This is a genomic window from Sphingobacterium allocomposti (genome assembly GCF_008124885.1).
GTDB lineage: Bacteria > Bacteroidota > Bacteroidia > Sphingobacteriales > Sphingobacteriaceae > Sphingobacterium > Sphingobacterium allocomposti.
Map to the genome: position 1 here is coordinate 1 of NZ_VNHX01000008.1, position 57,671 is coordinate 57,671.

Annotated in this window: 51 protein-coding genes (1 of these 51 running past the window's edge); 41 read left to right on the forward strand and 10 right to left on the reverse strand. The window is 46.8% G+C overall.

What is annotated here, in order from left to right; all coding sequences use genetic code 11:
* Positions 1-100 precede the first annotated feature (100 nt).
* Entirely contained in the window at positions 101-820 is a 720-nt protein-coding gene (locus BC792_RS07465) for a pyridoxine 5'-phosphate synthase (RefSeq protein ID WP_148908371.1), read from the reverse strand.
* Between the two features lie 309 nt (positions 821-1,129).
* Here BC792_RS07465 and cdaA point away from each other — a divergent pair, with 309 nt between their 5' ends.
* The 3 genes from cdaA to BC792_RS07480 all read left to right on the forward strand — a co-directional run bounded on the left by cdaA (position 1,130) and on the right by BC792_RS07480 (position 5,882).
* Positions 1,130-1,924, forward strand: a complete 795-nt coding sequence (gene cdaA / locus BC792_RS07470; RefSeq protein ID WP_148908372.1) for a diadenylate cyclase CdaA — start codon at positions 1,130-1,132, stop codon at positions 1,922-1,924.
* Between the two features lie 108 nt (positions 1,925-2,032).
* Positions 2,033-2,944, forward strand: coding sequence for a DUF1338 domain-containing protein (locus BC792_RS07475; protein ID WP_148908373.1), 912 nt, complete (start codon positions 2,033-2,035; stop codon positions 2,942-2,944).
* A gap of 16 nt (positions 2,945-2,960) precedes the next feature.
* The gene (locus BC792_RS07480) at positions 2,961-5,882 is read left to right on the forward strand and encodes an FAD-binding and (Fe-S)-binding domain-containing protein (RefSeq protein ID WP_148908374.1); all 2,922 of its coding nucleotides are present in this window, start codon (positions 2,961-2,963) and stop codon (positions 5,880-5,882) included.
* 101 nt (positions 5,883-5,983) lie between these two features.
* Here BC792_RS07480 and BC792_RS07485 read toward each other — a convergent pair whose 3' ends face one another.
* The 5 genes from BC792_RS07485 to BC792_RS07505 all read right to left on the reverse strand — a co-directional run bounded on the left by BC792_RS07485 (position 5,984) and on the right by BC792_RS07505 (position 10,842).
* Positions 5,984-6,829, reverse strand: a complete 846-nt coding sequence (locus tag BC792_RS07485; RefSeq protein ID WP_148908375.1) for a DUF2911 domain-containing protein — start codon at positions 6,827-6,829, stop codon at positions 5,984-5,986.
* A 108-nt stretch (positions 6,830-6,937) separates the two neighbouring features.
* Positions 6,938-8,215: a sugar MFS transporter gene (locus BC792_RS07490; protein WP_246154903.1), complete on the reverse strand. Its 1,278-nt coding sequence runs from the start codon at positions 8,213-8,215 to the stop codon at positions 6,938-6,940.
* Positions 8,216-8,659: 444 nt separating this feature from the next.
* The gene (locus BC792_RS07495) at positions 8,660-9,094 is read right to left on the reverse strand and encodes a hotdog fold thioesterase (RefSeq protein WP_148908376.1); all 435 of its coding nucleotides are present in this window, start codon (positions 9,092-9,094) and stop codon (positions 8,660-8,662) included.
* The gene (locus BC792_RS07500; protein WP_148908377.1) at positions 9,075-9,617 is read right to left on the reverse strand and encodes a DinB family protein; all 543 of its coding nucleotides are present in this window, start codon (positions 9,615-9,617) and stop codon (positions 9,075-9,077) included. The genes BC792_RS07495 and BC792_RS07500 overlap by 20 nt, the downstream gene beginning before the upstream one ends.
* A complete protein-coding gene (locus BC792_RS07505; protein ID WP_148908378.1) occupies positions 9,598-10,842 on the reverse strand; it encodes a sensor histidine kinase in 1,245 nt (414 codons plus the stop codon). The genes BC792_RS07500 and BC792_RS07505 overlap by 20 nt, the downstream gene beginning before the upstream one ends.
* A gap of 278 nt (positions 10,843-11,120) precedes the next feature.
* Between BC792_RS07505 and BC792_RS07510 the strand changes: the two genes are divergently transcribed.
* The 4 genes from BC792_RS07510 to BC792_RS07525 all read left to right on the forward strand — a co-directional run bounded on the left by BC792_RS07510 (position 11,121) and on the right by BC792_RS07525 (position 18,705).
* Positions 11,121-14,195 (forward strand): SusC/RagA family TonB-linked outer membrane protein, encoded by a 3,075-nt coding sequence (locus BC792_RS07510; protein ID WP_148908379.1) that lies wholly within the window; start codon positions 11,121-11,123, stop codon positions 14,193-14,195.
* Between the two features lie 13 nt (positions 14,196-14,208).
* Positions 14,209-15,909 (forward strand): RagB/SusD family nutrient uptake outer membrane protein, encoded by a 1,701-nt coding sequence (locus BC792_RS07515; RefSeq protein WP_148908380.1) that lies wholly within the window; start codon positions 14,209-14,211, stop codon positions 15,907-15,909.
* A 303-nt stretch (positions 15,910-16,212) separates the two neighbouring features.
* Positions 16,213-17,736 (forward strand): glutamate--tRNA ligase, encoded by a 1,524-nt coding sequence (gltX, locus tag BC792_RS07520; protein ID WP_148908381.1) that lies wholly within the window; start codon positions 16,213-16,215, stop codon positions 17,734-17,736.
* Positions 17,737-17,853: 117 nt separating this feature from the next.
* Complete coding sequence (locus tag BC792_RS07525) at positions 17,854-18,705, forward strand: sugar phosphate isomerase/epimerase family protein (protein WP_148908382.1); 852 nt, start codon at positions 17,854-17,856, stop codon at positions 18,703-18,705.
* Positions 18,706-18,762: 57 nt separating this feature from the next.
* Here the strand turns inward: BC792_RS07525 and BC792_RS07530 are convergent, their stop codons facing one another.
* Complete coding sequence (locus tag BC792_RS07530; RefSeq protein ID WP_148908383.1) at positions 18,763-20,019, reverse strand: NAD(P)/FAD-dependent oxidoreductase; 1,257 nt, start codon at positions 20,017-20,019, stop codon at positions 18,763-18,765.
* Positions 20,020-20,141: 122 nt separating this feature from the next.
* Between BC792_RS07530 and flxA the strand changes: the two genes are divergently transcribed.
* The 29 genes from flxA (at position 20,142) to flxY (ending at position 48,299) form a co-directional block, all read left to right on the forward strand.
* On the forward strand, positions 20,142-21,659 hold the full coding sequence (gene flxA, locus BC792_RS07540; RefSeq protein ID WP_148908384.1) for a flexirubin biosynthesis tyrosine ammonia-lyase FlxA: 1,518 nt from the start codon (positions 20,142-20,144) through the stop codon (positions 21,657-21,659).
* Between the two features lie 2 nt (positions 21,660-21,661).
* Positions 21,662-22,393: a flexirubin biosynthesis SDR family reductase FlxB gene (gene flxB / locus BC792_RS07545; protein WP_148908385.1), complete on the forward strand. Its 732-nt coding sequence runs from the start codon at positions 21,662-21,664 to the stop codon at positions 22,391-22,393.
* An 8-nt stretch (positions 22,394-22,401) separates the two neighbouring features.
* The gene (locus BC792_RS07550; RefSeq protein ID WP_148908386.1) at positions 22,402-23,625 is read left to right on the forward strand and encodes a beta-ketoacyl-[acyl-carrier-protein] synthase family protein; all 1,224 of its coding nucleotides are present in this window, start codon (positions 22,402-22,404) and stop codon (positions 23,623-23,625) included.
* The gene (locus tag BC792_RS07555; RefSeq protein ID WP_148908387.1) at positions 23,622-23,873 is read left to right on the forward strand and encodes a phosphopantetheine-binding protein; all 252 of its coding nucleotides are present in this window, start codon (positions 23,622-23,624) and stop codon (positions 23,871-23,873) included. Before BC792_RS07550 ends, BC792_RS07555 begins: the two co-directional genes overlap by 4 nt.
* 15 nt (positions 23,874-23,888) lie before the next feature.
* The gene (locus BC792_RS07560) at positions 23,889-24,776 is read left to right on the forward strand and encodes an LpxL/LpxP family acyltransferase (protein WP_148908388.1); all 888 of its coding nucleotides are present in this window, start codon (positions 23,889-23,891) and stop codon (positions 24,774-24,776) included.
* Positions 24,777-24,921: 145 nt separating this feature from the next.
* The gene (locus BC792_RS07565) at positions 24,922-25,827 is read left to right on the forward strand and encodes an NADPH-dependent FMN reductase family protein (protein WP_148908389.1); all 906 of its coding nucleotides are present in this window, start codon (positions 24,922-24,924) and stop codon (positions 25,825-25,827) included.
* Position 25,828: 1 nt separating this feature from the next.
* Complete coding sequence (gene darB, locus BC792_RS07570) at positions 25,829-26,962, forward strand: dialkylresorcinol biosynthesis protein DarB (protein ID WP_148908390.1); 1,134 nt, start codon at positions 25,829-25,831, stop codon at positions 26,960-26,962.
* Positions 26,962-27,384, forward strand: coding sequence for a hotdog family protein (locus BC792_RS07575; RefSeq protein WP_148908391.1), 423 nt, complete (start codon positions 26,962-26,964; stop codon positions 27,382-27,384). The genes darB and BC792_RS07575 overlap by 1 nt, the downstream gene beginning before the upstream one ends.
* 4 nt (positions 27,385-27,388) lie before the next feature.
* Positions 27,389-27,850, forward strand: a complete 462-nt coding sequence (locus tag BC792_RS07580; RefSeq protein WP_148908392.1) for a hotdog family protein — start codon at positions 27,389-27,391, stop codon at positions 27,848-27,850.
* Positions 27,851-28,076: 226 nt separating this feature from the next.
* Positions 28,077-28,481, forward strand: coding sequence for a flexirubin biosynthesis protein DarG (DarG, locus tag BC792_RS07585; RefSeq protein WP_148908393.1), 405 nt, complete (start codon positions 28,077-28,079; stop codon positions 28,479-28,481).
* Positions 28,478-29,476: a BtrH-related acyltransferase DarH gene (gene darH / locus BC792_RS07590; protein ID WP_246154906.1), complete on the forward strand. Its 999-nt coding sequence runs from the start codon at positions 28,478-28,480 to the stop codon at positions 29,474-29,476. Before DarG ends, darH begins: the two co-directional genes overlap by 4 nt.
* Positions 29,473-30,225 carry an ABC transporter ATP-binding protein gene (locus BC792_RS07595; RefSeq protein ID WP_148908394.1) on the forward strand — a complete coding sequence of 251 codons (753 nt, stop codon included), beginning with the start codon at positions 29,473-29,475 and terminating at the stop codon, positions 30,223-30,225. The genes darH and BC792_RS07595 overlap by 4 nt, the downstream gene beginning before the upstream one ends.
* Complete coding sequence (locus tag BC792_RS07600; RefSeq protein ID WP_148908395.1) at positions 30,218-31,498, forward strand: ABC transporter permease; 1,281 nt, start codon at positions 30,218-30,220, stop codon at positions 31,496-31,498. Before BC792_RS07595 ends, BC792_RS07600 begins: the two co-directional genes overlap by 8 nt.
* Complete coding sequence (locus BC792_RS07605) at positions 31,473-31,919, forward strand: acyl-CoA thioesterase (RefSeq protein ID WP_148908396.1); 447 nt, start codon at positions 31,473-31,475, stop codon at positions 31,917-31,919. Before BC792_RS07600 ends, BC792_RS07605 begins: the two co-directional genes overlap by 26 nt.
* Complete coding sequence (locus BC792_RS07610) at positions 31,919-33,019, forward strand: beta-ketoacyl synthase N-terminal-like domain-containing protein (RefSeq protein WP_211357492.1); 1,101 nt, start codon at positions 31,919-31,921, stop codon at positions 33,017-33,019. Before BC792_RS07605 ends, BC792_RS07610 begins: the two co-directional genes overlap by 1 nt.
* Positions 33,020-33,027: 8 nt before the next feature.
* Positions 33,028-33,618, forward strand: a complete 591-nt coding sequence (locus tag BC792_RS07615; RefSeq protein ID WP_211357493.1) for a hypothetical protein — start codon at positions 33,028-33,030, stop codon at positions 33,616-33,618.
* Position 33,619: 1 nt separating this feature from the next.
* Positions 33,620-33,877 (forward strand): phosphopantetheine-binding protein, encoded by a 258-nt coding sequence (locus tag BC792_RS07620; RefSeq protein ID WP_148908399.1) that lies wholly within the window; start codon positions 33,620-33,622, stop codon positions 33,875-33,877.
* Position 33,878: 1 nt separating this feature from the next.
* Positions 33,879-35,075, forward strand: a complete 1,197-nt coding sequence (locus BC792_RS07625) for a beta-ketoacyl-[acyl-carrier-protein] synthase family protein (protein WP_148908400.1) — start codon at positions 33,879-33,881, stop codon at positions 35,073-35,075.
* A complete protein-coding gene (locus BC792_RS07630) occupies positions 35,072-36,130 on the forward strand; it encodes a beta-ketoacyl synthase N-terminal-like domain-containing protein (protein WP_148908401.1) in 1,059 nt (352 codons plus the stop codon). The genes BC792_RS07625 and BC792_RS07630 overlap by 4 nt, the downstream gene beginning before the upstream one ends.
* Positions 36,124-36,897, forward strand: a complete 774-nt coding sequence (locus BC792_RS07635; protein WP_148908402.1) for a polysaccharide deacetylase family protein — start codon at positions 36,124-36,126, stop codon at positions 36,895-36,897. Before BC792_RS07630 ends, BC792_RS07635 begins: the two co-directional genes overlap by 7 nt.
* Positions 36,887-37,510, forward strand: a complete 624-nt coding sequence (gene lolA2, locus BC792_RS07640) for a flexirubin biosynthesis/transport protein LolA2 (RefSeq protein WP_148908403.1) — start codon at positions 36,887-36,889, stop codon at positions 37,508-37,510. Before BC792_RS07635 ends, lolA2 begins: the two co-directional genes overlap by 11 nt.
* Complete coding sequence (lolB2, locus tag BC792_RS07645; protein WP_148908404.1) at positions 37,488-38,111, forward strand: flexirubin biosynthesis protein LolB2; 624 nt, start codon at positions 37,488-37,490, stop codon at positions 38,109-38,111. Before lolA2 ends, lolB2 begins: the two co-directional genes overlap by 23 nt.
* 7 nt (positions 38,112-38,118) lie before the next feature.
* The gene (locus BC792_RS07650; RefSeq protein WP_148908405.1) at positions 38,119-38,502 is read left to right on the forward strand and encodes an ApeI family dehydratase; all 384 of its coding nucleotides are present in this window, start codon (positions 38,119-38,121) and stop codon (positions 38,500-38,502) included.
* Positions 38,499-38,984 carry a hypothetical protein gene (locus BC792_RS07655; protein WP_148908406.1) on the forward strand — a complete coding sequence of 162 codons (486 nt, stop codon included), beginning with the start codon at positions 38,499-38,501 and terminating at the stop codon, positions 38,982-38,984. Before BC792_RS07650 ends, BC792_RS07655 begins: the two co-directional genes overlap by 4 nt.
* A 7-nt stretch (positions 38,985-38,991) precedes the next feature.
* The gene (locus BC792_RS07660) at positions 38,992-40,173 is read left to right on the forward strand and encodes a DUF2062 domain-containing protein (RefSeq protein WP_148908407.1); all 1,182 of its coding nucleotides are present in this window, start codon (positions 38,992-38,994) and stop codon (positions 40,171-40,173) included.
* Between the two features lie 32 nt (positions 40,174-40,205).
* Entirely contained in the window at positions 40,206-43,823 is a 3,618-nt protein-coding gene (locus BC792_RS07665; protein WP_211357494.1) for a 1-acyl-sn-glycerol-3-phosphate acyltransferase, read from the forward strand.
* Positions 43,820-45,340 carry a phytoene desaturase family protein gene (locus BC792_RS07670; RefSeq protein ID WP_148908409.1) on the forward strand — a complete coding sequence of 507 codons (1,521 nt, stop codon included), beginning with the start codon at positions 43,820-43,822 and terminating at the stop codon, positions 45,338-45,340. The genes BC792_RS07665 and BC792_RS07670 overlap by 4 nt, the downstream gene beginning before the upstream one ends.
* On the forward strand, positions 45,337-47,010 hold the full coding sequence (locus tag BC792_RS07675; protein ID WP_148908410.1) for a C45 family autoproteolytic acyltransferase/hydrolase: 1,674 nt from the start codon (positions 45,337-45,339) through the stop codon (positions 47,008-47,010). Before BC792_RS07670 ends, BC792_RS07675 begins: the two co-directional genes overlap by 4 nt.
* On the forward strand, positions 46,992-48,299 hold the full coding sequence (gene flxY, locus BC792_RS07680) for a flexirubin biosynthesis putative acyl-CoA ligase FlxY (RefSeq protein ID WP_148908411.1): 1,308 nt from the start codon (positions 46,992-46,994) through the stop codon (positions 48,297-48,299). The genes BC792_RS07675 and flxY overlap by 19 nt, the downstream gene beginning before the upstream one ends.
* 8 nt (positions 48,300-48,307) lie before the next feature.
* On the opposite strand, the gene BC792_RS07685 is transcribed toward flxY, so the two are convergent.
* Both BC792_RS07685 and dapF read right to left on the reverse strand, forming a co-directional pair.
* A complete protein-coding gene (locus BC792_RS07685) occupies positions 48,308-51,181 on the reverse strand; it encodes a DEAD/DEAH box helicase (protein ID WP_148908412.1) in 2,874 nt (957 codons plus the stop codon).
* A 143-nt stretch (positions 51,182-51,324) separates the two neighbouring features.
* Positions 51,325-52,104 (reverse strand): diaminopimelate epimerase, encoded by a 780-nt coding sequence (gene dapF, locus BC792_RS07690; protein ID WP_148908413.1) that lies wholly within the window; start codon positions 52,102-52,104, stop codon positions 51,325-51,327.
* Between the two features lie 209 nt (positions 52,105-52,313).
* On the opposite strand from dapF, the gene BC792_RS07695 reads away from it, so the two are divergent.
* From BC792_RS07695 to BC792_RS07715, 5 genes are all read left to right on the forward strand, one after another.
* Complete coding sequence (locus tag BC792_RS07695) at positions 52,314-53,849, forward strand: Do family serine endopeptidase (RefSeq protein ID WP_148908414.1); 1,536 nt, start codon at positions 52,314-52,316, stop codon at positions 53,847-53,849.
* A 138-nt stretch (positions 53,850-53,987) separates the two neighbouring features.
* On the forward strand, positions 53,988-54,425 hold the full coding sequence (locus BC792_RS07700) for a low molecular weight protein-tyrosine-phosphatase (protein WP_148908415.1): 438 nt from the start codon (positions 53,988-53,990) through the stop codon (positions 54,423-54,425).
* A gap of 149 nt (positions 54,426-54,574) precedes the next feature.
* Positions 54,575-54,925 (forward strand): hypothetical protein, encoded by a 351-nt coding sequence (locus BC792_RS07705; protein ID WP_148908416.1) that lies wholly within the window; start codon positions 54,575-54,577, stop codon positions 54,923-54,925.
* Between the two features lie 147 nt (positions 54,926-55,072).
* A complete protein-coding gene (locus BC792_RS07710) occupies positions 55,073-55,822 on the forward strand; it encodes a peptidylprolyl isomerase (protein WP_148908417.1) in 750 nt (249 codons plus the stop codon).
* Between the two features lie 57 nt (positions 55,823-55,879).
* A complete protein-coding gene (locus tag BC792_RS07715) occupies positions 55,880-56,644 on the forward strand; it encodes an exodeoxyribonuclease III (protein WP_148908418.1) in 765 nt (254 codons plus the stop codon).
* Positions 56,645-56,660: 16 nt separating this feature from the next.
* Here BC792_RS07715 and BC792_RS07720 read toward each other — a convergent pair whose 3' ends face one another.
* A protein-coding gene (locus BC792_RS07720) for an ATP-binding response regulator (RefSeq protein ID WP_246154908.1) crosses the window boundary here: on the reverse strand, positions 56,661-57,671 show its 3' portion. It continues 669 nt past the right edge of the window; the window shows 1,011 of its 1,680 coding nt (coding positions 670-1,680); the start codon falls outside the window, past its right edge; the stop codon is at positions 56,661-56,663.

The following is a 57,671-nucleotide window of genomic DNA, read 5'->3' on the forward strand; positions in this document are numbered from 1 at the left end:
CCTATTTTTGACATACAGACACCTTTTTGTGCCTATAGATATAAAAATGTGAAATAATTAAGGGCTACCATTGTTTTTCAACATAGAAGACACCCTCTTTTTATGCTTTCAAAGCGGCTAAATATCGTTTGATCGTTTCTTCCAATCCGAGGTACAGCGCATCCGCGATAAGCGCGTGGCCGATGCTTACTTCCAGCAGTCCCGGAATATGCTCGTTGAAATATCGGAGGTTATTAAGATCTAAATCGTGGCCGGCGTTAAGACCAAGTCCGACTTCCCCGGCTTTTTTCGCAGCTTTAAAATAAGGAGCAATAGCCTGCTCATTATCAAAGCCGAATCCGGCTGCGTATGCTTCGGTATAGAGCTCGACCCGATCTGTTCCGGTTTCTGCCGCAGCTTCGACCATATCTTCGTCCGGGTCTACAAAGATCGATACACGGATACCTTGATCCTGGAAACGCTTTACCATGTCGCGTAAGTAATCCCTATGCTTGACGGTGTCCCATCCATGATTTGAGGTAATCTGGTTCAGAGCGTCAGGAACCAAAGTGACCTGTGTAGGGCGATTTGCGAGGACTAAATCAATAAACTTTTGTTCCTGACAATTTCCTTCAATGTTAAACTCCGTGCTTATCTCCGCTTTCAGATCATAAACGTCCTGATAACGGATGTGTCGTTCGTCTGGTCGTGGGTGTACTGTAATTCCCTGTGCGCCGAACCGCTCGCACGCTAGCGCTGCAGCTAGAACATTGGGAACATTGCCGCCTCTGGAATTCCTCAAGGTTGCAATCTTATTAATATTAACTGAAAGCTTCGTCATAATGCCCGTCTTTGAGAATATTATACTTATGCCATAAAGGCCACGCTAGAACGCCCTGTGACATGTCTATAACCGTGTGCACGTAGGCGTCGCACATACAAACCTAAATAAAATGCTTTGTATTTAGTTAAATTAAGTTAGGCAAAATTAGTCAGGTGAGAAAGGGGCGACTCGTATAAGTTTATATACTTACATGAGTGAGCGAGTTGATAAAGTTAATAAGGTTTCTAACTTTTCTAATCTCTAACCACGAAAAATGGATCACGGGAATCGAGGTGCTAAAAAAAATTTATAAATTGCAGAGAATACATGGACAACTTTGATCTCAATATTTTAAGCGGCTTTCGGCTATTAGACATCATTGATATTTTCTTGGTGGCTATTATCATTTATTACATCTATAGTCTGATCAAGGGGACAATAGCAGTGAACATACTAATCGGTGTGGGGCTGTTTTACGGAATCTATCTTGTTGTTAAGCAGATGGAGATGCGCCTTCTCACGGAGATTTTTGGCGGTTTTATTTCGGTCGGCTCCATAGCACTGATTGTCGTGTTCCAACAGGAAATCCGACGGTTTTTAATCCATATCGGAAAAAACATATCGCTTCGTCGAAAGAAATTTCTCTGGTCGTTCTTAGGTACCAAGAAAACCTCGCAGGTGGATCATGGGGAACAGTTGAAACCGATCATAGACGCATGTCGCAGCATGTCGAAGTCGCGTACAGGAGCATTGCTTGTATTTGCCCGTTATTTCGACGAAGAGTATTACCAGTCGAGCGGCGAATATATCGATGCACCGGTATCGAAACGATTGTTAGAGAGCATTTTTTTTAAGAACAGTCCCTTACACGATGGTGCTGTAGTTATCGTCGATTTCCGGATCATGACAGCCAGCAGCGTACTTCCTATTTCCGACAGCGAAGATCTTCCCCCCCAATTCGGTTTAAGGCACCGCGCAGCGATCGGCGTTACCGAGGTCTCTGAAGCTATTGCTGTAATTATCTCGGAGGAAACGGGCGAGATTTCTCTAGCCAAAGATGGCAATATCAACATGAATCTTAGTGCCGAGGAGCTTGATAAAATTCTAAGGGAGGAGCTATAGATTGACTTATATTCTTTTTTAGGCCGTTGATCCAGAATTTTATTTACAAAACTTTTGTTTGTCTAGATGATTGTGTAGTTTTATATGGATAAACCTTAAATTTTGGCTATGCACTTCGACGAACAAAAACCGCTTGATATTGTGTTGAATGACCTATTCAACCATTACCGGTCGCACGTGGCAGACGTGTCGACTATCACCAACGCACTTTTGAAGAACGGCGTCATCAATGCACAGGAAGACATTGTCAACGACCATATAGCATTCCGTACGCTTGGCGTTCCGCACCTCGGTATCCGATCCTTCGAGAAAATCTTTCTAGCTTACGGTTACACGCGTCGCGACTACTATCATTTCGAAGAGAAGAAGCTGCATGCCTATTGGTATGCTCCGCCGACACCGAACTATCCACGTATTTTCGTTTCCGAGCTTATTGTGTCGGCGCTAAGTTTGGAAGCCCAGCAGATTATACGAAAATATACTGCCCCTATTGTAGAAGATCCGGTTGACAAGCTCGATTTAGCAAACGGAGAGGAAGTCGCCTCGTTTCTGCAGACGCCGTTATGGGAGCTGCCAACTTCAGAAGAATATAAGCGGTTGCTTGCAGAGAGCGAATATGCGGCTTGGGTTATCTATAACCGATATTACCTCAACCACTATACGATTAGTATCCATGAACTTCCCGATGGTTATAACACGCTGGAAGAGTTCAATGCATTTGTGGAAAGTCTGGGAATAACGCTCAATACCGCTGGCGGAAAGATAAAGACCAGCGAAGATGGATTACTCCGTCAAAGCAGTACGGTTTCAACGCTATATAGTGCCTCATTTTCGGACGGAGAAACACTGGAGATTGCGGGAAGCTACGTCGAATTTGCAGAGCGAGGGCCGCTGCCCGAATTCAGCAAGGTTCCCAAGGGACAACTGAAGCGGGAGCATCGACGGGATGGATTTGAAACAAACAATGCGGATAAGATCTTCGAAAGCACCTACACCACACAAATTAAGAAAGATCGCTAGCTGGCGGGAAAAGGCTATGGAAGCTAAATTAAAAGCATTGAAGGCGTCTTTGAAGGGAGACCTGCTGTATGATAAGACGACAAGGATATTGTATGCTACGGATGCTTCTGTCTATCGTGAAATGCCGATCGCTGTAGCCGTGCCTAGAGAGGTAGACGACTTAAAAAAGCTTATTACCTTCGCGAAGGAGAATCGTCTCTCTCTGATACCGCGTGCGGCAGGCACTTCGTTGGCAGGGCAGGTTGTCGGAGCAGGAATTGTCGTTGACATCTCGAAGTACTTTACCGAGATCATAGCATTGAATACAGAAGAAAAATGGGTTAAGGTGCAGCCGGGCGTTATCAGGGACGAGCTAAACAGGTTCCTGCGTCCACATAACTTATACTTTGGTCCGGAAACGTCGACCGCAAACAGGGCCACGATAGGTGGGATGGTCGGCAATAACTCCTGCGGAGCAAACTCGTTGCTTTACAGAAGCACACGTGAGCACACCTTAGAAATTGAAGCGTTGCTCAGCGACGGTTCCCAGGTCACATTCTCGGCCCTATCGCCGGCTGAGTTTGACAACAAATGTGAGCTTCGGACGTTAGAAGGAGCGCTGTACCGGCATATTAGAGGCCTTTTGGACGATCCTACAAATCAGAGGGAGATTCGTCGGGAGTTTCCTAAGCGGAGTATTGACAGGAGAAATACGGGTTACGCCATCGATCTGCTGTTGGATAGCGATCCTTTCACCCCAGGTGGAGACAAGTTCAATTTTTGTAAACTCTTGTGTGGATCCGAGGGTACATTAGCTTTTGTCACTTCAATTAAATTGCAGTTGGTAGAGGTGCCGACAAAGCCCTCAGGCCTTCTATGTATACATTTTCACAGCATCGAGGAGGCGCTTTTAGCCAATTTAGTCGCCTTGAAACATAGACCGTTGGTCTCTGAGTTGATGGACCGTTATATCTTGGAATGCACGAAAAATAATCTGGAACAGGCGCAAAACCGGTTCTTTATAGAGGGAGACCCCGCAGCTGTTCTGGTGGTGGAGTACGACGGAGCCGACCACACGGAAATCATTGGCAAAGTCCGACGTGTTGAACAGGAAATGAGGGAACAAAGACTGGGATATCACTTTCCGCTTGTGGTTGGCGACGATAAGAAGAAGGTGTGGAGTCTTCGTAAAGCCGGATTAGGATTACTCACGAATACGCCGGGGGATGCAAAGCCGGTAGCCGTCATCGAGGATACTGCGGTCGCCGTAGAAGATCTTCCCGAGTACATCAAAGAGTTTAACAGCATTTTGGCCCGCTACGGGTTGTATAGCGTTCATTACGCACACGCGGCCACGGGCGAGCTTCATCTGCGGCCGGTTTTAAATTTGAAGGATAAAAAGGGGAAAGACCAATTCCGGATTGTAGCAACAGAGATTGCGAAGCTTGTCAAAAAATATCAGGGATCGTTGAGCGGCGAGCATGGAGATGGACGGTTACGGGGCGAATTTATCCGCTTTATGGTGGGGCCGCACAACTACGCGTTGCTGGAAGACATCAAAAAGACGTGGGATCCCCATGGCGTCTTTAATCCCGGAAAAATTGTTGGAACGCCCTCCATGGACACGTTCCTGCGCTACGACGGAGTGCAGCGAAACGAGTCGATACCGACGGTTTTTCGTTACAATGGGCAACATATATTGCAGCATGTGGAGCAGTGTAACGGATCGGGGGACTGCCGGAAAACAGCCGCTGCCGGAGGGACCATGTGCCCCTCGTATATGGCAACAAGGAATGAACAGGACGCGACCCGCGCGCGGGCAAACGTGTTACGCGAAATCCTGTCCACTTCTACCAAGGCGAACCCTTTCGATCATGACGAGATTAAGGAGGTGATGGATCTCTGTTTGAGCTGTAAGGGATGCAAGTCGGAATGTCCTTCCAGCGTTGATATGGCCAAACTAAAGGCTGAGTTTCTGCAGGGTTATTACGACGCAAGAGGTGTTCCTTTTAGAAGCTGGATGATCGGACATGTGGACCGCCTGACCGAACTGGTTTCCAATTTTTCGCCATTGTACAATTGGAGCATCTCGAATCCGTTAGTAGGAAAAGGAATAAAACGGATGCTAGGCTTTGCGGAGCGGAGGCAATTGCCAAAAATAGCAAATCAGACGTTATTCTCGTGGTTTAGACAACGATCAAAGCCGTCACGAGGCGGAGGGTTAAGCAGACCGGTGTATTTCTTTTTTGATGAATTTACCAATTTCAACGATGTTGAAATCGGGAAAAAGGCGATTCTGTTACTGGAAGGCTTGGGATACGAAGTACGGGCGGTAAAGCATCGTAGTAGTGGCAGGGCACTCATTTCAAAAGGGTTTCTTCGAAAAGCAAAAAGAATAGCGAATGAGCAGGTGGAAACATTCGCTCCGATCGTTGAAAGCGGCTCATCGCTTGTGGGCGTAGAGCCTTCTGCCATTTTAACCTTCAGGGACGAATACGTGGACCTGGTTGATGACCATCTGGTAGAACAAGCGAAGCGCGTAGGGAAGCGCGCGTTAACCATTGAGGAGTTCATTTTTGAGGAGATAATGAGCGGGGCGATTGATACCGATCGATTTTCGGACGCTAAGGCGGAAATACTGCTGCATACGCATTGCCAGCAAAAGGCATGGGGAATACAGGATAAAGTCGCTTTCGTATTACAGTTTCTACGAAATCGGGAAGTACATGTTATACCTTCCGGATGCTGCGGTATGGCCGGCTCTTTTGGTTACGAGCGAGAGCATTATGCTTTGTCGCAGGACATCGGCGAACTTGTTCTATTCCCTTATGTCCGGACGAAAAAGGAGCAGGTTATGGTCGTCGCTCCAGGAACATCTTGCCGTCACCAGATTTTGGAAGGGACGATGGAACGGGCGTTTCATCCGATAGAGATACTATATGAGGCACTATTAAAATAAGCGTTCAGTCGGAGCTTGGCGGCGGGTAATTTTTAAATGAACCTCAACGGCTTGGTGGATATATATCTACCAAGCCGTTGAGGTTCAGGCTGGTTATCACGTTAATTTTTTGCTTGCTCGATTACCTGTGTATTTAGCTTTATATATTCTTCATTGTTGGCAGCCTTTGCCATTGCTACCCCTTCTGTAGCCGTTTTAATGGCGCCGGGTTTGTCGCCCGCCTTCAGTTGGATCCTAGCTCTCCAATATTTAATATGAGGAGCTTTGGTGTTTCCTTTGTCGGCTTCGGCAGCCCACGCTAGTGCCTTGTTAATGTCGAGATTGTTGTTATAGTAGTATTGTGCAGCTTGAAAATAAGGCTTTTTTTCACCCTTCATCGCTTCGTCGATAGAGGCCATTATTTCTTTAGATTGATCCACCGCTATATGAAATAATACTTTAGTGTTTTCCCAGGCCAATGACAAGTCTGCTCCGTTCGGGGTCACATTTTCGAAAGCCATAGTGAACGTTTCTGTTTTCTCGGCGGTTTTCCGGGCCTTTGCAGGAAAACGCAGAAAGTCTTCTTCCTGTTTGTATTGGTACGCTCCCCACTGATTAGGGTTTTTGCTAAGGATTATTGTCCAGTCGCCATCGGTGGGTATACTCAATATTCCATACGTTCCCGCAGGAACTTTGTGGCCCTCAATGGTAACTTCCTCCTCAAACGTAATATTCGGAATGGTATTAGCGCCGGTCCGCCAAACCTTGCCAAGAGGCTCCAGCCCTCCAAAGATAACGCGGCCGTTCACATTGGGACGTTGATACACTAAGGTTACTTTTTTTATACCGATAGCCTGTTCAATTTTGGTTGTACTGCTGGCCTGCGGAAGTTTCACCTGAGCACGCGAGGTTGTCAACCCGCCAAGCAGAACACCGGTAATAAGAAGGGTTAAAATTCTTTTTTTCATAATGATCTTTTTTTGATTAAAGATAAGAAGATTGTTAAAAAATAGTAGCGGAACCTGAAAAGACAGGTCTGCACACACTTCAAAAGCGATATCTGCAGACCAGTCTGTTTATTTTCCTATCGTGTGCCCCTTGGTAGCAAAGAACAGAATATAAAGATACGCCGGAACCATCGCATACAAAAAGGCATGTTGGAAATCGATGTGTAACGTGTCTTTTAAAAATCCATATACCAAGGGCCATATGGCTCCCCCTGCAATGCCCATAATCATAATGGCCGAGCCGGTCTTCGTGAATCTTCCCAATCCTTTAATCCCGAGAGGGAAAATCGCAGGCCACATTAATGAATTCGCGATTCCCAGTAAAGCAACAAAAATAAAGGACGTCGTTCCCGTAGTGAATACAGATACGGCCGTAAAAAGAATTCCGACGATCGTACATATGCGTAAAGCAAATTGCTGGGAGACGTATTTGGGTATAGTGATAATTCCGATTATATAGCCGATCAACATGCAAGACAAGGTAAAGGCCGTCGCGTAGGTCACAAAAAAGTTGTGTACATTCAACTCCCTGCCGTACACCCCGATAATATCACCTGCCATGACTTCTACTGCTACACAAAAGAATATTGCCAGTGAGCCTAAGAAAAGATGCGGAAACTGAAACACGCTGTTCTTCTTTGTCCCTTGTATCGAACCGTCCGTTTCTTCCTCTGCATCGACATCGACTTCCGGGAGTTTAGTAAATTTCAGAAAGACGGCGAATGCCACGAAGATGACCGCTAGCGCGATATACGGAGTATGTACCCGTGATATTAAACTGTCCAAAATAGCATTTTTCTCTGCCATGTCGGCTGTTGATTCCAACTTCTTTGTAATATTGTCGGCATCTTTTAAAAACAAGGTGCCAAACAAAATGGGTACAATTATTCCGGCGGTTTTGTTGAAAAAGCCGGCAATGGATATACGTTGAGCGGCGCTATCAATGGGGCCGATAATGCTTAGGTATGGATTTACCGCGGTTTGTAAAAGAGCCATTCCAGATCCTTGTATGAAAATTCCTGTCAGGAACAGTCCGTAGCTGCGGCTGTCTGCCGCCGGAATGAAGATCAGCGATCCGAGGCCCAAGATAATCAAGCTAACAACCAGCCCGTTTTGAAATCCTATTTTTTTTAGAATCCAAGAGCTTGGAATAGCGAGGAAAAAGTAGGCGATATAGGACGCAAACGTAACAAAAAAGGCCTGTAAATCGGTCTCAAGATTACAAGCGATCTTTAGAAAAGGAATTAGCGTGCCATTGGCCCATGTGATAAAGCCAAGGATGAAGAAGAGGGCACAACAGATAGCCATAGGGCGAAATTCTGTTTTCCCGGATGGTGTTGAATTCATGGCGTGTTTTCTATTATTAGTTTATGTTTTGTACGATACAGTTGGACGTGCTGTCTCTGTTTTTGTATCTGCAAGACTAATAAAATATATTGACATTTTGCGCTGATGAGGCGCCTGTAACAAAAAAATCAACATAAGTGGGTTAAAACCATCTTTAATTTTCGGGGGGATGGGGAAAGGAGCGGAGCAGTAAGACATTCCTCGATAACAGAGCGCCTATCGCCGACGTGGCAGAAAAGGAATTCATTTGATATGTTTATTATACGGACACCAACACCCCGAAAATGTTAGAGAGACTCCGTGGGGCGGAGCCTCTCTAAAACCTAAACCGTATCATAAAACCAATTAATGGTGTATATATAATACAGCGAAGTATGCATATTGTTTTAATTTTTTTTGAGATAGTTCTTTCTCAAAGAGTCACCTTCCGTTTTGATCAACGAATTAAAAGCTACCCCTGTCTATTATAGCTACGGTTAATCTTGATACGCAGATTAATGTCTCTGCCTCGTTTCGGATCTTTATGTCCCAGACGTGGCTTTTCTTTCCTATATGTAGTGCCGAGCAGGAAGCATAAACTTTGCCCTGTGATACGGATTTCAGATGGTTGGCATTGATTTCCATGCCCACCCCTGCAAAGTGCTCCGAATCAACTACTAAGTTGGACGCTACGCTGCCAACAGACTCCGCCAGGACGACGGAGGCGCCGCCATGTAAGATGCCAAAGGGCTGCCGTACCATATCCGTTATCGGCATTTCAGCAATTAGCGTGTTATCTGTAATTTCGGTGGCGCGGATTTGTAGGAAGCCGGTCATATATTTTTTAAATATATGGTTGACTTCTTCCAGGGAATACGCCTTAAACCAGATTGCCGACATGTTCTACGTTTTCGTTATTGAGATATCGTTCTTTTAAGATGATACGATGGTGCGTAAGGTGTCCTGCGATGACATACAAAAAGGCTTTGACCGTGACAAGTCTGCCTGAGGCCATCCCTTTCCGCGCCAGCTCCGTTTCGTTAAAGGTTTGAAATAGAATGAGGTTGGCCTTACGTAAATAAGAGAACTCTTCAACGATGCTTTCGAACGATCGCTCGTTGTGCCGCGCGTTTTGCACAAATTCGTCTTGTTCGAAGGGAGCGAGTTCTGTCATGTCATTCCGCGCAAAACGTAGTGCACGGTAGGCCATAACACGCTCGGTATCCAATATATGGCATAAAACCTCCTTAATTGTCCACTTATCTTCTGCGTACGCGTAGTCACCCATATCTTCTGGAATAGAGCGAATAAACTCGGGGAAGGTAAGCAGTTGCTCTTCAAGCTCCTCCATAACAGGGCCAACTACATTCTCAATATAGTCGCTGTAGATCGCTGGATATTCATCAGACTTGAGTGGGTTCATATCGTAAATTGCTTTTAAGTATTATTCTAAATGTTGTTCCTTTACCTAGTTCCGACTCCTTTACAAATATTTGACCCTGGTGATAGTCCACCATACGTTTCGTTAAGCTGAGTCCTAGTCCCCAACCCCGTTTCCTTGTGGTAAACCCCGGTTGAAAAATACTGTCAAAATTCGACTTAGGAATTCCTTTTCCTGTATCGCTAATGTCTATAAAAATTTCCTCTTTTGCAATGTTGTCAACGATATTGATGGTTATTTTTCCTTCAGACTCTATCGCATTGACGGCGTTTTTCAGGAGGTTTTCGATGATCCAGTCAAACAATTGGACGTTAAGTTTTGCCTCCACCGTTTTGTCGCCTAGGATTTCAAACGTAATCTTTTCGCTGGTCCGTATACGGAAGTACTGAACAAAATCCTGGACGACCTGATACACGACATGGTTGGTGAGCGTAGGCACCGAACCGATCTTCGAAAACCGGTCGGCTACAATTTCCAGCCGCTTAACATCTCTTTCCATTTCGTTAAGTATACTGTCATCTTCGGCATCAAACTTGGCCCGAACAAGTTCCAGCCAGCCCATTAGCGAGGAAATCGGCGTGCCAAGCTGGTGGGCAGCTTCTTTAGCCATCCCTACCCATACCAAATTCTGCTCCGATTTTTTGATAGCGTTGAAGACGGTATAGGCGATCACTAAAAAGATGGCGATTAACGAGAGCTGGAGATAGGGAAATATACGCAGTTGCCGAAGCGCATCAGAGTCCATGTAGTAGACGGACCATTTTTCGCCCGTCTCGAGGTGCAGGGCGATGGGTGGATGATTTCGCTTCATCGCGGCGAGCTGCTTTTCAAAGTACACAGGGTCATATTCGAGCTTTTGACTTTCTGCGGAATCCTTGTGTTCCTTAATGTTCGTTTTAGTGGGATCCAAGCCGCGCCAAAAAATAATGTTTTCCTTATCGTCGGTGATGATGGCCGGAATAGAAAGGCTATCGCGGACGGCATAAACAAAGCTGATAAATTGGTCGTCGACATCGGGCATTGTAACAATGCTCCGCGTGCTCATGGCCCAAACCTCTGCTTTTGTACGTTCTGACCGGGAAAGACTTTTGACCAGATAGTTTGTATAAAATAGTGATGCTGCTGCAATAAGTGCGGCAAAGAGAAAGAGGAATACCTTCCAACGCTGCTGGTTGTTGTACTGATACAGTTGATCCTTATTTGCCATAGCAACCGCAAAATAGGTAAATTTTGTCAATCCTAAAAAGTGGAAGAAGGGACAATCCGCTCCTATTAAGCCTTCTCGAACTTATGCAAACGCCGTCCCCTGTTTTTAAAGATCTGCTTTTTTAGCTAACCGGAAGTGTGTAATACACAAACGATTGCGTAAAAAAGCGCAATCGTTTGTGTTTAATCTAAAATTTATATTCCGGTGACATAAAGCTAACTTTCGAAGAAAAACGCAGCTATAGCGTCAAATAATCAACCTTTAAGTGATAAACATTTATGATAAGCAGATTTACAAATTCGTGGTTTATTCAAGGTAAACGACGGTTCGCCTTACTGTTGGCATCGGGCGCTTTTATTTCCCTGCCGGCGGATACGCTTGCGCTAGAAAACGACACGTATACAAGTCCTGCGTTCTATCAGCAATTCGTGCGTGGGACAGTAAGCGACGAAAGGGGAACAATTTCAGGGGTGACGGTTGTTGTGCAAGGAAAGCCGGAGGTGACCACTAGTACCGATGAACAGGGCAACTTCAGTATACAGGCGGTTCCGGGTGATATCCTCTTGTTTACTGCTGTTGGCTACGAACCCAAGCAGGTGACTGTTTCGGGAAATTCTGTTTCCGTGTCGCTTGCGAGTAGCGCAGACCAACTGGACGAGGTTGTTGTCGTGGGTTATGGTGTGCAGAAAAAAGAAAGCCTGACGGGCGCTCTGCAGGTCGTTAGTGGCGAAGAGCTACGGGACATCACCAACCCCTCAGTAGAGAATATGCTGAATAGTAAGGTTGCGGGAGCTTTTGTTGCGCCGGGATCGGGACGTCCTGGTTCAGGCGGTGCGGTGGTTATTCGCGGACAGGCTACATTGAACGGAACAACAAGCCCCCTTTGGGTGATAGATGGGGTGATTGTAGGTTCCTCAGCCGGAGATTTGAACCCCGATGATATTGAGTCCATGACCGTCTTGAAGGATGCTGCTTCTACGGCCATCTATGGTTCACAAGGCGCGAATGGTGTGGTTTTAGTAACGACTAAACGCCCTAAAGCCGGAGCTACCTCGATCACCTTTTCCACGCGTATGGGTTTTAATCAGCTGACTAATGGCAACATGGAGGTCATGAACGGTGCAGAGCTCTATGATTACTACGCCTCTTTTGAGAATGCCGAGACGATCGCTTTTCCCCGTTGGAATGAAGACCTGCGCAATAGTAATTTCGATTGGTGGGATTTGGCAACGCAGAATGGCTTTACACAAAACCATAATTTGTCCATTTCCAGTGGGACGGAAAAATTGCGTTCATTCCTGTCCGTCGGCTTATATGACGAGCAAGGTGCAGTGAAGGAGTATGATTACCGCCGTTATAATGTGCGCTTAAATCAGGAATACATATTAACGGATTGGCTGACTATTAAGCCGTCGCTTGTCGGTGCCCGTCGTGGTGTGGAAAGTCGGGAGTACTCGGTGACGGCAATGTATTCCAATCTACCCTGGGATAGTCCTTACGATGAAGAAGGTAACCTTGTCGGACACCGATCGGAAACTTGGGTTAATAGTGCAAATACCAACTATTTATACGATTTGCAGTGGAATCATTCCGGCAATACCAATTACGAGTTAATGGGAAATATGGATTTTACAATAAAACTGACTGACTGGCTGACCTTTAACTCTGTCAATAACTATCGTTATATCCATTATGGAAGCGACGCCTATACCGACCCCCGTTCTAATGGTGGCGAAAATGTAAATGGGCGTATCGCCGACTACCGGAGTGAGACCACACGTCGGTATACAAATCAGATGTTTACCGTGGATAAGACATGGGGTGTGCACAGTTTGCAAGCTGTTGCAGGCTATGAATTTAATGACTACCGGGGAAAAGTGCTGGATGTATACGGTACGGGTTTTATTCCGGGCTTTGAGGTACTGGATGTTGTTGCTACACCGGAACGTACTAAAGGGAGCATCAACGAGTGGGCCGTACAATCCTTGCTTTCTAAAGCGAACTATGCGTTTGATAATCGTTATTTGATCGAAGGATCCCTTCGTCGTGACGGCGCGTCAAACTTTGGCGATAATGCCAAATACGGTAATTTCTTTTCGATTAGCGGAGGCTGGAACATCCAAAACGAGGCGTGGTTTAATGCACCTTGGGTGAATAATCTAAAGTTGCGTGCATCGTACGGTTCGTCCGGAAATCGCCCCAATTCACTGTATCCACATTTTAACTTGTATTCTGTCGCCGCGTCAGCAAGTTATAATGGAGCTCCCGGGGCACTAATCAGTCAGATTGGCAATCCCAATCTGACTTGGGAGAAAACCTTGACCGCAGGGGTGGGACTTGACGCAGCCTTTTTCAATAACCGCCTACGAACCACGATCGATTATTACAACAAGAATACGGACAATATCCTTTATAATGTGCCGATCAGCGGTTTGACCGGTGTAACCAGTATCTGGCGAAATATCGGGCAGATGAATAACAGAGGCATTGAGGTGAGTGTCGGTGGTGACATCGTTCGCAACGAGGATTGGTTATGGTCGTTGGATTTGAATTTGGGGCATAATCAGAATAAATTGACGGACTTATTCCCTACGCAAAATGCGGACGGCACCTATTCGGTTAAACCTGTTATCGTTGGTGATGGGGCAGGTGTCGCCGGTTCTGCGCAACGTATTCTGGAAATCGGTAGAGCAATCGACACCTATTATCTGAAAGAGTGGGCCGGTGTCAATACCGAAACTGGGGCGCCGATGTGGTATGTTGTGGAACGCGACGAGGACGGTAACGAGCTCTCCAGAGAAACGACCTCGACCTATGCGGACGCTACATTTGAAAAACTGGATCGTGCAGCACCAAAAATTTTTGGTGGTTTCCAAACGTCGGTACGATACAAGCAGTTTGATCTAGGTGCCAATTTCGGTTACGCCATCGGCGGTAAGCTGTACAATTACGCGCGTCAGGAATACGACTCTGACGGAACCTATACGGATAGAAACCAAATGAAATTGTTACCGGGTTGGAGCCGCTGGGAGCAACCCGGAGATGTTGCTACCCACCCTGTAGCTAAATATAATAACCCCGATCAAGGAAACCTAGTGTCTTCTCGTTATATGGAAAATAACGACTTTTTACGCCTACGCTCGCTGACTGTAGGATACAATTGGAAAGTCAATCAATATGGATTTAAGAACGCACGTTTTTATTTTACCGGAGAGAATTTATTTGTGTTAACCAATTACTCCGGCGTGGATCCGGAGATTCCGGCTAATAATGGTGCGGTATTATCCTCTGCGGGACCTGCAGTTTATCCTGCTACACGGAAGTACATGTTTGGTGTGAATGTTTCATTTTAAAAGAAGAAATCTGATGAAGAAAATAGTAATAGCCTTGTTGGCATCGGCAGTGTTTAGTTCCTGTGATATTGAGCGCCTGCCCTATGGATCGATGGATTCAGGGAGTATCGTGGAAGATCCGGCATCTTCCCTAGAATCTTTATTAAACGGAACCTACGGGCAGCTGAAGGCCTGGTCGGATCCGATGCATCGTTGTGGGGAGTATGCAGGGGATAATATCATGATTCGCGGATCATCGACGGACGCTTTTTATGAATTTCTTTCATATTCCCGTTCACCGAATAATTATCGCTTGACCCAGTTTTGGGATAGTGGTTATAAAGCCATTGCGCAGGCTTCTAATATCATCAATATGATTGAGGAAGGGCAGAACGCCGAGTTTGATAACAAACTGGGCGAATGTTACTATGTGCGGGGCATGATGTATTTCTATTTAGTAAGGGCCTTCGGGCGGCCATATTACCAAAGTCCGGAGACTAACCTCGGTGTCCCCATTGTGAATGGTACCCCTGCGAATGTGGTGGATATGCTGTTGCCGGATCGATCTTCGGTGAAAGAAACCTACGAACAGGCGGTGGCAGACTTAAAAAAGGGTGCCGAGCTAATGACGATCGACAATGGTCCGGTGTATGCGTCTAAAGGTGCTGCGCACGCTATGTTATCACGTGTTTACCTGTATATGAGTGGTACGTATGGTGCGCCAAATAGGGAATATGCCGAGTTGGCGGTAGCTTATGCCGATAGTGTTATCAATGGGGGCGTCTATAGCTTATTGCCGAGAGAGCAGTTTATGGAATACAATACCTATGCACCAGAAGCAAACCCCGAGACAATTTTTGCCGTGAAGCGGGTGGCTTCGGAGTATTCCGGCTCCGACCATTATTACGGTGTCGGCGGTATGTACGCGAATATCGGCGGCCAAGGTTGGGGCGAGATGTATGCCAGCGCTAAGTATATCGAGCTGTTGAATGAAACCGGTAGAAACGACTGGCGCCCGGGCCGCTATAACATGGTGGATGCACGGGCGGCATTTATCGAGCCGACATATGCGCAGAGTGGTCAGGAAGTATTTCGCTTCATCAAAGAGGACGGCGAAAATGTACTGAATTATGTTCAAGCTGCTATTACACGGAGCGGAAACACGATTACTTGCACAGAGGATGGACAGACGTATACGCTGACGCCGGTAAACGCAGTGCAGGAGGTATATAAAATCGTCTACAAAGATGGCAAGACGTATACCGGCGTAATCGACAATTTTATTACGCTTAATCGTGTGTATCCGCAGTTCTATATTGTGAAATGTTCAAGAGAGGGCGAAGATTCACACTTACATTCGCCAGTAATTAGTCGTTTGGGCGAGGTATACCTAAACCGTGCAGAAGCACTGGCCAAACTAGGCCGCTACGGGGAGGCTTTAGAAGACCTGAACCTCATTCGCACACGCTCCATTGTGAACGGGGCTTATACGTCCCTCGATGCTTCTAACGCGGCTGAACGTATAGATAAGGAGCGTCAGCTGGAGTTAGCGTATCAGGCGGAGCGTAGTTATGATGTGTTCCGTAATGGCAAAGCGTTAACTCGTGAATACCCAGGTCCACATGCGCAATTTGAAGTAATCCAGCCTACGGATTATCGTGTAACTTATTACATTCCGCAGGATGCCATTAACTCCTATGCTGGGCGATTGACACAGAACCCTACATCAAATTAACGTTCGGTTTATAGCAAGGGCTACGGAGCACACGTACCATTTTAGCATGTAGGTCAAAAAAACCACGACAGCAGATGCGTCGTGGTTTTTTGGTAACCTGAATTTCATTGCTATCCATTTGAAATTTAGTACTATTGAAGTAAACCCTGAAGGGTTCGCCTGTTTACAGCAATGTGCCGTTTCATGTTCGACCCCGACGGGGTATGTCTTCTTTTCATATGCCCCGATGGCCGCAGCGGGGTATCGCAAATCTGTCGTACAACGATTAGCCAGTTTATGCTATAAATGTGTAATTTTGCTGTTATGAGTTCGCAAAAAAAAGTCAGGGTACGCTTTGCGCCGAGCCCTACAGGCGGCCTGCACCTCGGAGGTGTACGTACAGCTTTGTTTAATTATCTTTTTGCCCGCCATCACGGGGGCGACTTCGTTTTGAGGATAGAGGATACGGACCAGACGCGTTTTGTGGCCGGTGCCGAAGAATATATAACAGAATGTTTAGCGTGGTGTGGCATAACCCCAGATGAAGGTCCAAATGAACCAGGCGCATACGGGCCTTATCGCCAGAGCGAGCGCAAGCCTTCGTACCGTCAATATGCAGAACAGCTGGTAGAAAGAGGACACGCCTATTACGCTTTCGACACAACGGAAGAGCTAGAGGCACAACGAAAGGAGCATCCCAATTTCCGATACGCTCACGAAAACCGATTGACCCTGCGCAACTCGCTTAGTTTGCCCGCCGACGAAACAGCCCGATTGCTGGCGGAAGGACATCCATATACGGTGCGCATCAAGATGCCCGCTGATGAAACCGTTTATTTTGAAGACTTGATCCGGGGAAAGGTGTCTTTCGATACCGGGCTTGTCGATGATAAGGTCTTATTAAAGGCGGACGGAATGCCGACATATCACCTTGCCGTTGTTGTGGACGACCATGCAATGGAGATATCGCACATCTTCCGCGGAGAAGAATGGTTACCTTCTGCCCCTGTTCACCTGCTGCTTTGGGAATATTTAGGCTGGAAGGACGAGATGCCCCAATGGGCACATTTACCATTGATTCTTAAGCCGGATGGTAATGGCAAGCTAAGCAAACGTGATGGCGACCGGTTAGGCTTTCCGGTTTACGCAATGAATTGGACAGACCCGAAGTCCGGAGAACTGACCAAAGGTTTTCGGGAAATGGGATTTCTGCCGGATGCATTCGTGAATATGCTCGCCCTTTTGGGCTGGAACGACGGAACGGAGCAGGAGCTGTTCACGCTGAACGAGCTGATCTCCAAGTTTTCAGTAGATAGGGTTAGCAAGGCGGGAGCTAAATTCGATTTCGAAAAGGCGAAGTGGTTTAATCAGGAATGGATAAAAGCTTTGGATAATAGCAGCTTGGCGCCGAAGGTTAAAGACATACTGACGGCTCATGGTGTAGACCATATAGATGCGCAGTACTTGGATGTAGTGCTGACACTGGTCAAGGAACGGCTGACTTTCCTCGACGATTTTTGGGCGCAGGCGTCTTTCTTTTTTGTCAGACCGTTGCAATATGATGCCGACGCGATTAAGCCGAAGTGGAGCGCAGATAAGACTAAATTTTTTGAGAATATAGAGGAAGAGTTTGGACGCCTGGACGAATGGTCGGCGCAGCATATCGAGCCTTCCTTTAAGGAGAAAATAGCTTCGTCGGGCATGAAAGTGGGCGAACTGATGTTGCCGTTCCGTGTCATGCTGGTCGGTGGGAAGTTCGGGCCTGACGTTTTCAAGATTGCCGAACTACTAGGTAAGGATGAAACCATTGCACGTATAAAGACAGCTTTGCCTTATTTTTCGGCTTAGCTGTTGCCGAAAGGCGACGGGCAGGAATATGGATTACTAAAAGTGTTCATAAGGAAGCTTAATAAGAAAAATTCTGTTTTATTTCTTACCTTAGAGTTTCTAAACCTTGTCACGATCATGAAAAAAACATCCTTTTTTTTAGTAGCCGCATTGGCCTGCTTAATTTTAACGTGTTGCGCGGTCTCTAGGCCAGGGTCCTCGAAACCTGAGGAAAAGCTGAACTGGAAACTTGGCGCGCAGTCGTATACATTTAGGCTGTATACGTTAGCTGAAGCTTTGGATAAAATTGCTAACTGTGATCTACGGTACGTGGAAGCTTTTCCAGGTCAGGTCGTCGGCGCAGGAAGTGAGGAGAAATTTAACTACACATTGTCGGCCGCGGGGAAGACGCTGGTCAGGAAGCTATTAAAAGAGAAGGGGATTACGTTATATGCATTTGGCGTGACGGGCGGCAAAGATGAGGCTGAGTGGGAGCAGATATTTGCATTTGCCAAAGAGATGGGAATCAAGGTAATCACCTGTGAGCCTCAAGAAGAACACCTCGATATTGTGTCCAAACTTTGCGACAAGTATAATGTAAAAGCGGCTATACACAACCATCCCAATCCGTCTCACTATTGGAATCCCGACGTTGTTCTCAACGCTCTGAAGGGGAGGAGTGCTAAGATGGGTGCAGCAGCCGATGTTGGCCATTGGATGCGCTCAGGCCTTGATCCCGTGGCGTGCCTGAAACAGTTAGAGGGGTGTGTTATCCATGCTCACTTTAAAGACTTGAATGCCTTCGGCGATAAGCGGGCACACGATGTGCACTGGGGGACGGGTAAGCTGCCTATAAGGGAGGTTATCGCCGAATTGAAGCGACAGAAGTTTGACGGGATGCTTTCCGCAGAATACGAATATAATTGGAAAAATAATGAAAGCGATGTCAAAACGAGCGTAGCGAATTTTCGTAACCTTTTTGACAAATAACATGTATAGAGAGAACCTTCATGGATGTGAAGGTCTGTCTATCGTACTCATTCTAGGTTAAAAGGCGTCCTGGGAGAAGGTCTGGTTGTTTTCCAACATGTAGGCCATGGTGCGGATAACCCGATCGTGTTTTTTCACAAACGGGTTATCCTCATTCCAGACATAACCCGCCAATACAGCGCAAATTTTACGTTTGACATCCGGATTCTCGGGCCTGTGGAAGAATAACGTCTGAAGGTTGCCTGTATACCATTCTTTGACGTATGTGGTAAACACGTCGATGCCCCGCTGCATGTAGTCGGCAAACTCAATCTGCCAGTTAACTTGTTCGCCCTGCAGCTGCCGATACGCTAGTTTGGCGGCCAGGATTCCGGATTCGGTGGCGAAACATACGCCCGAAGAAAAGACGGGATCTAGAAATTCAGAACTGTTGCCCGTCAATGCAAAACCGTCTCCAAACATCTTCGTTACTGCCGCTGCGTAATTTTTTAAATGGATGGGCTCAAATTCAAATGTTGTATTAGCAAACCTCTTGATGTAGAAGTCCGACAGCTGGATCGCTTTTCTTAAAGCGTCTGCTGTTCCCTTGTCGCCCTTAAGCTGTTCAATAAACGCCGTGTTGGCAACGACGCCGACGCTGGTCATACCGTTCGAAAACGGAATGACCCAAAGCCAGACCTCCGTGTCTAGAACATCAAATGAAATCTGCGTTCCTTCGGTGCCTGCCGGCCTGTTGATGTCTTTTACATGGGAGAAAATAGCCGAGTGGGGGCTAAGCTGGGAGGGCTTATCCAGATGAAGAAGCCGGGGTAGCACGCGTCCATAACCACTGGCGTCGATCACAAACTTCGCCCGTATCTGCGTTACCACGCCCTGGGAGTCTTCCACCGTTGATAGCGAAGTCGAACCGTCGAATGTTATCGACGTCAGAGCCGTTTCAAAAGCAATATCAACTCCCTTTCTTTGTAATTCCTGCGCCATGACATAATCAAAATCAGCGCGGGGAATCTGCCACGTCCAGTTCCACCCCTCTCCAAATTTATTGCTGAAATCGAAAATGCTGATTACTTCGCCCTTAATAAAACGGGCGCCAAGTTTTTTTTCAAAATTTTGCGCCTTAAGTGCATCCAAAAGCCCAGCTTCTTCGAAATGGTCCATTACCCTTGGGATAAGGCTCTCCCCAACAACCAAGCGAGGAAACCTGGACTTCTCAATAACTTTAATACGTATATTCTTCTGTTGGAGGTAACCTGCTGCCACGCAGCCCGAGGGGCCGGCACCGATTATCAAAATATCTACTTCCTCAATATTCATGTAGCAAATGAATTGATATTAAAAATATATTACTTTTGCGGTATTAAAATTCGACACAAAGGTAAGAGTTAAATTCTTGCTTTTCTGTGGTTAATCTAAAATTAGAGAGGGAAACATGTAAAATGATCTCAGTCGATAGGAAACTAACATTGTCTCAGTTCTATGAGATAATATTCAATAAACAAGAGCTTGAGATAGAACCAGACGTTCTGGACACGGTAGAAGAAAGCCATCTATTCTTGCGGGATTTTGCGCAAAATAAGATTATTTACGGCGTGAATACGGGATTTGGCCCTATGGCGCAATATCGTATCAGGGACGAGGACAGGCACCAGTTGCAGTACAACTTGATACGGAGCCATGCTGCAGGTACAGGCGATCTGCTACCTCCTATTCAGGTCAAGGCGGCGATGCTTACCCGCCTGTGTAACATTTCGAAAGGAAAAAGCGGCGTACACACCAGTGTCATCAACCTGCTAAAGGAGTTAATTAATAGAGAGATAACACCGGTGATCTTTGCTCATGGAGGCGTCGGAGCCAGTGGGGATCTTGTACAGCTTGCCCATCTGGCTCTCGTACTGATTGGAGAAGGCGAAGTTTTATTCCATGGGGCCCGCCGCCCAACGGCCGACGTATTTGCGGAACAGGGGTTGAAACCTATTGAGGTGGTTGTGCGAGAAGGGCTGTCCTTGATTAATGGTACGTCTGTCATGACAGGCATCGGTTTGGTCAACTACTTTTACGCGAAAAAGCTTCTGGCCTGGTCCGTTTGGTTGTCCTGTGCAATGAACGAAATTGTAAAAGCGCATGACGATCACTACTCCATAACGCTCAATGCCGTAAAACTTCACAGAGGTCAGAATGAGATCGCGGGCCGGATGCGTATGCATCTGGAAGACAGCCCGCTGATAAAAAAGAGAGAAGATGACCTGTATTCGGGGAATAACCAAGAGGAAATCTTTAAAGATAAGGTACAGGAGTATTACTCCTTACGTTGCGTTCCCCAGATTCTAGGGCCTGTACTCGAGACGATTGAACAAGTTGGACGGGTGCTGGAAGACGAGTTGAACTCGGTCAGTGATAATCCGATAATTTCTGTCGAAGATAAAAACGTCTATCATGGGGGAAATTTCCACGGCGACTACATATCGCTGGAAATGGATAAATTAAAATTGGCCATTACGCGGCTAACGATGCTTTCTGAACGGCAGCTTAATTACCTCATGAACACCAAGATTAATGAGATCTTGCCCCCCTTTGTAAACATGGGCAAGTTAGGGTTTAATTTCGGCATGCAGGGTGCTCAATTTACCGCCACCTCCACGACCGCAGAGAACCAGACCTTGTCGACTTCCATGTACGTGCATAGTATACCGAACAACAACGACAACCAGGACATAGTAAGCATGGGAACCAACGCGGCTGTGCTTGCTAACAAGGTCTTGTTGAACTCATTTGAAGTGCTCGCGATACAGATGATATCGATAGCACAAGCTGTTGATATATTAAGTTATCAAAATTTTGTATCTTCAAAGACTAAAGCAGTATACGACGAAGTACGCCGTATAGTACCGGCGTTTTCCGACGATAGGCCTCTTTATCCGGTAATACAAAAGGTTAAAGAATTTTTGATGAGATAAATATGAAGTGTGCATTAGTAACAGGAGGTTCAAGGGGAATTGGTCGCGCTATCTGCCAGAAGCTGGCGGAGGAACTAAATTATCACGTCCTCATCAACTATCAGGGAAACAAAGATGCTGCGCTGGAGACGCTTGCACTTTTGGAAGCTACAGGAGCCACGGGAGAGATACTTCAATTTAATGTTGCGGACATACAAGAAACACAGGCAGCCCTGCAAAATTGGAGCGTTAGGAATCCGGAAGCAGTTGTAGAAGTTATTATAAACAATGCAGGAATAGCCAGAGACGGCTTGTTTATGTGGATGTCTCCGGACGATTGGTCGTCGGTTCTTCAGGTATCTCTACAAGGCTTTTATAACGTGACAAATTTCTTTATTCAGAAGCTGCTCCGGCAACGGTTCGGACGTATCATAAATATCGTGTCTGTGTCCGGCGTAAAAGGGACAGCAGGACAAGTCAATTATTCTGCTGCCAAGGCTGGTGTCGTCGGAGCTACGAAAGCATTGGCCCTTGAGGTCGCCAAACGGAATATCACAGTCAATGCCGTTGCTCCGGGGTTTATCCACACCGACATGACGGCCGAAATGGACGAGGGTGAGCTGGTAAAGCTGATCCCTGCCAACCGGTTTGGGAAGGCGGAAGAAGTGGCGGATCTGGTATGTTTTCTAGCTTCTAAAAAGTCAGGATACATTACCGGGGAGGTTATTAATATTAATGGCGGAATTTATTCTTAATCATACGGATGAGTAAGCGGGTTGTCATAACAGGAATGGGAATATACTCCTGCATTGGAACCAATTTGGAAGAGGTTCGTAATTCCTTGTTTGAGGGGAGGTCAGGTATCGTAATCGACAAAGAGCGTATTCAATTCGGGTTTAAGTCACCGCTGACAGGGATGGTCCCGGCACCTGATCTAAAAGCAGTACTTAGCCGTCGTCAGCGCATAAGTATGGGCGAAGAGTCGGAATATGCGTATCTAGCCACCGTGGAAGCGCTTGAGCAGGCAAAACTTCGGGAAGAAGACATACTCCAGCGCGAGATGGGTATCCTCTATGGAAACGACAGCGTCTCTAAAGCCGTTATCGAGACGACCGATATTGTGCGCGATAAACGGGACACCCAGCTGATTGGGTCTGGCGCGATATTCAAATCGATGAATTCGACCGTCACGATGAACCTCGCTACGATATTTGGCCTTTCCGGCGTGAATATGACAATCAGTGCTGCTTGCGCCAGTGGATCTCATGCTATCGGCATGGGCTTTATGTTTATTCAGCAGGGTCTTCAGGATCTTATCATCTGCGGAGGGGCCCAGGAAATTAATCCGTATGCCATGGCCAGTTTCGATGGACTGGGCGTATTTGCAACCGATATCGATCATCCAGAGCAAGCTTCGCGTCCTTTCGACAAGAGGCGTACAGGGCTGGTTCCCAGCGGTGGTGCGGCAACCGTAATTTTGGAAAGTTATGAGTCGGCCGTAAAGCGTGGCGCACCGATAGTGGCAGAGGTGGTGGGCTACGGATTTTCATCGAATGGCGGGCATATATCCACACCGAACATTGAAGGACCGGCAAAAGCCATGCGGCGTGCGTTAGTCCAGGCTAACCTGAGACCACAGGATGTAACCTATATCAACGCCCACGCTACTTCCACACCCTTGGGAGACGCTAATGAAGCCAAGGCTATTTTAGAAGTCTTTGGAGGCAATCCTTACGTGAGCTCCACCAAATCTATGACGGGCCATGAGTGTTGGATGGCCGGCGCTTCGGAGATCGTTTACTCCACATTGATGATGCAGCACGGTTTTATCGCGCCAAATATTAATTTAGTTGAACCGGACGACGATATAAAGGAATTAAATTTTGTTTCACACGCCATAAAACAAGAATTTGATATATATTTGTCTAACTCTTTCGGATTTGGCGGAACCAACTCCGCATTGGTGGTCAAGAAATTTAATGAATGAATAAAGTGAGTATATATCAAAAGATAAATGAAATATTGGTAGATGAGTTTGAGGTAGACGAGGAGGTTATCAGTCCAGCGGCATCTTTGAAGGAATCACTTGACTTAGATAGTTTAGATTACGTTGACCTCGTTGTCATTATCGAGTCCAATTTCGGCGTAAAACTTGTAGAAGCAGATTTTGCAGGAATGGTTACCTTTCAGGATTTTTACGATGTCGTTGAACGTAAAATCGCTGCGAAGAACTAATAAATAAGATGACAGATGGGCCAATGGGACGGAAAATCTAAAGGAACACTCCTTGGCTACAAGATATTTGTATTTTTTATTAAAAAGCTGGGCGTCCGTGCCGCTTATGGATTGCTTGTTTTTGTAGCATTCTATTATTTTCTCTTTTATCCGAAGAGTTTTCGAAGCGTTTTTTATTATCTACGTCATCGCCATAGCTACTCCTGGTGGCATGCACTGTGGGGCGTTTACCGCAGCTACTTTGTCTTCGGACAGACAATTATCGACAAGGTGGCCATATCTTCTGGCCTACGGAACAGATTTACGTACGAATTTGATGGCATAGAAAACCTAAAAGAAGCTTTGTCCGCGCAAAGAGGGGGGATTCTAATTTCTGCACATGTAGGCAACTTCGAAATAGCAGAGAAGTTTTTTGCAGATATAGATGTCGACTTTAAGATCAATCTGGTCACTGCAGATCAGGAAAGAACGAGCATCAAAAAATATATAGAGCGCATCTCTGAAAAATCCAGCGTCAAATTTATACACCTAAAGGAAGACATGTCCCACGTGTTCGAGATTAACGAGGCGCTCTCCAATAACGAACTGATCTGCTTCACCGGCGACCGATATGTAGGTGGAGCTAAGACACTTGAAGCTGATCTTCTTGGAGAAACAGCATGGTTTCCCGCTGGCCCTTTTCATATCGCCTCCCGTCTGGCTGTACCCGTGATTTTCGTGTATGTAATGAAAGAACCTAACTTGCATTATCACCTATACGCCAGGAAAGCTGAAGACGTGAAAAGAAGAGATCCGCAGTCGTATCTCTCTGCATATACTAGAAGCGTGGAGAAAATACTGCGCCGGTATCCGTTGCAGTGGTTCAATTTTTTTGATTTCTGGAAGAAAGAGGATGAAACGTAATACCGATGTACGAAACCGTCAAGGTTTATTTAAACCACACAGCCGAATGAACAAACCTAATAGCCTCAATCACCGATAACGAGCAAGCTGGATGTAACGAGTTCATCTATGCAATTGAGACAGGCCTCATAGATAATTTAATCAGATGAAAAAGGTACTTTTCATTTATTTTTCCCAGTCGGGGCAATTGGCAGAGATCGCGCACTCTATCGCTGCTCCCCTATTGGATAACGCTGATGTGATGGTCGACTTTTACGAAGTCAAGATGGTTCAGAGCTTTCCTTTTCCATGGACGTCTGAAGCTTTTTTTGATGTCTTTCCAGAGAGCTTCCAACAGCTGCCGGGAGAAATCCATCCGCCAGACAAAGCCATCTTGGAAACCGATTACGATTTTGTTTTTCTACACTATCAGGTATGGTATCTTACGCCCTCTATACCTATTAACTCTTTCTTGAAAAGCAAATATGCGCAGACAATATTAAAAGGAAAACCGGTAGTGACGGTGAGCGGCAGCCGTAATATGTGGGCACTTGCCCAGGAAAAAGTAAAAATACTGCTGCGGGACGTAGATGCTATATTAGTCGGCAACATTGCCTTGGTGGACAAGCACCACAACCTCATTTCCGTGATTACTATAGTCGATTGGATGTTCTCTGGCATAAAGCGGCGGGCATATGGGGTCTTTCCAAAGCCAGGAGTCTCCGAAACCGATATTGCGGAGGCCGGCAAATACGGAAAAATAGTTTTGCCCTATCTGAAAAAAGGTAACTTTGAGGGGATGCAGCGGGAACTCGTTGTGGCCGGTGCCGTGAACTACCGTTTTTTTCTTGTATCGATGGATAAGAAGGGAAACCGTATGTTCCGAATCTGGTCCTCAATCATCTTACGGAAGCCCGCCAAGCGTAAGCGTTTGCTACAGGCGTTCAAATATTATGTGATATTTGCCATTTATGGTATATCGCCGATAGTTTACCTCATTGAATTGTTGCTTTATCCCGTTTTATACGTTTTAAAGTATCGTAAGGAAAAATTGTATTACGAAGGAATCTGACATGCACGAAGTTTATATCAATAGAGTAGCTAAATTTTTGCCGAATCATCCGGTAAGCAATGATGAAATGGAAACCTATCTGGGCAAGATCAATGATAGGGAATCAAAAGCGAGACGGATTGTCCTACGCAATAACGGGATCCAGACAAGATACTATGCTTTGACAGGAAGCGGGCACCCGACCCATACTAACGCGCAATTAACGGCGAGGGCGATAGAGGGGCTTTTTGATGAACATTTTACTGCGGCCGACGCCGAACTACTATCATGTGGCACATCATCTCCGGACTACCTGATGCCATCGCATGCAGTTATGGTTCACGGCGAACTGGGAAATCGAAATATGGAAGTCAACTCGGCTGCGGGAAACTGTTGTGCAGGAATGAATGCGTTGAAATTTGGTTTCCTGTCCGTACGTTCGGGTAACACGAGTAATGCAATCTGCACCGGATCCGAAAGGATGTCTTCCTGGATGATAGCGGACCATTTTAGCAAGGAGGTCGAGAATTTAAAACAGCTCGAAGAGCAACCGATTATTGCTTTCAATAAAGATTTCTTGCGCTGGATGTTGTCTGACGGGGCTGCCGCTGTACTATTGGAGAGGATGCCAAGAGGGGAACAGCCGTTGCGTATAGAGTGGATGGAAGGATACTCTTTCGCACATGAGCTGGAGGTGTGCATGTATGCGGGAGCTGACAAAGGCGAAGACGGACGTCTGAAATCGTTTTCCGACTATCGTTCTGAAGAATGGTTGTCGCAGTCGATATTTGCCGTCAAGCAGGATACCAAACTGCTCGACCGTTACATACTCACCAAAGGAGTGGAAAGCATGAAGCACGCGATGGACAAACATGGTATAACACCCGCGGATATCGATTATCTGCTGCCACACGTTTCATCGCATTATTTCGTAGAAGGCCTATACGCCGGCTTCGCTGATGCGGGGATTGAAATCGAGCGCCACAAATGGTTCATGAATCTGAGGGACGTGGGAAATGTGGGCGCTGGGTCGGTATATCTCATGCTGGAGGAGCTCGTTCGCTCCGGCCGTCTGAAAAAGGGACAGCATGTCATGTTATGCGTACCCGAGAGCGCTCGATTTACATACGCCTATGCTTATTTAACCGTTTGCTGATGAATTTACCGATTACTGGAGAAACGCTGCTGCGGTTAATCCCTCAACGCCAACCAATGGTCATGGTATCCAGCCTGGAGCGCTACACAGAGCTGGAACTCACATCATCCTATGTCGTACAGAAAGGAACCTTATTCGTCTCGAATGTCCTCGTAGAAAGCGGACTGCTGGAACATATGGCGCAGTCTGTTGCTTTACATACAGGATACAGCTACTTTTTACGGAAGGAAGTTCCCCCTACAGGGTATATAGGCTCTATGCAACATGTCGAAATCAGTCGGCTACCAAAGGTAGGGCAGACCGTATTTACCGATGTTCATATTGTTCAGGAGTTTATGGGAGTTACATTAGTGGAAATTATTACTAAATTAGATGGCGAAATAATTGCGAAGGCACAAATGAAAACCGTTATTGCAAAATAGATAAATGGGGCAGCAACCGCAGAAAACAGGGATCGATATCAAGCTTTTCTTGCCCCATCGTGCGCCGATGCTCATGGTGGATGCGATATTGGAAATCTCGCCAAGTCGTGTGCTCTGCAGTTTCCGCATTACCGATGACAACATTTTTGTGAAGGATGGCCGCTTTCAGGAAGCCGGACTAATGGAAAATATGGCGCAGACATGTTCGTCGATCGTAGGACAGACGTTATACGACGACAATTACAATCCTAAATCAGATAGGCGGGTCATCGGGTTTATTTCGGGAGTTAAGCAGATGACTGTTTTTGAACTTCCCGAAATAGGGGATGAAATATGGACGGAGTCTACACTGACATCACAGTTTGATGGAGAGGACTACGCCATATGTACCATGGCGGTTGAAGCTAAACGGGCTGACAGGCTGCTTTCAAGAGCAGAAATCAATTTATTTCTAAAGCACTCATGAACAGGCTGAAAAACTGTTTTACGGATATATGCAAGAGAACGGTGTGTGAAACACGTATAAACTGCTATAAACAAAAGGATATGAATAACCGGGCGCACGGGTTCGTGCATGCTTGAAGATGGACACAAATGGATAATTGATGCAAGCTTCATCACCATTGAAATGAAACCGGGGGTGATGAGCCCATTTATACAATTGAGATTAACACTTACAGATAATTGTTCTGATGAAAAAATCGGAAGTTCCTCAAGATAATGGCCGCGTGTTTGAAAAAGGCTCACGTGAGCTGTATTACGCTGTAGACGAGAACGGCGAGTATACCACCGCATTAAGCACGGGGTGGGATGCGAAGAACATAGTGCAGGATCACACCATGCAGGAGATACAGGAGCGTATCGATACGGCCCGCGCAGGCGTTAAAGCAGGGCATGTCAGTCCCATCGTATACTTTATGGAGCTCCGAAGGATGGATTGGCAGATCGTTTCCGACTACACGGGGATATGGAAATGGCGCGTCAAACGTCACGCTAAACCTGCCGTCTTTGAACGGCTTTCGGACAAGACGTTAAAAAAGTATGCAGAAGCTTTTGAGATTAGTATAAACGAATTAAGAAACTACAAAGGAAATTGATACAGTTAGCATTTGAGCATCAAATAACAGCCCATTGTGAAAATGGCGTCGCCTCCAACCTGCTAAAAAACAAGGGTCTGGATATCAGCGAGCCCATGGTGTTTGGCATTGGTTCAGGCCTTTTCTATGTATATCTGCCCTTTTTGAAGGTTAACCACGCACCAGGACTCAGCTATCGGCCTGCTCCCGGTTGGATTTTCAATAGGCTCGCCAAACGCTTAGGCCTGAAAATAAAAAGGCAAAAGTTCTCCGATAAGAAGAAGGCTCAGCACGTTTTAGATGAAAACTTACGACGTAATATCCCTTGTGGCTTGCAGGTCGGCGTATACCATCTCCCGTACTTTCCAGAAGATTACCGCTTTCATTTTAATGCTCATAATCTCGTTGTTTACGGAAAAGAGGGCGATCAATATCTTATCAGCGATCCTACCATGGAAAAAGTTCATAGACTCTCTGAGCCTGAGCTGGAGAAGGTGCGTTTTTCCAAGGGGGTGTTAGCCCCGCGGGGACATATCTACTATCCTATCTATATCCCGCCGACGATAGATTGGGAAAAGGCGATAAAAAAAGCCATAAAGAAAACCTGCAATGATATGCTTGCTCCGGTTCCTATTGTAGGCGTCCGCGGTATGCGGATGGTCGCCAGGGCTATACGGAAGTGGCCCGCCAAAGTCGGAGTTAAAAAAGCGAACTATTACCTCGCCCAGATGGTGCGTATGCAAGAAGAGATCGGCACCGGTGGAGGCGGATTTCGGTATATATATTCGGCGTTCCTGCAGGAAGCCGGCAAGAAAATCAACCATCCCGAACTTCTTGGATTTTCCGAAGAGATGACACATATCGGCGATTTATGGAGAGACTTTGCTGTGGAAGCTTCCCGTGTGTACAAAAAGCGGAGTAATCACGAAGATGTTTATGAGAAACTATCCGCGGATTTATTGCATTTGGCAGATTTGGAGGAGGCGTTTTTTAAGCGATTAAAGCAGGTGGTGTGAACAGGACGGTTATCCATATCGAAAATCTTTCCAAGCGATATCGCGACGATGAACGGTGGGCTGTGGCGAATCTAGGCCTTGCTATCGAAGAAGGAGAAATCTTTGGACTGTTAGGGCCGAATGGAGCTGGCAAAACAACGCTGATTTCCATGCTTTGTGGCTTAATTAAACCTACAGCTGGCTTGGTCAGTATCCTAGGGCTAACGTATCGAACGTGTGGTAGCAAAATAAGGTCGGCCATTGGCGTGGTGCCTCAGGATTTTGCTTTCTACCCGTCGTTGACGGCCGAGGAAAACTTACGTTACTTTGGCAGCATGTATGGGTTGAAGGGACGGCAGCTTGACGAAAACGTCAGACAGGGCCTTGAAAGGTTAGGATTGGACTCCTACGGGAAAAAACGCGTAGACACGTTCTCCGGCGGCATGAAGAGACGGGTGAACCTATTGGCCGGCGTCCTGCACAAACCAGCGGTACTTTTCCTCGACGAGCCTACGGTAGGGGTAGATCTCCACTCTAAACAGGCGATAATGGACTATCTACGCAACCTGAATAAGGAGGGAACAACCATTGTCTATACTTCTCATCATTTGCCGGAAGCTCAGGAATTTTGTTCCCGTGTTGGGATTATAGAATCGGGGCAGCTGTGGAGAACGGGCTCGCCGGACGATTTGATTGCTTCGGTACATGGCGCACGTAATTTGGAAGACGTCTTTTTATACGTGACAGGAAAGGGATACAGAGATGGCTAAGCTGTTTGCATCAATTAAAAAGGAACTACTGCTCCTTGGTCGGGACTTTGGTGGACTCGTTATCCTTTTCGTTATGCCAATGATCCTGTTGGTTGCCGTTACAATGGTGCAAAAGGGATCATTCGACTCGATTTTAGGAGCGAAGATGGAGGTGCTGCTGGTCGACAACGACAAAGGTGCAATCTCCCAAAGAATCAAAGACGGATTCAAGGAGTCCGGCGAGCTGACACTTGTCACGTCGTTGGATGGCGGGGTCTTAACCGAGGAAACTGCAAGAGCCGTTGTACATCGGGGTGATTTCCAGCTGGCGATTGTGCTACCTGAAAACTTAAGTCGCGATCTGCAGGCGCATGTGAAGCACAATGTCGACGAGATCCTGTCAGCATTCGATTTTAGCGCGGACTCATTACAGACGTCCGGCGTACCGCCGGAAGAGAAAGAGATTAAACTTTATTTTGATCCGGCGACGCAATCATCCTTCAAGACGGCCATAAGGATGACTATTGATAAGCTCGTTTCCAATATTGAAACGAAGACAATCTATGCAACGTTCCAGAATGAACTGGGCGACGCCGATAACGCTGCATTCAGCGAGCAGAAATTTATTTCGTTCAAAGAGGTTGTGGAAAGTGCAGGAGGCATGGTGGCGATGCCCAGCGCCGTACAACATAATGTGCCGGCTTGGGCGCTATTTGCGATCTTTTTTATAGTCGTTCCCTTATCAATAAATATAGTGAAGGAAAAATCGCAAGGAACATTGGTGCGAATTGCAATGAGCCCCACGCCCTACGGCCTTTTTCTGCTGGGCAAGACTATTGCTTATGCTATAGTCAGTCTGGTACAGTTTTATTTGATGCTGCTTGTCGGCGCGTATCTTTTTCCACATCTTGGGCTGCACCCCTTTGACGTTCAGGGGAATTTGGGCATATTGAGTGCAATAGCACTGTCGAGCGGGCTGGCGGCCATTGGAATGGGAATCTTAGTAGGCACCGTGGCGTCAACACAAGAGCAGTCGGCACCGTTTGGGGCGACACTAACCGTTGTATTGGCTGCGGTTGGAGGCGTATGGGTGCCCGTGTTTATCATGCCGCCCATTATGCAGAAGCTTTCGGCAGCTTCGCCGATGAACTGGGGGCTCAGTGCATTTTACGATGTCCTTCTGCGGCGGGGGCGCCTGGCCGATATTTTACCTGAGATTATTTTGTTAATTTTGTTTTTCACAGTGACGCTCACTATTGCCATTTTATATGATAAGAAGAAGAGAACGGTTTAAGGAGAGGTCCGGACTGCATGCAACTATCAGCTTTCCGGTAAGGTTTAGTGAGGTGGATTCGCTTGGCATTGTGTGGCACGGACATTACATCCTGTACTTTGAGCAGGGAAGGGAAGCGTTTGGGAAAAAGTATGGTATAGATTACCTTACGGTTCAGCGCGAGGGTTTTACAACACCCATTGTGCGGTCTGTCTGTGAACACAAACACCCATTACGTTACGGAGAAACGGCCCGGGTGGAGACTTTCTATGTCGATACGCCTGCGGCGAAAATGATTTTTCGCTTCGAAGTATATAATGAGCAAGACCAGCTTGTCTGTCAAGGGGAAACAGTGCAGGTTTTTCTGGGGCCGGACGGTAGCTTAGCATTGACCATCCCCGATTTTATGGTTGCATGGAAGATAAAGGTAGGATTGGGGTAATGGATTGGCCATCAGTATATCTGCACGAAGCAAATTGTGTTAGCCCTTTAGGGCTCGACCTGCCCACCAATTGGGAACGCCTCACCGAAGGCCATATAGGCATTGTGCAAGCAGACATGGGAAAGTGCGGGAATGTCTTCGTCGGAAAGATGGCCGAGGACGCCATTATTCCGCGCGCACCGACAGCCACAGGCACGCTTCTCGAACACATGATGGAAATAGCAGCCGCGCCTCTAGTGAAAAAATATAAGCCGACAGCCCGCACCGCGCTGGTTCTATCAACAACGAAAGGAAACATCTCTCTTCTCGACAGCGGTGACATAGAGGGAGCCAGAGTGAGCGTGCTCGCTAAGAAGATAGCGGCGCGCCTTGGAATTCATACCAAACCGGTTGTTGTTTCTCATGCCTGTATTTCAGGGTTGCTGGCCGTGATAGCGGCAAAACGTCTCATCCAAATGGGGCAATACGACGACGCCATTGTGTTGGCCGGAGACGTGGTCAGCGAATTTGTGGTGTCGGGGTTCCAGGCGTTCCAGGCAATGAGCCCGTTTCCATGCAGGCCATTCGATAAGCGTCGGCACGGCGTGTCGCTGGGCGAAGCCGCCGCCTGTGTCTACATGAGCCGGGAGAAAGGTGCTTTCAAGATTCTGGGCGACGGAGCAATAAACGATGCGAACCATATTTCGGGCCCTTCCCGTACTGGCGAGGGACTCTGCCGAAGCATCGCAGCGGCGGTCCAAGAAGCAGGTATCGACATAGGTTCCATCGACTATATCTCTGCCCATGGCACGGCCACGTTGTACAACGACGAAATGGAATCCGTTGCATTTAGCCGTTTAGGCCTCGAGCAGGTGCCCCTTAACAGCCTTAAAGGTTACTATGGCCACACGCTGGGCGCGTCGGGGCTTCTGGAACTGGCTGTCACAATGAAATCCATGGAAGAAGGTGTGTTGCTGCCGACGCAAGGTTTTGGAGAGATCGGCGTATCCCAACCGCTAAATGTGCTGGAGAACATAACAAGGCAGCAGACACGGAGGGCATTGAAAACCGCGTCGGGATTTGGAGGGAGCAATGCCGCGATGATTATTGAACGGAGATGACAGACAATATGTATATAGAAAGGTCCTGTCGGATTTCTGAAAACACGATCTGGCTAGACGGGGCTCCCTACTGGAAAGGGCTGCCTGCGGCATCGTTTATTGACTTTGCCAAAGAAGCATTTCGTCTTCTAAAGGTGGATTATCCCAAGTTCTACAAAATGGATAACCTCAGCAAACTTGTGTTTCTAGCGGCCGACTTTCTATTGCAGCAACAGGACAAAGATGGAATAGCGCTAGTGATGGCTAATCGATCGAGTAGCTTGGATACAGATATTAAGCATCAGCAAAGTATTCAGGAAAAAGAGTCCTTTTTTCCGAGTCCAGCAACATTTGTGTATACATTGCCGAATATCTGCGAAGGAGAACTCTGTATCCGCCATCAGCTGATGACTGAAAACATATTTTTAGTAGATGAGTGTTTCCCAACAGAGACGATAGAGATGTACGCAGCGTATCTGCTGCGATCAGGGAAAGCAAAGCGGGTTATGTGCGGCTGGGCCGAACTTTTTCAGGAAAATTATGATGCCGTTTTGTATCTTGTTGGTCCTAACGGAGAAAAAGAACATACAAAGAAAAATATAGAAGACTTATTTCGATAAAATGGTAGAGTTAAAAGAAGAATTAAAAGGCAAGATCATCGAGGTGCTAAACCTTGAAGACGTCACAGTAGGTGATATCCAGGACGGAGATGCGTTATTCGGAGACGGTCTTGGGTTGGATTCCATTGATGCGCTGGAGTTAATTGTTTTGCTGGACAAAGAATATGGTATCAAATTGTCCGACCCTAAACAAGGGAAAGCGATATTTAAATCGATAGAAACAATGGCAGCTTATATTTCCGAAAACCGGACAAAATAATATGAACCCGAGGGTCGCGATAACTGGTGTAGGTATAATTTCTTCCATTGGCAACTCCGTAGAAGCGAACCTATCAGCTTTGCTGAACAAAAGACCGGGAATTTCCCGTGTTCAGAATTTTGCTACAACGCAGAAGGACAGTATCTGGGTTGGGGAAGTCAAGCTCACAAACGCCGAGCTGGTTGATATGTTGGGATTGCCCCATTCAAACAATTTTACGAGAACCGCACTGTTGGGATGCTATGCTGCAAAACAGGCGGTTCAGTCTGCCGGTATTACCTTGCCGAACGACTACAGAACCGGTATTATTTCTTCCACAAGTGTCGGCGGTATGGACTATACTGAGCGCTACTTCTATAGGTACCTGGACGACCTCTCGGTGCAGCCCTATATTACTTCCCACGATGCAGGAGACTCCTCTCATAAGATCGCGGACTATTTAGGTATCAAAGGATTCGTCTCGACGATCAGCACAGCCTGCTCTTCGGCGGCGAACGCGATTATGATGGGTGCCCGGTTAGTTCAGGCAGGACGGGTAGACCGTATAATCGTGGGGGGAACAGACGCGTTGAGCAAGTTTACAATTAATGGGTTTAAAACGTTAATGATCCTCTCTGACGAGTTCTGTAAACCTTTCGACAACAACCGGAAAGGCTTGAACCTGGGAGAGGCCGCGGCTTACCTCGTTTTGGAATCGGAACAAGTCGTCAAGAAAGAAAAGAAGCAGGTACTGGCCTATCTCAGCGGGTACGGCAATGCGAACGATGCCTTCCATCAGACAGCTTCTTCCGATAACGGAGAAGGGGCTTACCTCGCGATGCGTAAAGCCCTTGAGGTTGCCGGGCTTTCGCCGGATGAAATAGGGTACATCAATGTGCATGGAACGGCTACACCAAATAACGACCTGTCAGAGGGCAGGGCCCTGCAAAGGGCTTTCGGAGATTCCGTGCCGCTTTTTAGCTCTACAAAAGCTTTTACAGGGCATACGTTGGCCGCAGCGGCGGCTATAGAAGCCGTGTACAGTATCTTGAGTATCCGAAACGAAGTGGTGTTTCCCAATCTTAACTTTGACACGCCGATGTCCGAAATTAACCTCGTTCCTCAGACGGAGCTTGTTTATCGGCCCATAAAGCATGTCTTATCCAATTCATTCGGTTTTGGAGGTAATTGTTCAACACTTATTTTTTCACAGGCTTGAAAAACAGGGTATTCATAAACGGTATCGGCGCTGTGACCCCGCAGGGAATCTGGAGGCCATCCTTTTTTGAGGAGGCAGTGCCCATAGATTCGCCCATCACAGCCGCGATACAGCCTTCGTACAAGGCGCTGATTCCACCGGCACTAATACGAAGGATGTCAAGAGGAATAAAGATGGGAATATTTGCTGCACAGCAGGCGCTCGATGAGGCAGGGGTTAGCACACCGGAGGCCATAATTGTAGGCACAGGATTAGGTTGTTCCGAAGACTCTGAAAAATTCCTTCGTACTATACTTGACAACGATGAACAATTTCTGACGCCCACCTCGTTTATCCAGTCCACGCACAATACCGTCGCGGCCCAGATCGCGTTACGTTTGGCTTGTCAAGGGTATAACTTCACTTACGTAAACCGTTCCGTATCTTTCGAGTCCGGTATGCTGGACGCCATGTTGCAGATCCATTCGGGAGAGGTAGCAAATGTTTTGGTTGGCGGCGTAGATGAAATCTCTGATCATACATATTCGCTGCTGCAGCGCATTGGCTATATAAAACCCGACGGTGTGAACGAATCGATAAAAACTAGTCAGACACAGGGAGTGAACTACGCCGAGGGAGCTACTTTCTTTTTGCTGAGCGGTGAGAGAACGGCGGAAAGCTACGCAGAACTCGTCGATGTACATATCATAAACAGCGTTGGAGAGGATGAAATAACTGCCACCATCAGCGGTTTTCTTCAGGGTAACGGCCTTACGAGCCACGATATAGACATTGCTATATTAGGAATTAACGGAGATAAGGCATTTGACAGCTACTATTTCCCGGTGCAGGAGCAGCTCACAAATGCTGATGTCTTGTATTATAAACACCTCATAGGTCAGTACGATAGCTGTTCCGCCTTCGCGCCCGCTGTCGCTGCGACGGTAGCGAAACACGGAGCAGCACAGCCGATACTCCGTTGGCAGGGGCGTCCACAACGTCCAGTCAAGAATATACTCCTATATAATCAGTACCGGGGGAAAGATCATTCATTACTTCTTGTCCGCACATGTTAAAGCACGCCGTTTTATTTCCCTTTTTTTTGGTCATAGGCGTGCTGGCGCTGTTGCACGCTATCTGGCAGGGATCATTTGGCTGGTTGGCTTTCGTATGCTGTGCGGGAGTGGGCATCACCGCCTGGGGAGCATTCGACATCCGGCTGGGATATTTTACCGAGACATTCTATAGAAAAAAACATCTATCATCGAAGTTAGTCGCCCTAACGTTTGATGACGGTCCGACGGCGCACACTGCACAGATATTAGAACTGTTGCAGCAGCACGGAGCGAAAGCGACCTTTTTCTGTGTAGGGAAGCAGCTATTGGTCTATCCGGAAGTGTTGAAAGAAATCGTACACCAAGGACACACTGTTGGTAACCATACCTTTTCCCATTCCCGTAGTTTCGGCTTTCTCAACGAAACGCAGGTAAAAGAAGAGATCGGGAGAACCGATGAGGTGATCCGGAACTTGTTGGGACGGTCCCCCAAATTTTTCCGGCCGCCATTTGGTGTGACTAATCCTTCGGTTGCGAAGGCCGTCAAATACACAAAGCACCAAGTCATCGGATGGAGTAATCGTTCATTGGATACCATTACGTTCGACGAAGGAAAAATCTTTGAGCGGGTGTGCAGGAAACTGACACCGGGTGATATTATCCTTTTTCACGATACCTCTCCCCGGACAGTGGACGTGTTGCGGCGGCTTCTACCTTACTTGCAAAAGGAGGGGTATACCTGCGTTTCTGTCGATGTTTTGTTAAATTTGTACCCGTATGATACGTAAGCTGATATATTTTTTCTGCTGTATGCTTCCTTACCTCGCCCTGGCGCAGGTGCAGATGTCCCCTGCGGAAGTGTCAGCATTTAAAAAATCTCTTCAGAAAGCGAAAGAGATAAAAACTTTGGAAACCGATTTCGTGCAGTATAAACATATGAGTTTTATTAAAAAGCCGGTGGAATCTACCGGAAAACTTTATGTTCAGCATCCCGATCGCTTGAGCTGGTCGTATACAAGCCCGTTTGCATACAAGATGGTGTTTAAGGCGGGAAAGGTGCTCATCAACGATCAGGGGAAAAGACAATCGATCGACGTCAGTAACAGCAAGCAGTTTGAGAAAATCAGCCACCTCGTTTCTTCAGCGATCCGGGGAGAGGAATATAATGAAAAGGAGTTTGCCGTTTCTTATCTTAAGGAGGCTGGCGGGAGCACGATAAAGCTTGTTCCCAAAACAACGGATACAAAGCGTTATATTAAAGAGATATCCCTGCTTTTCAGCGGGTCCGACAACCTGGTTAGGGAAATTATACTCAGAGAGCCTTCGGGAGATTACACCCGCTTTGTCTTAAAAAATAGAAAAATAAATACGAAGTTGCATGATTCGGTTTTTAATTTTTAGCTTATACTCCTCATTTCTCCTCGTCTCGTGTGCCGTTTATCGTTATCCTGAAGCAGTCGGCATGCGTGAGTCGGAAATGAAGGAGCTGAATACGTACTATATAGACACCACCAAGGCTTTTGTTTATAGGGCAAAGGTGAATGCCTTTAAGCAGGATGTTAATGGAACGCTGCTCGTAAAAGCACTCGCCGCCGATGAACATCGGATAGCACTGGTTAGTGACTTCGGTCAAACGTTATTTGATTTAACCATTTCTCCCGACAAAGACGTTGTACACTTTATCATGCCCGATTTAGATAAAAAGTTTATACGGAAGGAAATTGCAGGGATATTTCGGACGATGACGCAGCGTACATTTGCTTCTTCGGCACTCATGTTTTCAGGAAAGCAACATTACCCTGTCTATGTGTCGAACGATAGCTACTATCTGCTCAAACAGCGGGAAGTAGATCGTATAACAAAAACCAAGGGCACAAAGGAGCGTTTTACTGTCATTTACAACGATGTTAACAGCGGTATTCCCCTTGGAGTAACCGTTGAACATCAACAATTACCGATTACTATTCATCTTTTTTTGGACCGCAACCAGTCCACTTTATAACGGCAATATGGATACGATATTAGGCGATTTCTACCGCACAGAACAGATTACCCGCACGACAGATACCAGCTATCGTGCAGCGATCCGGCTTAATGCAGATCATGCTATATTCCGGGGCCATTTCCCCGGAAACCCTGTGACGCCCGGCGTGTGTATGATGCAAATTATTAAAGACCTGTGTGAAGCGATCCTTAACAAACCCCTTTTTCTGCTGAGATCTTCCAATGTCAAGTTTATGGCGTTGATCAATCCGTTGGAACATCCGTTACTAACGCTCGACCTGGAGCTGGTATACGAGGATGAAACACATATTAAGGTGAAAAATGTATCATGCTTTGAGGATACTGTTGCCCTAAAATTAACCAACGTCTATAAAATAGAGCACGAATGAAATTAGCTGCCTGTATAACCATTTGTCTGCTGGGTTTCCTTGGCATCAACATAGAAGATGTGAGGAGGCAATTTGAGGAAGCAAAAAACTCCAGGGAAACGACGGAGACGTTATACACGTCTCTTCAAGGATATACAAAAAACGACCCTGTATTACTGGCGTATAAAGGGGCCTCTCTGATACTGAGAGCGCGCCTCTTACCTAAACAGGAAGACAAAAGAAAGGCCGTGGTCGAGGGGGTAGCTCTCCTCGACGGGGCTGTGCGGTCAGCTCCGAAGGAGGTGGAGATCAGATTGATCCGCTTGGCTATACAGGAAAATGCGCCGAAGGTGATACGGTATAAAAAGAATATGGGAGAGGACAAGCAAATGATTTTAAGTAATTTTGCGGCGCAGCCCACGGCAGTAAAGAACCTGGTTAGAAGATATGCACAGCAATCCACACTCTTTACTGCAGAGGAACAGGGAAAATTAGGTCGATAAACTTAACATGGTTGGAAAAGAACAAATAGCAGCGGAAATTGCCCGTCTAGGCATAGTTATTATTATACCGACGTATAATAACGAAAAAACACTATGCCGAATCATAGATGGTGTCCTTAGCTATACGTCTGCTGTTATCGTCGTTAACGACGGTTCTACCGATGCGACCCGGGAGATTTTAGCGGGCTATGACTTGCCCTATACCCTTCATTTGGAGCAAAATAGCGGGAAGGGAATGGCGTTGCGGGTGGGCATGCAGCGTGCGCGCCAGTTGGGCTTTTCCTACGCGATAACGATAGACTCCGACGGCCAACACTATCCCGACGATATTCCCGTGTTTGTCGAGGAAATCGCCCATGCGGAGAAGGCTGTACTGCTGATCGGGAGCCGTAATATGATGCAGGACACCGTCCCGCGGAAAAGCAGTTTCGGCAATAAATTTTCCAATTTTTGGTTTTGGTTCGAGACGGGCATTAGATTGTCCGACACGCAGTCGGGTTTTCGGGCCTATCCACTGCACGCTATATCACAGAAATATTATACCCGAAAATTTGAATTTGAGATAGAAGTTATAGTACGTGCCGCCTGGCGCGGTGTCACCGTAAGGAATGTTCCTATAAAGGTGCTATACGACCCTGCGGAACGGGTTTCTCATTTTAGACCTTTCAGAGATTTTGCGCGGATAAGTGTGCTTAATACGGTGTTGGTCTTTTTAACCTTTTTTTATATTGCCCCTAGAAACTTCTTTCGAAACTTCAAAAAAAAAAGTCTAACCGAGTTTTTTAAACAGAACGTTCTGGGCAGCGACGACTCGCCGGAAAAAAAGGCGCTATCAATCGGCCTAGGGGTGTTTATGGGAATAGCGCCGGTATGGGGATTTCAGACGGCCATAACGATAACATTAGCGGTGCTATTGCGGCTAAATAAGGTATTGGCTTTTGCGTTTTCCAACATTAGCTTTGCTCCCGTTATACCGATAATTATCTATTTTTCCTTGTTGGTGGGGGGGATCGTCTATCCGTCAAACGTCATTCTTCAACTAGATGGAATTTCGCTAGAGGCAGTACAGACCCATTTATGGCAATACCTGATTGGTAGTATTTTATTAGCCAGCGTTATGGCTCTGCTGATTGGGTTTTTAAGCTATTTCCTTTTGAAACGTCAACAGCAATCGATTTCTGCGGATTAATGGACGGCTTTTTTTACCATATCTACAGGGCGGTGCAAAAAAACAAGATTGCCGCCTGCGCGATCGCCCTACTGTTCCTGATAGGATGCGGTACACTGGCCCTACGCCTGACATTCGAGGAAGATATTACGCAGATCATCCCAAAAGATGAGCGCACCGGCAGGATATCAAAAGCCCTGAAGCAGGTTAATTTTGCGGATAAGATTACGATTTTGGTGGAGAAAGGCGACACCATCTCTTCGTCTGTATTAACAGAGGCAGCCGCTAAGCTTACCGATTCGTTACAGAGGGATACCCTTTATATAAAACACATCACAGGCAGAATCGGTACAGAAGAGATGACCTCGGCTTTCGACTTCGTGTATCAAAATCTGCCCTTGTTTCTTGACAGAGAAGATTATACGGTAGTTCAGGACAAGCTGTCGCCTTCAGCCATCGCTGAACAGGTTGCGCAAAACTACCGCACCCTTATTTCCCCGACCGGCATCATCACCGGCAACTTCTTACAGCGGGATCCGCTAGGCATCACAGCACTCGGCCTAAAAAAGATACAACGCCAAGCGGTTGGCGACCGTTTTACGTTATATGACGGATTCATTGTCTCGCGGGACACTACCAAGCTCCTGCTTTTTTTGGAACCGGTGTATCAGGGAGCCGACACCGAACATAATACGGCGCTTGTCCAGCGGATCCGGCAAGTTTGTGGGCAACTGCAGGCAGCGTACGCTTCCAGGCTAACGATTTCGTACTATGGAGCCGCACCGATCGCCGTCGCCAATGCGGAGCAGATCAAGAAAGATATCTCGACGACGGTACTCGTCTCGACGTCTGTATTGATGCTTTTACTGGTATTGTTCTACCGGAATATGTATATTCCTATACTGGTGTTCATACCGACAGTCTTTTCTGTTTTATTGGCTGTAGCCTGTCTGTATCTATATAAGCCGGTTATCTCCGCTATTTCGCTTAGCATAGGAGCGGTATTGCTTGGAATCACCATCGACTATACACTACATATTCTAACCCATTTCAAAAAATCTGGAGACGTACGCGAACTCTACCGTGAGCTGACACGCCCCCTTTTGATGAGCGGCGCGACTAACGCCGTAGCCTTCCTTTGCTTGTTGTTTGTACACTCAGAAGCACTCGTAGATTTGGGTATTTTTGCATCGATCTGTATTTTTTCATCCGCTATTTTTACACTGATCATTACCCCACACCTCTACAGACCAAAAAAAGCGATTCAATACCGATCGGTAATAGACCGGCTGGCTTCGTTCCCTTTCGAGAGAAGCAGGATACTTCTAGGATGTTGTCTAGTACTGATAGTAGCGAGCTTCTTCACGGGAGGCAGCGTCACTTATAACAACAATATAGCCGATCTTAATTTCGTTCCCGATGATCTTCGGGAGGTGGAAGAGAAACTGGATCACTTAACGAATGCCTCTTCAAAATCTATCTATCTGGTAGCGACAGGAGCGCATTTTGAAGAGGCTGCGCGGCAGGCGGACAAGCTGGTCCCGCTGCTAAATGAAGCCAAAAGGCAGGGCGAAATAATCGACTTTTCGGGTGCTAATGCTATGCCGCTCTCCAGGGAGCAGCAGGTGGCTAAAATTGACTATTGGCAGAGATTTTGGTCTGCGGGCCGGCGTGAACGGGTTATCGGCGGGCTTCAGGAAGCCGGCGAGCAATATGGATTCACGGCAGAAGCACACCGGCCCTTTTACGAACTACTGAAATATCAGCATAAACCAGTCACATTGGAGGTGCCTGGCACTCACCAGGTGCTCGGATTGACGGATTATGTCGCGGAACGCGATGGCTTCTATACCATAGCAACATTGGTCAAGCTCGATGAATCGAAACGTGAGGCATTCCTAAAGCGGATGACCGCATTTCCTGAAATCCTGCTGATCGACCGCCAAAATTTAAATGAAACCTTCCTCGGACAGCTCCGGAATGATTTTAATCGGCTGGTGGGGTATTCTTTTTTCGCTGTGTTATTTATTCTTTGGATCTTTTTCCGTCGTATAGAGCTGGTTTTGTTGAGCGCAATACCCATCGGACTTACAGGTCTGGTCACTGCTGGCATCATGGGGGCGTTCGGCCTCGAATTCAATATCTTTAGTGCGATCGTCTGTACTTTGGTGTTTGGACACGGGGTAGATTTCAGTATCTTTATGACAGCGGCCCTGCAGAAGCAGTATAGTACCGGAAAAGACGAGCTGCAGACTTATAGGACCTCTATCTTACTGGCTGTATTAACGACGATATTAGCCATAGGTGCGCTAATCTTTGCGAAACATCCGGCGTTGCTTTCTATTGCTTTCGTATCCCTGATCGGCGTTTTTGCTGCCGTCATTATTACGTTCGTCTTCTATCCTTTGTTGTTTCAGTTTTTTATATCCATCCGCGCAAAGCAGGGAAAATCTCCCTTCACACTAAAAATACTCTTTTTTTCACTGCTGTTTTTTGCGTATTACGGATTAGGCTGTCTCGTACTCTCGATACTTTATAGAGGTTGCCTCCGTTTTTTTCCTTGGTCGGCCGAAAAAAAGGATGCTGCGTTTAGAAAGACGATGTCTGCCTTTATGAAGTCCGTTCTTTACCTCCATCCGCTGACGAAAGTCAAGACGCTGAACCCTTACGGAGAGACGTTTGAAAAGCCGGCGGTAATCATCGCGAACCACAGTTCCTTTTTAGATACGCTCTCGCTCGGAATGCTGGTTCCGAAAGGGATTTTTTTGGTAAACGATTGGGTATGGAACTCCCCCGTTTTTGGCCGGGCCGTAAAAGCGTTAGGCTTTTATCCCGTTAGCAGCGGTCTGAACGAAGGACTGGGGTACCTGGGTGAAAAGGTTAACCAGGGATACTCATTGATTGTATTTCCGGAAGGTACACGTTCCTATGATAATACGCTAAAGCGGTTCCACAAAGGAGCCTTTTATCTGGCAGAGCAATTTGAAATAGATGTACTTCCCGTCTATCTGTTGGGTAATGGCGATGTCCTTCCGAAAGGAGATATCCTTATCTTTGGAGGAAAGTTGACATCGGTCATCGGTAAACGGATTGACAAATCAGATGAGACCTACGGTGTTGGATATGCCGAGCGTACGAAGCAGATTGCACGGGCGTTTCGGAAAGCGTATGCAGCTTGGCGACACAAGGTAGAAGATCGCTACTATTTTCAGAAAAAAATAACACTCGCCTACCTTTATAAGGACGAGGAGATCGTCGCACGGGTTAAGCGAAATATAAAAGATTTCGCTGCCCTTTACCGGGAGCTGGATCGTTATCTGTCCGACGGATTGAAAGTTTTCCATTTTTCAGACACCTATGGAGAGCTGGATTACCTGCTGTCCCTATTGAATGGCAATCGTAAGATAAACGGCGTTATCCTTGATGAAGCCAAGAGGGCGGTAGCAGCGAGTATCTACTGGGTACAGCAGCGGCAAATTCGTTTTCAGGAAACAATAGCCGATCACGTAGAGATTCTTGTGCTCCATCCTGAAATAGAGATCGCGACTATTCCTCTCGGGTTGTTGGAATCTGTTAAAGAAATATATACTTTTAAAGAAGAACCTCTGCTGGTAACGGAGGGGTGGACGAAAAGTCAATTGTCAGATTTACTTATCCGTTATAACCGATGATCTCTGGGGAATGCAAATACGACGTCGTTGTGATCGGCAGTGGCCTGGGCGGTCTGGTCTCCGCCGTGACTCTGGCCAAAGAGGGACGCCGCGTCTGTGTGCTCGAGAAGAACAAGCAGTTCGGCGGAAATCTGCAGACCTTTTCGCGGAATAAAAAGATTTTTGACACGGGTGTTCATTACATTGGCGGATTGGCCGACGGGCAGAACCTGCACCGTTATTTTTCGTACCTGGGGATTATGTCCGAGCTGAAAATTGAACCGATGCCTACCGTGTTTGACGAGATATGCTTTGGTAATGACCCGAGGTGCTATCCAGTCGCTCAAGGCTATGAGGCTTTTGTCGCGCGCCTCGTGCAGGAGTTTCCAGCGGAAGAACAGGCGCTCAGGAAATATGTCGCGGACCTTCAGTATACGTGTGCTGCATTCCCGCTGTACTACGCCGATGAGGGGGAGGGCTATAAGTCGGAAGTGTTATATACAAACGTCACGGAGTATTTTCGGAAGCTGACGTCGGATGAGAAGCTCCGGGCCGTGTTGATCGGAAATAACTTTTTGTATGCCGGCGAGGAAGGAAAGACACCATTCTATGTCCATGCGTTAGCTGTCAATTCTTACATTCAAAGTGCATATCGATGTGTCGCGGGAGCAAGTCAGATAAGTAAACTACTAGTCCGTACTTTGCGGCGGCTCGGAGGCGAGGCCATTAATAGGGAAGAGGTTACGGCCGTCGAAATGCTCGACGGACGGGTGGAGGCAGTTACTACAGATGCCGGCCGGCGGTATAGCGCCGATCTATTTATAGCAAACATCGACCCGAAAAGAGCTCTTCAGCTTATCGGAAGACCTTACTTTAGAAAAAGCTACTACGATAGAATCCAGGAGCTGTCCGTAACTACCTCGTCCTTCAGCTTGCATCTCGTGTTAAAGCCCAAGCAAATTGAGTACCGGAGCAGCAATTTGTACTATCATGATAGCGTCGCGTCAGTAGGAACTGCGGTGCGCTACCTACCTCATGAATGGCCTACGATGTTTATGCTCTCCATGACGGAAGATCCAGAACATCCGGGCTACGCAGAGACGTTGACTGTCCTGACGTATATGGACTTCGCCGAAGTGGAAAAGTGGAGCACGACCAGAAATACAGTTCTGGCGCCGACGGACAGAGGACGAGATTATCAGCTGTTCAAAAAAGAAAAAATGGAACAGCTTTTAAATAAAGTGGCCTTACGGATAGCAGGCATACAGGACGCGGTGTCATACGCTTATGTCTCTACGCCACTCTCCTTTCGGGATTACATAGGCGTGCATCGGGGCAACCTATACGGACACGTGAAGGATGCGGCAAATCCTTTAAATACTTTTATTTCACCGAAAACAAAAATTGACAATTTTTACTTAACAGGCCATGGTATATATATGCATGGCATTCTCGGTGTTACGGTAGGAGCTATAGCTACCTGCGCAGAGATATTGGGTAGGTCGTATTTGCTAAAAAAAATAAGAGAAACAAAATGAGGTCGTCCATAGCAATCATCGTAGGACTTCTTCTCTTTTGGTGTGAGGCCTGCGCTCCATCGAAGGAAATTCAACGCCACTCCCAAGTGGACGTCGATAGCTATGACACGCTACACCTAGATATAAATACCGACACGCTTCGAGCCTTGGGGGAGAACTATTTGGTGAAAGGGCCCTTTGGCAACTGGGAAATGTATTTATCCGGTGAACCAGCGTATGCCGGTGCTGCAATGGGATGCCTCTCCCGCGACCTCTACAACAGACAGGAAACGATCTTTATCGACAAGTTGCTGGAAGATGTGCCTTCTATACGGAAACGGAAATGGATCATGGGGTTTGTCCGCTGGTATAACCGCGATTTAGACCGGCATATTCCTGACTCCTACCTCTCGGAGCTTGGCGCTCTTTCGAACTATCTAAGCGGGGATTACGACTATTTGGGTACTCCCTACCAACGGACGCTCTGGATGCATGCTGCACACGATATCGGCCATGTACTCCAAGACCTTGCAGTGGTCGGTTGCTCCTCCTTTGCAGCATGGGACAGCGGAACGGCAGACGGAAAGTTATTGATCGGCCGAAATCTGGATTTCTACATGAACGACGCTTTCGCGCAGCAAAAGATGGTTTATTTTGTAAAGCCGTCCGAGGGCATCCCTTATATGTCTGTATCTTGGCCGGGGATGGTAGGCGTGCTCTCCGGAATGAATCTTGAGGGGCTGTCGGTGACCTTAAACGCAGGCAAATCATCTATCCCTTTTTCAGCAAAGACACCCATTTCTTTGGTCGCGCGATCCATCCTGCAGCACGCGTCTAACATCGACGAGGCTGTCCGGATTGCCAGACAGCATAAGGTGTTCGTTTCGGAATCGCTGATGATTGGAAGCGCTAAAGATGGAAAGGCCGTTCTTATTGAGATATCGCCAAAGCACATCGATGTGGTCGAAGCATGGGGGGACCGGCTGATATGCACAAATCATTTCCAAGGGCAAGCTTTTTCGAAAGACCGGCGTAATGAAAAGCACATAAAGCGGAGCCATTCCCTTTACCGATACCGGCGGCTGGAAGAGCTGCTAAACACTAGGGGAAGGCTTTTGCCCGTCGATGCCATCCAGATATTGCGGGATAGATCCGGACATGGTGGCATGTCGATAGGCTTAGGTAATGATAAAAGCTTAAATCACTTACTGGCCCACCATGGTATTGTATTCCTGCCCGAAGACCGACGTGTTTATGTGTCTAATGGTCCCGGACAAATGGGACCTTTCGTATGTTACGATCTAAGAGAAGTCTTCCGTGCTGAGCGGGAAGGATATCGATCTTTCGGCATCGACTCCCTGGCCCTACCGGCTGACGACTTCATCCTGTCAGATGCCTATAGCGGCTTTAAGGAGTTTAGGATCCTGACCGACCGATATTTGGACAAACTTGCCGCCAAAGACGTAGACGACATAACAGATGTCGAGGTCGGAAGATACGTGGGGCTCAATCCCGACTTATGGCTAGGGCATGATATTGCCGGCAGAATTTTTTATCTTAAGCAGAATTATACAGAAGCACAGACCTTTTTCCGGCAGGCGCTCGATAGGGAGATCCCCACCCAACCGGCAAAGAGATCCGTGCAGAACCACCTAAAACGGGCTACAACGAAATGGAACAAAAGACGGTAATAATGGAAAGGCAATCGTCGTATGAAATTAAAGCTTATCAAGAGGAACTGCTAAGACGACAGCTAAACTACCTGAATGAACACTCACCGTACTACCAGCGGTTATTCAGTCAACATAGCATTCTTGTCGAGGAAATCTGCACGCTGGAGGACCTTCGGCGCATACCGACAACCTGTAAGGACGATATTCAACGGCATAACGACGATTTTTTCTGCGTAGATCGTACCGAGATTATAGACTATTGCTCCACCTCAGGAACGTTAGGGAAGCCGGTGACATTCGGCTTGGTCGACAGTGACCTTGACCGTTTGGCATACAACGAGATGCGTTCGTTTCAAACCATCGGTGTTCAGCCCGGAGATGTGGTTCAGCTGATGACAACCATGGATCGCCGGTTTATGGCAGGTCTTGCCTACTTCCTTGGACTGCGTAAATTGGGAGCAGGCGTATTGCGCGTCGGATCGGGCATCCCTCAAATGCAATGGGACGTTATCCTGCAGCATAAGCCGAAATTTTTGATCGCCGTACCTTCTTTTTTACTGAAGATGATCGAGTATGCGGAACAGCATAATATCAATTGCAGGGAGACTAGTGTGGAGGCGGTACTATGTATAGGAGAGTCTCTACGGGACGCAGCGTTTAACGACTCCGTGCTGGCAACGCGCATAAAAGAAAAATGGCCACTACAACTTTATTCCACTTATGCATCTACCGAAATGGGAGCTGCATTTACAGAATGTTCCGCTTTTCGGGGCGGACATGTGCATGAAGATCTGGTCATTGCAGAGGTGCTGGACGATCAGGAGAACCCCGCGCCGGACGGTGAAAGTGGCGAACTGGTCGTCACAACATTGGGCGTGCAGGGCGTTCCCTTGCTGCGTTTTAAAACGGGCGATATCGTTCGCAAACATATTGAACCCTGCAGCTGTGGACGGAATACCTATCGCATCGGACCTGTCGAAGGACGGAAGCAACATATGGTGAAATACAAGGGGACGACGTTATACCCGCCTGCAATGCACGATCTGCTGGCCGGATTTCCTGAAATCGAGCACCATGTCATTGAAATTACGAGCAACGAGATCGGGACAGATGAGATAATTATCTATTTGGGAGCCCAACAGCCATCGGACCAGCTGTTGCAACAGGTAAAAGATCATTTCAGAGCCAAATTGCGTGTCACACCGAGGGTAGAGTGGCGGCCATCTGAAGAATTACAGAAGGTGATATTCAATCCACTAAGCCGAAAGCCCATAACCTTTATCGATAAAAGGAAATCAGCTGTTTGATGATCCGCTTATCGCAGCAGCTCGTGGATATCTTCTGACGATAACGATTTGATAAAGCTTTCTTCGGTTTTTATGAGCGCTGTGGAGAGTGCTTTTTTGCGGTTTTGTAACGCAAGGATCTTTTCCTCAACAGTATCTTTACTGATAAACTTATAAATGAATACGTTTTTCGTCTGTCCAATACGATGTGAGCGGTCGATAGCCTGCTGTTCGACGGCAGGATTCCACCACGGGTCCAAAATAAACACATAGTCTGCCTCAGTTAGGTTGAGGCCGACGCCACCCGCCTTGATGGATATCAGAAAAATTTTTATACTGCTGTTTTCTTTAAAGGTGGTCACCGGCTCGGAACGGTCCCGTGTGCTGCCATCTAAGTAGGCATAAGGTGTTTTCTTGCTGTCAAAATATGCTTTGAAGAGCTGTAAGTGTTTTACAAACTGCGAAAAGATCAGAACCTTATGTCCTTCGGCGGAAATCGAATCCAGCATTTCTATTACAGCGTCAAATTTCCCCGACGGAATATGTTGGCTTTCCTGCAGCATGCTGGGATGGTTCGCGATCTGTCGAAGCTTCGTTAGCCCTTGTAGCAACATGATTTGATTCCCTTTTCCATTTTGCATGGTCCCGTCGAGAAACGCATTGCGGTATTCCGATTTAGTGCTTTCATATAGCGCTAGCTGTTCCTCGGACATTTCACAGAATATAGTCTGCTCTGTTTTCGGAGGCAGCTCCTGTGCCACCTGGTCTTTTGTCCGCCGCAATATAAAAGGTTTCACCATAGCTTGCAGTCTCAACGCCTTGGTCTCGTCCTTCTTCTTTTCTATAGGCGTTACGAACTCTTTTTGAAAGTAGCTGTAGGAACCCAGCAAACCGGGGTTGGTAAAGTGCATCTGGGTCCAGATATCCGCGACCGAGTTTTCGATCGGCGTTCCACTTAGGGCGAGCTTATGTTTGCTTTTCAGGCTCTTGATACTCTTAAATGATTTGGAACCCGGATTTTTTATATGTTGGCTCTCATCCAGGATAATGTAATTAAAGAAAAACGAGGCCAATAAAGAAGTGTCGCTGCGGACAATTCCGTACGTGGTAATGACAAGATCGAAATGTGAAAACCCGAACGCGTCTTTTACACGGTTGTTGCCCGTATGCAGTAGGATACGCAGCTGAGGAGCAAACTTTTCCGCTTCCCGTTGCCAATTGTAGATTAGCGATGTGGGAAGAATCAGTAGAGAGGTTTTTGGCTGCTCACCGTCTTTTAATGCTTCCTTCTGCTGCTGTAGCAGTGCCAATGTCTGGACCGTCTTTCCTAGACCCATATCATCGGCAAGGCATCCACCAAACTTATAGCTCTGTAGAAAATAAAACCAGTTGTATCCGGCTCTTTGGTAAGGTCGTAGAGCTCCCCGGAAATGCGATGGCAGTGGAGCTTCTTCGATCTGTTTAAAATCCAGAAGCCGCTCCAACTTGTGATGAAAAGTGGCCGATATGTGCTCGGTAGCTTCGTAAAGTAGACCCACATGCGTCTTGCTGAGCTTTAAACCGTCCTTTTTTGTTGCAAATTGAAAAAGATGCTCGTATTGCGCAAACCACTCTTCCGGAATAATGGCGATCTCCCCATTTGGAAGAACGAACTCGCGCTCCTTGTTCAATATATGCTCGCGTAGCTCGACAAAAGGAATGGCATAAGGCCCGAAATGTGCAAAGGCTTTAATGTCAAACCAGTCATTCCCTTCCTCCACGGCTATTTCAAGGGTTGTCCGTCCTATGAAGATACGTTTGTCGCCCTTGGCCTGTGTAATGGAGAAACCTTTTGACAACAGCTCTTCCTGATGCAGATTGAGCCAGTCAATGATGGAGGAACCCGGGTCATCTAAGACATAGTTGCCAAATAAGACGTCCTTTTTACGCAATCCCAGCTGCTCGATGAAGGAAGCTTGTTTCTGCTCCCAAACCAACGAGCGCTTGATTCGGTGGAAGACATAATGATCCTCCTGCTCTTGATGTTCAAGGCGGACGGTAATAGGATGGTCGGTGCCCGCAGTAAATTCGTATGGGCCGTACGCAAAGGATAGTTGAATAGAAGAGTCTCCCGGTTCCGTATAGAACAGTTTTAATAGGGGCTTTGCGTCCTCCCGGTGTGTCCTGATGTCAAAGCCCTCGGCGTAAACGTGATGTTTTTCGATGAGACCAGTGACAAATGTTTCGAAGTACCGCTTTTCAGTGGCGCGGGGCACGGCAATATAGCGTTTGTTTAAAAAGGGACTTAATTTTTTCCCGTCGATCGCCTGGTCAAAATGGTAAAGCGTGTTTTCAACCAGGAGCCATGCCTGTTTGTTGACAATAACCTGTGCCCCCTTATACATGAAATCGAGTCTGTTTCCCTTATATTTCAGTGTAGGGAAATAACGGGTCTCTATCTCGTTCCGGCGAAAATGGAATAAAACCGACGTTGGTTCATCCGCGATATGGAGCTCCTGATCTGCTGGGTAGCCATCTTTGCTCATTAGAAAAAGAGGTTTATCGCCGATTTTCTCCAGTACCATCAAGATTTTTTGATCTATTTTTGGGCGGATGTAATCATAGATCTTTTGATCAAATACCTTCCCAAAAAAATCCACAGGACGGATTGCCTTTTTGTGATAGCGCTTGATGATGCTGGTTTGTTCAATCTCGTCAAGCTGTTTAATGAGGTAATAATCTGTATCGTCGAGAGCGCTGGCGAAGTCGCCGATCGTGTTGGTGAAGATACGTTTATAGCTCAACGAATACTGTCCGTTAGGATTCAGTTGTACGATATGGGGTTCAATTAAAAAACCCAAATATGGATGTTCCCCTAACGAGTAAACCAGTTTAAACGGTAATTTGCTATCAACTTGTTGCATCAAAAACTTTCGGCGCGCTTAAAAAAAGGCTCTAATATACATAAATCCGCTTACATTCTGGTGCTACTTCGGAAAGAAATATCGGTCTGGGCTATTGCGGGGAAAGTGAGCGGGAGAGTACCCCTCTCTGTCTAGAAAGCCGGTTACACCTCTCCCGTAAAAACGAAGTCTGCGGGGCCCTTTAGCCGCACGTTGGTGAACGAATCGCCTGCTTTTCTAAACGCAATATATAGTTGCCCGCCGAGAACACGGATAGGTATCTCAACGTCGCCTTCTAAGTTTTCCCGGATAGCAGCGGCCATTGCGGCGGCGGTGGCACCGGTACCGCAAGCGAACGTCTCATCTTCTACCCCCCGTTCGAAGGTGCGTACAAAATAGCCATGTCCCTCCTTTTCAATAAAGTTGACATTAATACCATCCTCCCGGTAGATTTCGTTATTCCGGATAGCGAAACCCGCCTGATAGACATTCATAGATGCCAGAGCCTGCACAAACTCCACGTAATGCGGAGAGCCGGTGTTTAATACGTAAGCCTCTCCATCCCGCCGTACCGTAAAAACATCTATCATACCCAGGTCGACCCGGTTGTTAGTGATTACAGCGTCATGTTGACCGTCGACTGCCAAAAAGGCAGTTTTGTCGCGCACGATACCCAAGTCCCGGGCAAATGCGACAATGCAGCGTCCCCCATTTCCACACATGGTGCCCTCGCGGCCGTCTGCATTGTAATAGATCATTTCGAAATCAAAATTTTTTGTATCTTGAAGAAGCATAAGACCGTCCGCCCCAACGCCGAATCGTCTATCACACAATTTTCGGACAGCATCATGGTCATCCCTATCAAAAAAACCATGCCTATTATCTATTAAGATAAAGTCATTCCCCGCGCCCTGGTATTTTGAAAATTTGATTTTTCTTGTCATTTCCTTGAAAATATGCCCCAAATTTAATATTCTTGTTACAATTATTAATCCGTTTGTTAAAACATGTTAAAATGTCTTTGGATCGCCAGCAGTTAACATTTTTTAACTGCCAAAAGTGAGGAAGCCAATTCTAATGGTATTACATTTGAACAAACCTTAAAAACTAAAAATATTTTTAAAGATAATAGATAATTACAGCAATTAAGAATATGAAGAAGATAGGAGTGAGTTTATTAACGGCTTTCGTAGGAGGTGCGGTAGCTATCGGAGGTTACAAAATCTTCGAAAATAAACAACAGGAAAACATGACCTTCGAAGAGCAGCAAAAAGTTTTTTTTGCGAAAAATCCAGGTAGTGAAATATTGGCATCGACCGGAAATCCGGATTTCACCCAGGCAGCAGCTGCGGTTTCTCCCGGCGTTGTTCATATCAAAGTAACAATGAGTGCGCGTAATTCGCAACGGGGAGGATCTTCTCCATTCGACTTATTCGAGGAGTTTTTCGGCATGCCTCAGCAGCGCCGTGCACAGCCTCGTCAGGCGATGGCGTCCGGATCTGGGGTTTTGATATCGCCGGATGGCTACATCGTGACAAACAACCACGTGGTCGAAGATGCGGACAAAATCGAGGTGCAGCTGACAGACCAACGTACGTTTGAAGCGAAGGTTATCGGTCGGGATCCCGATTTTGACCTCGCGCTCATCAAGGTGAGTGCATCGAATCTTCCTTTTGTCAAGTTTGGCAACTCAGACAACGTGCGCATCGGCGAATGGGTACTAGCGGTTGGATATCCGCTTAGCCTTCAGTCTACAGTTACGGCTGGTATCGTCAGTGCGAAAGGAAGACAGATTGGTATATTGGGCGACCAGGGCCAGTCTCCGTACGGCTATGGACAGCCAAGTGAGCCTATTGTTCGTACGGCCGTGGAATCCTTCATCCAGACTGACGCCGTAATTAACAAAGGTAACAGTGGCGGGGCATTGGTAAATGCGCAGGGAGAATTGATCGGTATTAATGCCGCTATTGCGTCTCCGACCGGCGTATATGCCGGTTATGGTTTTGCCATTCCGGTTAACTTGGTAAAGAAAATCGTAAACGACTTCAAAGAATTCGGAGCGGTACAACGTGGATACGTAGGCGTGAACTTCCTGGAAATGAACGAGGCGGTTAGGAAACAGTATAACGTAGACGAATTGAATGGCTTATATGTTGCTGACGTGGTGAAAGATGGAGCCGCAGCTGCTGCAGGAATTAAAAAAGGCGATGTCATCACCAAAGTGGAAGGTAATACCATCTATTCATCGTCAGATCTGCAGGAACGTGTCGCTAGATTGAGCCCTGGAGACAAAATTAAATTGACTTATAAGCGGGAAGGAAAAGAAAAAGAGGTAACCGTGACGTTAAAGGCCCAAGATACGAAAAAAGCCAGCGCCGATGAGGAAACCAGCAAGAGTGCGACAGAGATCTTCAATAAATTAGGAGCTAGTTTCACCCCTGCGTCCGACGCCGTTAAAAAGAAATATGGTGTAAGTTCAGGTGTTGTTATAACACAGGTGCATAGAGGCGGTATGTTTGAGTATTTCGGCGTAGAAAAAGGCCTTGTTGTTACCCATGTTAACGGTAGGCCTGTGAACAATGTAGACGACGTCGAGTCTGCCTTATCAAGCACTAGACGGAATATCGTTCGCATAACGGGCGTGTCAGAGAGTGGAACGGTCGAATTCAACTTCCCAATAGAATATTAATTTACATACTTTTGGTTACAGGGTGGGCTTGATAGCCCACCTTTTTTGTATATAGGTTTTACGCGACAGGGGATCCGGGCATAGCGGGATCAGCATGTGGCAATATGATTTTTGGTATAATAACGTTATTTTAGGGCGATGAAGATTTTAATGGTTTGTTTAGGAAATATATGCCGGTCGCCCTTGGCGCATGGCATACTTGCCCACCTTGTTGCCGAATCGGGATTAGATTGGCAGGTCGACTCAGCAGGGACAGGCGATTGGCATGTCGGGAAGGAACCCGACCGCCGTTCTATCGCCGTCGCACATAAGTACGGTGTTGACATTTCCGCGCAACGCGCCCGATTGTTTGTATCCGACTTTTTCGACCTATACGACTATATATACGTGATGGACAGGAACAACTACCGTGATGTTCTTGCTAAAGCTAGAAACGCCGCCGACAAAGATAAAGTACGCATGTTCTTACCGGATGGTATTGTTCCCGATCCCTATTTCGACGAAAACCAGTTTGAGCCCGTATTCCACATGATTGAACAGAGATGCAGGGAGCTCATTCGAGATCTGGCCAAATAATCGCTACTTTTGCCAAATAAAATGGAAATGTCCGTCATTGAAAACACAGACACGATGACCACGAGGTAGCGTAAGCGCCTAAAAGAGCAAGTTGCGAATACAACGATCCGGACAAACGCCATAAACATAAACACGAATGAATATTACATATGAAAGCATCCGAAGTAAATAAAAAATGGGCGGAATTGCAGCAGCTCATTGCCCGCGACTTCGACATGGAGCTGCCGGATATAAAGGTTATGCTTTTCCTGATAGGTGTGCAGGAGCTGGGGAAAGGACCCCAGCAATTTTCAAAAAGACAAAAAGAGGAACTGATGCATATCGCAACCTGCAGGCTATTTAGTGCTATGGGTTTTTACGAGCTCAATGGACTAGATGAAGAGGGGTGGCCCCACTGGAAGCTCATCAAGCCGATCCCCAACTATACCTTACTGGAACAGGAGCTCATTCTGAAGTCGTTAATTGTCGATTATTTTGAGGATACCTATTCCTTATCATAAAAAATTGCGTTGACAACAAGGCCATTGAAACCGTAAAGAAGACGGGCTTAGTTTTCTCAATAGGCCAAATTACGGATCGACGCTAGGGAAAATCGAAGAATAAACATCCATATTCCTCATGATCATAAAAAATAGATGAACAGATATATGAAATTAAATTTGTTGCTCCTTTGCCTCTGCTTCTCTGTAAGTGTGTGGGCCAAAACGCCAGCGCACCATTACGTGGTAATCAAAACCGACAAAGGCGAGTGTCTGTTGAAGCTGTACAATGAAACGCCGAAGCACCGCGATAACTTCGTAAAGTTGGTAAAAGACGGCTACTACGATGGCCTGCTGTTCCACCGTGTAATCCAAAATTTTATGATTCAAGGCGGCGATCCGGATTCGCGCTATGCTGCTGAAAAGCAGGCGCTCGGAAACGGAGGGCCGGACTACAGGATTCCGGCAGAGATTCAGGAGGGATTGATACACAAGAAAGGTACCATCGGCGCCGCACGTGATAACAACCCCGCAAAACAATCGTCTGCCTCACAGTTTTATCTCGTACAGGGACGGGTTTTCTCGCCTGCGGCGTTAGACTCGTTGGAGCAATTCCGTTTGAATGGTAAAAAGCTTTCCGCTGCCCAGCGCCAGGCTTATAGCACGATCGGCGGAACGCCCCATCTGGATGGTAATTATACCGTCTTCGGCGAGTTGCTGAGCGGCGTAGAAGTTATCGATAGCATTGCCGCGGTGGCGACAGACGAACGGGACAGGCCTTTAAAGGATGTGCGGATGTCCATGACACTGCTAACACGTCGTGAGGCACTGAACTTAGAGCGCGAAGCGGCAGGACTGAAACCGAAGACCGGCCTCTTAACAAAATTCTTCGACCTGTTCTCTTCGCGATACTATTAACGGATTGTCTGCGCCGAAGGACTGTGCGCATGATGGTTAAAAAGAACTAAACTACCTATGAGGATTGTTACATATAATGTTAACGGATTGCGGGCCGCCCTAAAGAAAGATTGGATAGGATGGGTAAGGTCTGTCGATCCGCATATTATCTGTTTACAGGAGATTAAAGCCACGCCCGACCAGATTCCGGAAATCATCTTTCTGGAAGAAATGGGGTATGAACATTACTGGTATCCCGCGCAGAAGAAGGGCTATAGCGGAACAGCTATTTTTACAAAAATTACGCCGACACATGTTGCTTATGGCTGTGGTCAAGAGGATTACGATTTTGAGGGAAGGATAATCCGTGCTGATTTCGAGGACGTGTCGGTGATGAGTGTATATTTTCCATCCGGAACTACCGGCGATATCAGGCAGGAATTTAAATACCGGTTCCTCGGCGACTTCCAGGCGTATAGTGACAAGCTACTGCTGGAAAAGCCGAATCTGGTTATTTCCGGCGACTTTAATATATGTCATAGGGCCATTGATATACATAATCCCAAGTCGAACGCAAACAGTTCGGGCTTCTTGCCGGCCGAACGGGAGTGGATGGAGAATTTTATCGCCTCGGGATATATAGATTCATTCCGGCACCTTAATCCGGAACCGCATCATTACACGTGGTGGACATACAGAGCAGGTGCGAGGGCCCGAAATTTAGGTTGGCGGATCGACTATAACATGATTTCGACGCAGTTGAAGGACAGGCTTGTCAACGCCGAAATCTTATCGTCGGCAGTACATTCCGACCATTGCCCGGTGCTGCTGGAGCTCAGGTAGACTGCTCGCGGATGCATTATACAGCAGGTGGCGTTCCTGCGGCCGCAGTGGGGATATTCCGGCTCATCTTCGATAATATAAGAGAAACAAGCTGCTGTTCGTCGAGCGGCTTCGTTATCACGCCGTCGAAAGCCATTCCGGCGTCCGTGTTGTGAACGCTTTCTACATGCATCGTGTCCGAGGTGAATGCGATTATCATCGCTGTTTTAAGGCGATCGTTTTGTCGCGCTTCCTTCAGTACATCCCATCCGTTGATGTCCGGCATAAGGACATCCGTAATAACGACATCAATAGAGGTCGACTGCATGAATTTTAAGGCGCTTTCTCCACTGTCAAACGTATATACGTTGGGAAAATCCTTAAAATAATGCTTTAAATACAGGATATTTATTCTATTGTCGTCGATAAGGACCAATCGGAGATCTTTGGGCAGATCAGCCAATGTGTATGGTTTCCGTCTCACCGTGTCCTCACGCATATCCGTAATCGGAATAGTTAACGTAAATGTTGATCCCACCCGGGGCGTACTGACTAGGCTAATGTCGCCATGTAATTGTTCCGACAACAATTTCGAGATATATAGCCCAAGGCCGAATCCGGTTGATCGGAGTTTATTATCAGCCATGTAGTACTGACGGAAGATATGCTTCTGGTGCTCGGGCTTTATTCCGATACCCGTGTCTTTGACTTTAACAATTAAGGTGGCGCTTTCCCCACTTCCTTCGATAAACGCGGAAAGCTTTACTGTTCCCCTTTGTGTATATTTGATGGCGTTGCTTACAAGATTGGAAACGATCTGTTTCAGTCTGAAAGGGCTGCTGTATATTTCCGTCCGCTGGTCGATATTTACTTCCTGCTCCAGCGCTATTCCCTTTTTCTTTGCCTGATAGACGTACATCCCAACAATATCCTCCAGCAAGCGTTTCGGGCCGAAATACTCATTTTTTACCGCTAGCGCACCGACTTCCAGCTTGCTTAGGCTCAAGATGTCGTTTACAGAAGTGTTAATAACGGCGATTTCGTGTGC

Excerpts from the sequence above, each read along its gene's own strand:
- lolB2 (WP_148908404.1), top strand. The coding sequence starts at position 37,488 with ATGATTCGGTTTTTAATTTTTAGCTTATACTCCTCATTTCTCCTCGTC.
- BC792_RS07600 (WP_148908395.1), top strand. The coding sequence starts at position 30,218 with ATGGCTAAGCTGTTTGCATCAATTAAAAAGGAACTACTGCTCCTTGGT.
- flxY (WP_148908411.1), top strand. The coding sequence starts at position 46,992 with ATGGAACAAAAGACGGTAATAATGGAAAGGCAATCGTCGTATGAAATT.
- BC792_RS07685 (WP_148908412.1), bottom strand. The coding sequence starts at position 51,181 with ATGCAACAAGTTGATAGCAAATTACCGTTTAAACTGGTTTACTCGTTA.
- BC792_RS07705 (WP_148908416.1), top strand. The coding sequence starts at position 54,575 with ATGAAAGCATCCGAAGTAAATAAAAAATGGGCGGAATTGCAGCAGCTC.
- BC792_RS07465 (WP_148908371.1), bottom strand. The coding sequence starts at position 820 with ATGACGAAGCTTTCAGTTAATATTAATAAGATTGCAACCTTGAGGAAT.
- dapF (WP_148908413.1), bottom strand. The coding sequence starts at position 52,104 with ATGACAAGAAAAATCAAATTTTCAAAATACCAGGGCGCGGGGAATGAC.
- BC792_RS07620 (WP_148908399.1), top strand. The coding sequence starts at position 33,620 with ATGGTAGAGTTAAAAGAAGAATTAAAAGGCAAGATCATCGAGGTGCTA.
- BC792_RS07500 (WP_148908377.1), bottom strand. The coding sequence starts at position 9,617 with ATGAACCCACTCAAGTCTGATGAATATCCAGCGATCTACAGCGACTAT.
- BC792_RS07650 (WP_148908405.1), top strand. The coding sequence starts at position 38,119 with ATGGATACGATATTAGGCGATTTCTACCGCACAGAACAGATTACCCGC.
- BC792_RS07625 (WP_148908400.1), top strand. The coding sequence starts at position 33,879 with ATGAACCCGAGGGTCGCGATAACTGGTGTAGGTATAATTTCTTCCATT.
- BC792_RS07510 (WP_148908379.1), top strand. The coding sequence starts at position 11,121 with ATGATAAGCAGATTTACAAATTCGTGGTTTATTCAAGGTAAACGACGG.
- BC792_RS07485 (WP_148908375.1), bottom strand. The coding sequence starts at position 6,829 with ATGAAAAAAAGAATTTTAACCCTTCTTATTACCGGTGTTCTGCTTGGC.
- DarG (WP_148908393.1), top strand. The coding sequence starts at position 28,077 with ATGAAAAAATCGGAAGTTCCTCAAGATAATGGCCGCGTGTTTGAAAAA.
- BC792_RS07530 (WP_148908383.1), bottom strand. The coding sequence starts at position 20,019 with ATGAATATTGAGGAAGTAGATATTTTGATAATCGGTGCCGGCCCCTCG.
- cdaA (WP_148908372.1), top strand. The coding sequence starts at position 1,130 with ATGGACAACTTTGATCTCAATATTTTAAGCGGCTTTCGGCTATTAGAC.
- gltX (WP_148908381.1), top strand. The coding sequence starts at position 16,213 with ATGAGTTCGCAAAAAAAAGTCAGGGTACGCTTTGCGCCGAGCCCTACA.
- BC792_RS07700 (WP_148908415.1), top strand. The coding sequence starts at position 53,988 with ATGAAGATTTTAATGGTTTGTTTAGGAAATATATGCCGGTCGCCCTTG.
- BC792_RS07505 (WP_148908378.1), bottom strand. The coding sequence starts at position 10,842 with ATGGCAAATAAGGATCAACTGTATCAGTACAACAACCAGCAGCGTTGG.
- BC792_RS07555 (WP_148908387.1), top strand. The coding sequence starts at position 23,622 with ATGAATAAAGTGAGTATATATCAAAAGATAAATGAAATATTGGTAGAT.
- flxA (WP_148908384.1), top strand. The coding sequence starts at position 20,142 with ATGATCTCAGTCGATAGGAAACTAACATTGTCTCAGTTCTATGAGATA.
- BC792_RS07610 (WP_211357492.1), top strand. The coding sequence starts at position 31,919 with ATGGATTGGCCATCAGTATATCTGCACGAAGCAAATTGTGTTAGCCCT.
- BC792_RS07615 (WP_211357493.1), top strand. The coding sequence starts at position 33,028 with ATGTATATAGAAAGGTCCTGTCGGATTTCTGAAAACACGATCTGGCTA.
- BC792_RS07580 (WP_148908392.1), top strand. The coding sequence starts at position 27,389 with ATGGGGCAGCAACCGCAGAAAACAGGGATCGATATCAAGCTTTTCTTG.
- BC792_RS07550 (WP_148908386.1), top strand. The coding sequence starts at position 22,402 with ATGAGTAAGCGGGTTGTCATAACAGGAATGGGAATATACTCCTGCATT.
- BC792_RS07475 (WP_148908373.1), top strand. The coding sequence starts at position 2,033 with ATGCACTTCGACGAACAAAAACCGCTTGATATTGTGTTGAATGACCTA.
- BC792_RS07670 (WP_148908409.1), top strand. The coding sequence starts at position 43,820 with ATGATCTCTGGGGAATGCAAATACGACGTCGTTGTGATCGGCAGTGGC.
- BC792_RS07480 (WP_148908374.1), top strand. The coding sequence starts at position 2,961 with ATGGAAGCTAAATTAAAAGCATTGAAGGCGTCTTTGAAGGGAGACCTG.
- BC792_RS07695 (WP_148908414.1), top strand. The coding sequence starts at position 52,314 with ATGAAGAAGATAGGAGTGAGTTTATTAACGGCTTTCGTAGGAGGTGCG.
- flxB (WP_148908385.1), top strand. The coding sequence starts at position 21,662 with ATGAAGTGTGCATTAGTAACAGGAGGTTCAAGGGGAATTGGTCGCGCT.
- lolA2 (WP_148908403.1), top strand. The coding sequence starts at position 36,887 with ATGATACGTAAGCTGATATATTTTTTCTGCTGTATGCTTCCTTACCTC.
- BC792_RS07715 (WP_148908418.1), top strand. The coding sequence starts at position 55,880 with ATGAGGATTGTTACATATAATGTTAACGGATTGCGGGCCGCCCTAAAG.
- BC792_RS07565 (WP_148908389.1), top strand. The coding sequence starts at position 24,922 with ATGAAAAAGGTACTTTTCATTTATTTTTCCCAGTCGGGGCAATTGGCA.
- BC792_RS07575 (WP_148908391.1), top strand. The coding sequence starts at position 26,962 with ATGAATTTACCGATTACTGGAGAAACGCTGCTGCGGTTAATCCCTCAA.
- BC792_RS07655 (WP_148908406.1), top strand. The coding sequence starts at position 38,499 with ATGAAATTAGCTGCCTGTATAACCATTTGTCTGCTGGGTTTCCTTGGC.
- BC792_RS07515 (WP_148908380.1), top strand. The coding sequence starts at position 14,209 with ATGAAGAAAATAGTAATAGCCTTGTTGGCATCGGCAGTGTTTAGTTCC.
- BC792_RS07635 (WP_148908402.1), top strand. The coding sequence starts at position 36,124 with ATGTTAAAGCACGCCGTTTTATTTCCCTTTTTTTTGGTCATAGGCGTG.
- BC792_RS07605 (WP_148908396.1), top strand. The coding sequence starts at position 31,473 with ATGATAAGAAGAAGAGAACGGTTTAAGGAGAGGTCCGGACTGCATGCA.
- BC792_RS07525 (WP_148908382.1), top strand. The coding sequence starts at position 17,854 with ATGAAAAAAACATCCTTTTTTTTAGTAGCCGCATTGGCCTGCTTAATT.
- BC792_RS07490 (WP_246154903.1), bottom strand. The coding sequence starts at position 8,215 with ATGAATTCAACACCATCCGGGAAAACAGAATTTCGCCCTATGGCTATC.
- BC792_RS07495 (WP_148908376.1), bottom strand. The coding sequence starts at position 9,094 with ATGTCGGCAATCTGGTTTAAGGCGTATTCCCTGGAAGAAGTCAACCAT.
- darB (WP_148908390.1), top strand. The coding sequence starts at position 25,829 with ATGCACGAAGTTTATATCAATAGAGTAGCTAAATTTTTGCCGAATCAT.
- BC792_RS07660 (WP_148908407.1), top strand. The coding sequence starts at position 38,992 with ATGGTTGGAAAAGAACAAATAGCAGCGGAAATTGCCCGTCTAGGCATA.
- BC792_RS07560 (WP_148908388.1), top strand. The coding sequence starts at position 23,889 with ATGGGCCAATGGGACGGAAAATCTAAAGGAACACTCCTTGGCTACAAG.
- BC792_RS07710 (WP_148908417.1), top strand. The coding sequence starts at position 55,073 with ATGAAATTAAATTTGTTGCTCCTTTGCCTCTGCTTCTCTGTAAGTGTG.
- BC792_RS07675 (WP_148908410.1), top strand. The coding sequence starts at position 45,337 with ATGAGGTCGTCCATAGCAATCATCGTAGGACTTCTTCTCTTTTGGTGT.